The organism is Embleya sp. NPDC020630, assembly GCF_044334985.1.
Lineage (GTDB): Bacteria > Actinomycetota > Actinomycetes > Streptomycetales > Streptomycetaceae > Embleya.
Map to the genome: position 1 here is coordinate 56786 of NZ_JBIRUB010000025.1, position 44398 is coordinate 101183.

At 70.3% G+C, this 44398-nt stretch carries 27 protein-coding genes and 8 pseudogenes; 16 read left to right on the forward strand and 19 right to left on the reverse strand.

What is annotated here, in order from left to right:
* The first annotated feature begins 205 nt into the window (after positions 1–205).
* Positions 206–619 (forward strand): YidB family protein, encoded by a 414-nt coding sequence (locus tag ACH4XV_RS42120; RefSeq protein WP_395798823.1) that lies wholly within the window; start codon positions 206–208, stop codon positions 617–619.
* A 106-nt stretch (positions 620–725) separates the two neighbouring features.
* Here the strand turns inward: ACH4XV_RS42120 and ACH4XV_RS42125 are convergent.
* From ACH4XV_RS42125 to ACH4XV_RS42145, 5 genes and pseudogenes are all read right to left on the reverse strand, one after another.
* Positions 726–1013, reverse strand: a pseudogene (locus tag ACH4XV_RS42125) (transposase); the annotation flags it as partial.
* A 118-nt stretch (positions 1014–1131) separates the two neighbouring features.
* Complete coding sequence (locus ACH4XV_RS42130) at positions 1132–2307, reverse strand: hypothetical protein (protein ID WP_395798825.1); 1176 nt, start codon at positions 2305–2307, stop codon at positions 1132–1134.
* Between the two features lie 154 nt (positions 2308–2461).
* A complete protein-coding gene (locus ACH4XV_RS42135) occupies positions 2462–2746 on the reverse strand; it encodes a hypothetical protein (RefSeq protein ID WP_395798827.1) in 285 nt (94 codons plus the stop codon).
* 112 nt (positions 2747–2858) lie between these two features.
* Positions 2859–3359: pseudogene (locus ACH4XV_RS42140) on the reverse strand (transposase); the annotation flags it as partial.
* 267 nt (positions 3360–3626) lie between these two features.
* The gene (locus ACH4XV_RS42145) at positions 3627–3944 is read right to left on the reverse strand and encodes a hypothetical protein (protein WP_395798829.1); all 318 of its coding nucleotides are present in this window, start codon (positions 3942–3944) and stop codon (positions 3627–3629) included.
* A 1542-nt stretch (positions 3945–5486) separates the two neighbouring features.
* Between ACH4XV_RS42145 and ACH4XV_RS42150 the strand changes: the two are divergent.
* A pseudogene (locus ACH4XV_RS42150) lies at positions 5487–5690 on the forward strand (integrase core domain-containing protein); the annotation flags it as partial.
* Between the two features lie 212 nt (positions 5691–5902).
* On the opposite strand, the gene ACH4XV_RS42155 reads toward ACH4XV_RS42150, so the two are convergent.
* Positions 5903–7393, reverse strand: a complete 1491-nt coding sequence (locus ACH4XV_RS42155) for an ATP-dependent nuclease (RefSeq protein ID WP_395798830.1) — start codon at positions 7391–7393, stop codon at positions 5903–5905.
* A gap of 338 nt (positions 7394–7731) precedes the next feature.
* On the opposite strand from ACH4XV_RS42155, the gene ACH4XV_RS42160 reads away from it, so the two are divergent.
* From ACH4XV_RS42160 to ACH4XV_RS42195, 8 genes and pseudogenes are all read left to right on the forward strand, one after another.
* Positions 7732–8052, forward strand: coding sequence for a trypco2 family protein (locus ACH4XV_RS42160; protein ID WP_395798832.1), 321 nt, complete (start codon positions 7732–7734; stop codon positions 8050–8052).
* 79 nt (positions 8053–8131) lie between these two features.
* Positions 8132–11650 carry a tetratricopeptide repeat protein gene (locus ACH4XV_RS42165; RefSeq protein ID WP_395798834.1) on the forward strand — a complete coding sequence of 1173 codons (3519 nt, stop codon included), beginning with the start codon at positions 8132–8134 and terminating at the stop codon, positions 11648–11650.
* A 288-nt stretch (positions 11651–11938) separates the two neighbouring features.
* Positions 11939–12403 (forward strand): hypothetical protein, encoded by a 465-nt coding sequence (locus ACH4XV_RS42170; protein WP_395798835.1) that lies wholly within the window; start codon positions 11939–11941, stop codon positions 12401–12403.
* On the forward strand, positions 12400–14964 hold the full coding sequence (locus tag ACH4XV_RS42175) for a tetratricopeptide repeat protein (RefSeq protein WP_395798837.1): 2565 nt from the start codon (positions 12400–12402) through the stop codon (positions 14962–14964). Before ACH4XV_RS42170 ends, ACH4XV_RS42175 begins: the two co-directional genes overlap by 4 nt.
* A gap of 1389 nt (positions 14965–16353) precedes the next feature.
* Positions 16354–16734 (forward strand): annotated as a pseudogene (locus tag ACH4XV_RS42180) (hypothetical protein); the annotation flags it as partial.
* The gene (locus ACH4XV_RS42185) at positions 16731–17867 is read left to right on the forward strand and encodes a WD40 repeat domain-containing protein (RefSeq protein ID WP_395798839.1); all 1137 of its coding nucleotides are present in this window, start codon (positions 16731–16733) and stop codon (positions 17865–17867) included. The pseudogene ACH4XV_RS42180 and the gene ACH4XV_RS42185, both read left to right, overlap by 4 nt.
* Before the next feature lie 526 nt (positions 17868–18393).
* Positions 18394–19104: a hypothetical protein gene (locus tag ACH4XV_RS42190; RefSeq protein ID WP_395798841.1), complete on the forward strand. Its 711-nt coding sequence runs from the start codon at positions 18394–18396 to the stop codon at positions 19102–19104.
* Positions 19105–19217: 113 nt separating this feature from the next.
* Positions 19218–20693: pseudogene (locus ACH4XV_RS42195) on the forward strand (NF041680 family putative transposase).
* 318 nt (positions 20694–21011) lie between these two features.
* On the opposite strand, the gene ACH4XV_RS42200 reads toward ACH4XV_RS42195, so the two are convergent.
* Positions 21012–21935: an MBL fold metallo-hydrolase gene (locus ACH4XV_RS42200; protein WP_395798843.1), complete on the reverse strand. Its 924-nt coding sequence runs from the start codon at positions 21933–21935 to the stop codon at positions 21012–21014.
* A gap of 823 nt (positions 21936–22758) precedes the next feature.
* Between ACH4XV_RS42200 and ACH4XV_RS42205 the strand changes: the two genes are divergently transcribed.
* The gene (locus ACH4XV_RS42205) at positions 22759–23655 is read left to right on the forward strand and encodes an RNA polymerase sigma-70 factor (protein ID WP_395798845.1); all 897 of its coding nucleotides are present in this window, start codon (positions 22759–22761) and stop codon (positions 23653–23655) included.
* A gap of 103 nt (positions 23656–23758) precedes the next feature.
* On the opposite strand, the gene ACH4XV_RS42210 is transcribed toward ACH4XV_RS42205, so the two are convergent.
* From ACH4XV_RS42210 to ACH4XV_RS42220, 3 genes are all read right to left on the reverse strand, one after another.
* Positions 23759–24649, reverse strand: a complete 891-nt coding sequence (locus tag ACH4XV_RS42210; RefSeq protein ID WP_395798847.1) for a hypothetical protein — start codon at positions 24647–24649, stop codon at positions 23759–23761.
* A gap of 176 nt (positions 24650–24825) precedes the next feature.
* A complete protein-coding gene (locus ACH4XV_RS42215; RefSeq protein WP_395798849.1) occupies positions 24826–25791 on the reverse strand; it encodes a ribosome-inactivating family protein in 966 nt (321 codons plus the stop codon).
* A gap of 1347 nt (positions 25792–27138) precedes the next feature.
* A complete protein-coding gene (locus ACH4XV_RS42220; RefSeq protein ID WP_395798851.1) occupies positions 27139–28452 on the reverse strand; it encodes a prealbumin-like fold domain-containing protein in 1314 nt (437 codons plus the stop codon).
* 112 nt (positions 28453–28564) lie between these two features.
* On the opposite strand from ACH4XV_RS42220, the pseudogene ACH4XV_RS42225 reads away from it, so the two are divergent.
* Together ACH4XV_RS42225 and ACH4XV_RS42230 are read left to right on the forward strand one after the other, a co-directional pair.
* Positions 28565–28673 (forward strand): annotated as a pseudogene (locus ACH4XV_RS42225) (transposase); the annotation flags it as partial.
* Positions 28674–29195: 522 nt separating this feature from the next.
* A complete protein-coding gene (locus tag ACH4XV_RS42230) occupies positions 29196–29603 on the forward strand; it encodes a transglycosylase family protein (RefSeq protein WP_395798853.1) in 408 nt (135 codons plus the stop codon).
* Positions 29604–30582: 979 nt separating this feature from the next.
* On the opposite strand, the gene ACH4XV_RS42235 is transcribed toward ACH4XV_RS42230, so the two are convergent.
* A complete protein-coding gene (locus tag ACH4XV_RS42235) occupies positions 30583–31635 on the reverse strand; it encodes an AraC family transcriptional regulator (RefSeq protein WP_395798855.1) in 1053 nt (350 codons plus the stop codon).
* Positions 31636–31788: 153 nt separating this feature from the next.
* Between ACH4XV_RS42235 and ACH4XV_RS42240 the strand changes: the two genes are divergently transcribed.
* Entirely contained in the window at positions 31789–32688 is a 900-nt protein-coding gene (locus tag ACH4XV_RS42240; RefSeq protein ID WP_395798857.1) for an NAD(P)H-binding protein, read from the forward strand.
* 54 nt (positions 32689–32742) lie between these two features.
* Here the strand turns inward: ACH4XV_RS42240 and ACH4XV_RS42245 are convergent, their stop codons facing one another.
* Positions 32743–33876, reverse strand: a complete 1134-nt coding sequence (locus ACH4XV_RS42245; RefSeq protein WP_395798875.1) for a nucleotidyl transferase AbiEii/AbiGii toxin family protein — start codon at positions 33874–33876, stop codon at positions 32743–32745.
* Positions 33877–34167: 291 nt separating this feature from the next.
* Complete coding sequence (locus tag ACH4XV_RS42250; RefSeq protein WP_395798859.1) at positions 34168–35475, reverse strand: protein kinase; 1308 nt, start codon at positions 35473–35475, stop codon at positions 34168–34170.
* 354 nt (positions 35476–35829) lie between these two features.
* On the opposite strand from ACH4XV_RS42250, the pseudogene ACH4XV_RS42255 reads away from it, so the two are divergent.
* Positions 35830–36119, forward strand: a pseudogene (locus tag ACH4XV_RS42255) (ATP/GTP-binding protein); the annotation flags it as partial.
* A 206-nt stretch (positions 36120–36325) separates the two neighbouring features.
* On the opposite strand, the gene ACH4XV_RS42260 reads toward ACH4XV_RS42255, so the two are convergent.
* Both ACH4XV_RS42260 and ACH4XV_RS42265 read right to left on the reverse strand, forming a co-directional pair.
* The gene (locus tag ACH4XV_RS42260) at positions 36326–37162 is read right to left on the reverse strand and encodes an NmrA family NAD(P)-binding protein (protein ID WP_395798861.1); all 837 of its coding nucleotides are present in this window, start codon (positions 37160–37162) and stop codon (positions 36326–36328) included.
* Between the two features lie 27 nt (positions 37163–37189).
* A complete protein-coding gene (locus ACH4XV_RS42265; RefSeq protein WP_395798863.1) occupies positions 37190–38743 on the reverse strand; it encodes an MFS transporter in 1554 nt (517 codons plus the stop codon).
* 195 nt (positions 38744–38938) lie between these two features.
* On the opposite strand from ACH4XV_RS42265, the gene ACH4XV_RS42270 reads away from it, so the two are divergent.
* The gene (locus tag ACH4XV_RS42270; RefSeq protein WP_395798865.1) at positions 38939–42259 is read left to right on the forward strand and encodes an AfsR/SARP family transcriptional regulator; all 3321 of its coding nucleotides are present in this window, start codon (positions 38939–38941) and stop codon (positions 42257–42259) included.
* Here the strand turns inward: ACH4XV_RS42270 and ACH4XV_RS42275 are convergent.
* From ACH4XV_RS42275 to ACH4XV_RS42290, 4 genes and pseudogenes are all read right to left on the reverse strand, one after another.
* Positions 42256–42663 (reverse strand): PPOX class F420-dependent oxidoreductase, encoded by a 408-nt coding sequence (locus ACH4XV_RS42275; RefSeq protein ID WP_395798867.1) that lies wholly within the window; start codon positions 42661–42663, stop codon positions 42256–42258. The genes ACH4XV_RS42270 and ACH4XV_RS42275 overlap by 4 nt on opposite strands.
* A gap of 149 nt (positions 42664–42812) precedes the next feature.
* Positions 42813–43187: pseudogene (locus ACH4XV_RS42280) on the reverse strand (ammonia channel protein); the annotation flags it as partial.
* Positions 43188–43530: 343 nt separating this feature from the next.
* Positions 43531–43761, reverse strand: coding sequence for a hypothetical protein (locus tag ACH4XV_RS42285; protein WP_395798869.1), 231 nt, complete (start codon positions 43759–43761; stop codon positions 43531–43533).
* 113 nt (positions 43762–43874) lie between these two features.
* Entirely contained in the window at positions 43875–44033 is a 159-nt protein-coding gene (locus ACH4XV_RS42290) for a hypothetical protein (RefSeq protein WP_395798871.1), read from the reverse strand.
* Between the last annotated feature and the right edge of the window lie 365 nt (positions 44034–44398).

Sequence of the window (44398 nt, forward strand, 5' to 3'; positions counted from 1 at the left end):
GCGCGCCGTCGCGTCTGGTCGCGGATGGTGGCGTCGTTAAGCCCGAGAACCGCCGCGTTGTGGCATCCGGATACGTTGACCGGCGATGATTTCATCTGGTGGCAGCAGCAGTTGCCGCTCGTGATGCTCAGTGGGACTCGTCCTGAAGGGCGAAGGTCTCGTGTTGCGTGGATTCATCGGAGCGATGTTCCGAATGAGTGAGTCTGTGACCGGCGAAGGCAGTCCGAGCGTGGAGCCGACGATCTTGACGATCTCGGCGGAGAGCCTGGTCGGTGCCGGGCTGGAGTCGCAGGTCCGGTCGTGGGTCGGTGAGGGCCCCAACGAGCCGATCACCGCCGATCAGATCGTTGCGCTCGTTGGCGAGGATCGGCTCGCCGAGGCCGCCGACGCCTTGGGCAAGACGTCCGGTGACCTGGCGGCGGACCTCGCTGCCGGACTTCCGGAACTTGTCGACGCCGCCGCGTCCGACGACGCAAACGTCCCGAACGGTGCGAGCCAAACACCCGGTCTTCAGGTCAACTTGCGTGCGTTCACCGTGATCGCGCCGAGCAGCGGTCTGACGCTCCTCGACGAGTTGCCGATCGACGGTCACGCAACGCTTGAGCTCAAGTACTTGTAGGACGGCGACCCGGAAGGTGGGAGCGGGCGGAGGTGGTCCGGATGCCCGCCCGTCAGTCTCGGTCGTTCTCGCGGGATGTCGGCTGACTCGTCCGCCGTGACTGCCTGCGGGTGATGCGCCTGGTCATCAGGGTGATCGCGGCCCAGGTGATGAGCGATTCCGAGTGTTGGACGAGCCGTTCGTAGTCGCGGGCGTGTCGGCGGGCGTGCATGACCCAGGCGAGGGACCGTTCGACCACCCAGCGGCGGGGCAGGGCGACGAAGCCGATGGCGTTCTTCGGCCGGCTGACGGTCTTGAGTGTCAGGTTCAGGTGGTCTTTTGCCCAGGTCACGAGCTGTCCGGCATAGGCGGAGTCCGCCCAGACAATGGTGATCTCGGGGTGCATCAGCCGTATCCCGATCTCCGACGAAGGCGCCCACGGCCGGGCAATCACCGCCCGCACCCCCACCGAGAGCGCGTCCACTGGTGGTGCACTGCGGACGGTCACTCGCCGGTCGGGAGGGGCGGTTGTCTCACGTGCTCAGGAGGCTGACGTGGACGACAGCTTCGGGGGAGTCGCTCGCGCCGGCGCCGGTGTGGTCGCGGATTCCGTAGGAGACCTTCAGGTCTCCGTTGCCGGCGGCGAGGATGCTGACGAGTCCCACGTTCACCGTGATGCGCTCGAGCCCCACCTCCCGGATGCTCACGGTGTGGATCACCTTGGCCGAACCCCACCACAGGTGGACGACGTCTCCCGGGACGATGCCCGAAAGCTCGTGAATGGGGATGGACACGGGCACGCCCGTAAGCGGCACTCCGGTCACCTCTGCGGGTACGACGGGCGCGGCCAGGTACCCGCGGGTGCCCAACTGCAGGGACACCCGCAGCCGGACGGTCTCGGACCAGCCGCTCCGGTTCCCGACGACGTCCGTGACCTCGTAGGCGAGTCCGAGGCCCAAGTCGTCGCCCGCCCGCCGGATGGTCTCGTCGGACACGACCACAGTGACGCCCCAGCCGACCTCGTCCGCACCGACGACGTGCTCCAACCGTTGCGACCCCCACGCCAGGGTGATCGTGTCCCCGGCGGTCATGTTCGGGTAGGCGGCGATCCGCACGGGAACGCCGCGGGCGGCCTGTTCGGCGTCCACCCCGTAGTGGATGACGTGCTCGGGAGGTTCGGGCCGGGTCAGGCTGTCGTTGTAGGGCGTGAGCGGGTTCCAGTCCGGCCCGCCCGGCCCGACGGTCTTCACCCGCAGATGGACGGCGTCGGACGACGTTGCCGACGTCTGGCCGACTCGGAGCACCTCGTACCGGAGCGCAAGGTCCGGGCTGTCACCGGTCTCGCGAACGACACGCGCCGGCACGTGCAGGAGGAAGTGGTCCTTGTCGTACTCGTCTTCGGCAACGACGTGAACCACCGCCGGGACCGACCCCGGCCCCCAGAACACGGTGAGGCGGGTGCCCGGGTGCGCTTCAATGGGCCTCGGGATCCAAACGTCGACACCTTCCTGGCGTGCCCACGCGCCCACGCCCACGCCCACGCCTTGCCCAGCCCGGGGCACGAACGGGGGATCCTCCGAGAATTCGTCGGGCGCGGCGGCGGCTCCGGGAGTGTAGGAGGCGCCTGCGGTGGTGGTGTCGAGGACTTCGGCGCGGGCGCCGGCTGTCGCGGTCACGACCAGCATGGCGGCCGACGCCAACGTCACCACGCCGGACGCCACCATGCTGTGGCGACGAGCGCCTGAAGTACTGCTGCTTCTCACGGGGACCTGTCTTTCGGATCCGGGGCCGGGTGCCCACCCCGACGATGAAGGCGTGTCTCGTGCATCGAACGCCGCGTGAGGCTCTCGACGCACGGCGATGTCAGTCGGTCGGGCCGAGCCCGGTCATCCGGTCGCGGTACTGGCCCCGCAGGTATTGAAGCGGGTGCTCGACGTCGGAATGCCCGTCGCGCGCGGCCAGGCCCTCGGCCGCGTGGACGGCGACGTCGGCGACGATCGGGAGAGCCTCGTCGCTGGTGTTCTCCGCAAGCGCGATGCGGTCCAGCAACGCGGCCGTGAGCAACGCGAGATCGCGGCCCGTGGCGTGCTGGAGCGAGGCCAGTTGGTCGGCGATGCGCGGCGCGCCGTCGTACGGGTGCTCGGTCACCACGCCAGAGTGCCCGATCCACGGTCCCACCCGGACCGGTTCCGACGAACTCGCCGCGAAGGCGACGATCGTGGCCCCCTTTTCGCAACCCAGGTCGTCCTGACCTTGTTCTTTATGTTCTGATCCGGTCGCGCTCGATGATGCTCTCAGGGCGCCGGACGGTTTTGCCCACGTCGTAGCGGGTGGCGGGCCGCTGGTTCTTCGAGCCGACTGGCCGACCGGGGCCAGGCCGGGTGGGTTTGGGCACACGGGCCGGGCAGGGCAAGGTCGGGCGGAGGTTCCTGAACCCCCGGCGGACCCGGGCCGGGGTGAGCCTGTGCGGTTTGACCGGCCTCTCCCAGGGCCGGCGGACATCCTCGGCGAGCGGCCGGACGAGGCGGAGCTGGGTGTGCGCGACGATGGTCAGCCACGTCCAGCGGTCCGCCGCTTCCGGTGTGCGGAGCTTGGGGCGGGTCCAGCCAAGCGTCTGCTTGATCATCCGGAAGGTGTGCTCCAGGTCGAAGCATCGCAGGAACGCCTGCCAGCGCAGATCGACGTCGGCGGCGGTCATGGCAGTGGCGGAGGACCACAGCCACAGCGGCAGTGGGTCTCCGCCGCCGGGAAGGCGGTCGACCTCTGGGCTCTGTACGGAGTTGGGTTGGAGGGGGCGGCAGCGCCGGTCGCACGCCACGTGGATCTTGCAGGTCAACCCGCTGCGCCAGCGGCCGAGTGCCGCCGCCTTCAGTCGCGCGCGGCGTCATTCGGCCCGCCCGGGGTCGTCGTCCAGGGCGGGCCCGCCCCCGGCGCGGAACGCGCTGGGCTTGAGTACGTGGAGAAAGTCTCGGACACGCGCCCCGGTCGACGTCCCGATGCGCGTGCCCGTCTGCGCCTGCCGGAGGGTCTACGCGGTCAGGGTCACAGTGCGTTCGGAGGACGTTCGCTTCGTTCCGGCGCGGTCGGTGACCGTGTAGTACAAGTAGTATCGCCTGTTGGTTTCCGGGGTGGGGATCGGGAACGAGATGAGCGCCGCAATCTCCTGTTCGGTCACGGTGTGATCCCCCTGACTCTGGCCACCCCAATAAAGGGTGATCGTGTCACCGTGCTTGCTAGCCGGATACTCGATGTGAACCGTAATCCCGTTGCGTGCTTGCGCTCTGCTGATGATGCCGTCGCGGTTTGCGAGGGGCACGGTCGGTGCGGGAAGCGGCTGTTCGGGCATGGTGGTCTCCATTCTCACGTGCGGCGCCCGGTGGTCCCGGCGCCATGAACCACTATGGCCAACCCAGGAGTCGGGCGGGTGGAGAACATGCAAGTCCACTGTGGGGGCACGGAAGTTCGCCTCCGGGAACCCCGAACGGCGCCTTGTCGCTCGGCGGACCGAACAAGAGAGAGACGAGGCAGAAATCGGCATGAAGGCCCCGCCCGGCAACACGATTGGATTTCGGACCGGGGACTGCGCGCACTGGTGGAGCACCAGCCTTCGGAGAACGCCATTCGACGAAGAGTTGCGGGTGTCCGATGCAGCTCGGCTCCGCTTGCCGCCCTGCACCTCACGGTGCCGGGCGGTCTTGTCGTGCCCGAAAACGGAGGGCACCTGTCGGAGCAAGGTGCGATCCCGGGTCGAACCCCACGACTGTCCGCAGGAGCACACCCGTGACGAGCCCACCCATGTTGGCGTTCTTGGCCCCACCCTCGGAGCCCGAGCCCGCTGTGGCGGTAGCGCCCTCCCGGCCACAGACGACTACGCCCTTCTCGGTTTCCGTGCCGGAACCGGCTGCGCTTGTCGTTGCCGAGCCGGACAGGAAGCCGGTCTACCACGCTGTGTCAGGGCATCTCGTGGGGTGGATCGTGGGCGCGGACTTCGTGGCTGTCGACGAGTAGATGCCGTGCCGAGATACGAGAAAATGGCCCCGGCCGCCCTCTGGGCGGCCGGGGCCATTCTGCGTTACTGAGGTTTCCGGGTTCGGTTGACGGTGTGTCAAATGCGGAGGGAAATAGCTTCCCGACGAGAGCCGATTCCAGAGCCTGTACAGGTTGTTCTTCTCATCCTACGCGAACTCCGTCAGCGACTGCCCGTCCACACCGGCCGCTCCTCTGTTGGCCTTGACTCTCTGATATGCGTTCCACACCAGAGACTTCGGGATGTCAAACGGTTTGCCTACCGATCTCGTGTCGGTCATCCGATTCCTCCCATTCCTGGTTGATCGTCGATCGACACCCAACAACACGCCCCCTTCGCTCCGCTCCCATTACGGGAACTTCGACGCTACTACGGGGCGTTCCGCCCTCCTGGCGCGCGACCGATACTCTGCCGCTCACAGGCTTTCGCCGCTTGCGGCTCTCCCTCTCGCGATCCACCTCAACCAGCGAATCGCGGTTTCGCACCGAGGAGTTCTCCTGTTCCGTTGTGAAGCCCGGACCGAGCTCGCGCCGCCTTCATGCCGGACACCGCCAGACCAGTGGACAGGTTCCCGTCTGGCTTATCCCAGGACAGCATTGAGGCCCTGGTTCTGATGTCGTTTGGCTTAACGACACGTCATCAGCGGTTCACTCACGTTCGCCTTCTCGGCCCACACCTGCCGCATCTCGTGCGACTTTTCCACGACGCTCACCACCACGGCTCATTCACCGCAGCAGCTCGTGGTGGTTTGACACCCGCACCTGCATGCCGATGCCGAAGGACCTACCTTCATCTCCACAACAGCACGACAATGGAAGCTTTGTCTTCTACACCGAACCTCCATCATCTTCAGGACACACCAACGCCATGGCCGAGTCGTTCTTCGGAGCCCTGAAGAACGAATAGCTCCACCGTTACGTCTTCACCACACACGCGAAAGCACGCGGCGAAGTCGTCCGATACATCGAGGGCTTCTACAACCGCCGCCGCCTCCACTCGGGAATCGGCTATCGCACACCCCACGAAGTCCTGCATCCAGAGCGGGAATTGAAACTCGCGGCATAGAACAGAAAACCGCCAAGCTGTCCGGAAAACGTAGGGCCCCTCAGGTACAAGAACCCCGAAAGTCCAGACAAACAAGCCTCGAATCCACTACAGACAGCTACGTGTCGCTTGGTCGTTCTTCGGGAGAGCAGGGCCCTCTCCAGGGGGCTCGCGGTTGAGGGACGCGAATATGACGGGCCGTCGAATTCACGACCGGATGTTCGCGGGGTGGTCTACGCCTCGCGTCGAGGGATCCGATCGCCGAGATCCTCGACCATTTTGTTTACCTCGGTGGGGTACGCCTGGGCCCAGGTCGCCAGGAATGCGCTTGTCACGGTGTGGGCGGAGGTGAAGTCCAGGTCCTCACCAATCTGTTCCCAGATCACGTGGCGGTCGATGTTGGACAGGGCGCGGTCGCGTACCACCCGTGCGACCCTGTCCCGCTGGTTGGTGGGCAGCAGGAGCGAGACTGTCAGTTTGGCGGCGAGTTCGTCCAACCGCTCCAGCACCCTTTCGAAGACATGGGCCTCGGGGTAGGTGGTCCCGGGGAGCACGAGGATGCCGCGTGCGGGGTCGGCTTGGTGGGCCTGGTCGCCGTCCAGGAGACAGACGGACGGGAACGTCGCGGTGGGATCCTGCGCGTGTTGGGCGTTGACGTCCATGGCCGGCTGGGCTCCGCCCATGCCGTGCACCTTGATGGCGTCCATCTCCACTCCGCCGTGGATGCGAAGGGCCGTGGTTACCATGATCTCGGCGAACGCATCCTCCACGAAGATCGCCAACTGGGCGTTGATCTGGCCCGTGATGGTCCGCAGGGCCTTGACGTCGAGCTTGCCCTGGAGCACGTTCCCGCCGTACGCCGCCCAGATCGCGCTGGAGGGCAAAGGCGCCAAAGCATCGTTGGAATGCGTGGTGAACACCACCTGGCAGGACTTCCGCCGGGCAACCCCGATCAGGTACTCGACCATCCGCCGTGTGGCGATGGGATGCAGCCCGTTCTCGATCTCCTCGATCAGAATCAACGCCCCGTCCCCTGCGGCCTCCACCTCTGCGACGATGCGGATGGCGCTTGCCTCCCCCGCGCCGAAGTGGAACTCGGAGTACAGCTCCCCCTTGCGGGTGACACCGGAGAACATCGTTACGCGCCCGGAGGGATCCACGTCGAGTTGCAGGAACCCCTCTATGGGCTTGCCGAGGATCCTCGCCGCGTACTCGGTCACTTCTGCGGGAAGCCGTGCCCCCTTCACGGCGGTGAACTTCGTGCTTCTGGCCTTCTTCGGCTTGGCTCGTTCGGTGGCGGGAAGAGTGCGCTCGACACCGAAGACCAGAACCTCGCGCTCCACCGCTTTGCGGCTCCACTTCGACTTCTTGAAGCTGGCCGTCCGAGCGACAGGCAGCCGGGTGCTGAGCCTCTTCTCGATGAGTTCGTACTCGATCGACCAGTCCAGCATGCTGGCGTCGTACTTGCCGCTCTTGGCGAAGAACCGTCCCGGCAGGACACTCGCGTAAGCCAGCGCCGCAGCGCCCAGGACCGTCGTCTTGCCCCCACCGTTGGAACCCACGAGAGCGGTAACGGGAAAGTCGAAGGAGACCTCCCGGTCGACGAAGCCGCGGACCTTCCGCAGGGTGAGCCGCTTCAGGTACTGTCCGTAGCTGCCCTTCGCGACCTTCGCCTCCAAGTTGTGGATGACGCTGTCGCGAACCTCGCTCTTGTAGTCGGTCATCGATCGAATCCCCCGTCGTCCCGGCGTTGAGCCACCCATCCTTCCAGGACGTTCCCACGGGCAGGGCAAGCTTCCTCGGCCCGTGCCGGATTGTCGGACATCAGGGCGGATGCGGGTAGGGTGCGCGGGTTCGCGGTGGCCAGCAGGACCAGGTTGCTCGGCACGAATCGGGATCGTCTCGGGCGAACGGGCCTCCCCGGCACGGGGGTTCTGGTAGGCAGGTGGACCAGACGCGGCCTCCCGGAGAGGCGACCTCGCGACGCGAGGCCCGTTCCGGCTCCGTGACCGGGCGACACGAGGTGTCCCGGCCCGTGGGCCGGGGCGAAAGGGGGAGCACGATGGGCGATGCCGAGGGTTTCGACGGCCTGGTGGATCTGGCGGACGCGATCACGTTGTTGCGGGAGCAGATCGCCGAGGCCCAGAGCCGGATCGCGGCGCCGGGCGCGGACAAGGGTGTGCGGTTGACGGTGGAGGAGATCACGTTGCAGCTCGGTCTGGAGTTGACCGAGGCCAAGGGCGTCACCGGCGGCCTGCGGTGGAGCGTGATCAGCCTGGGCGGCAAGAAGGACACCGGCCGCAAGACCACCCACACCGTCACCATGAAGCTGGCCTCGCACGGTCCCGACGGCCGCCGCACCCCGGTCCGCGACGTCGAGTGACGCACGCTCTCGTGCGTGGGGCGGGTCGCGGGTGCGGTTGGGGAACCTTGGGGGGTTCGTGGTGGAGTACGACCGGCGGGTGCAGGTCAGGGTCCGGCTCGCGGGCGTCGAGGGTCGGGGTTTCGGATCGGGTTACCTCCTCGCGCCGCGTCTGGTGTTGACGGCCGCGCACGTCCTGGACGGCATGGCCCCACCGGGACCCGACACGGTGACCGTGTCCCGCCCCGACGCGGGCGAACGCGAGTTCCCCGCCACCGTGGTGTGGCGGCGCAAGGACGCGCTCGTGGACGCCGCGCTCGTCGAGGTCGTCGACACCGACCCCGAACACCCCTGGCCGGTGCCGGAGTCCCTCGGTGATCCGATCGCCCGCCCGCCGCAGCGGTTCGGGCACCTGATCGGCACCCGCCCCCATCCGGTCACCCTGCTGGGTTTCCCTCGGATGCAGAAGGACCCGGACGACGGCGACCGCCTGGACGAACAGGTCACCGGCCGGATCCCCCCTGGCACCGGCTCCCTCGCCCACCGCCACGAGATCCTGAGCAACGACCCCCTCCCCGACATCCGGCCCGCGCCGAGCGACGATCCCCTCGCCGGTCCCCGGGCCGCTGCTGGCAGCCCGTGGTCGGGGATCTCGGGGTCGGCGGTCCTGACCGACGACGGCCCCGACGGGGACTTCCTGCTGGGCGTGGTCCGCTACGACCACCACGGCGTCGGCGGGACCCGCCTGACCGCCACCCGCGCCACCCACCTGATCGCCGACGAAGCCTTCCGCGACTTGGTCGAGCGACACACCGGCTGGGAACCCGTCCTGGAACCGGTCGAGCCCGCCCGCGTCCTCGCCCCCGCCGCCCCCGGACGCGACCTGGCCTCGCCGGCCGCGCTCCTGCGTGCCGACGCCGAGGCCGTCACCTTCCACGGCCGCGACACCGAACTCGCCGACTTGTACGCCTGGTGCACCACCGGCTCCCCGGCCCTCGCGGCGCGAGTCCTGACCGGGCCGGGTGGACAGGGCAAGACACGCCTGGCCCGCCGGCTCGCCGACATCCTCGCCCGCGAAGGCTGGGCCACCGGACACCTGCGCTCCGAACTGACCGACCACGACCGTCGCTCACCCGACCTCACCACCCTCGCCACCGCACTGCCGCTGCTCGTCGTCGTCGACTACGCCGAAACCCGCCCCCGACTCCTGCGCGACCTGATCACCACACTCCACCCCTCCCGCCACCGCCTCAGGCTGCTCCTCCTGGCCCGCTCCGACGGCGACTGGCGCACCTTCGGCGACGCCGACCCCGCGGTCGGCAACCTTCTCGGCGCCGCCCCGATCGCCGAACTCGCCCCGCTCGGCCCCCACCGCGCGCAGGCAACCCGCCAGGGCACGACGGACCCGGACGCGACCCGCGCCGCCGCGTTCCACTCCGCCGCCCGAGACCTGGCGCGTCTCCTGCCCCGGGTGCCCACGCTGCCCGACCACGATTGGGCGACACTCGCCGCCGGGCTGCGCCCGCCGGACGATCTGGAGCACCCCCGACACGACAACGCCCTCACGCTGCAGATGGCCGCGCTGGTCGCCCTCCTCCAACACGGACCCGCTCCCGCCGACACCGCCCCCGGGGACTCGCTGGAGAAGGTCCTCCTGCGGCACGAACACCGCTTCTGGAAGGACACCGCCAAGGCGTCCGCCTTCGAACTCGGCCATCTGCCCATCCCCACCCTGGGCGCCGCCGTCGCCACCGCCGCCCTGTGCGGAGCCGATCGCAGGGCCGACGCCACCGCCGTCCTGGGCACCCTGCCCGACCTGCCCACCCACAACGTGAACGGCACCGCGGACTGGGTCAAAAAGCTGTACCCGGCCGAACCCGACCGCTACTGGGGCTCCCTCCAACCCGACCGCATCGCCGAATACCACGCCTCACAAACGCTCACCGACGAAAACCTCACCCTGACCGACCTGCTGCCCGCCGCCACCCCCGGCCAACAGGCCCGCCTCATCACCGTCCTGGCACGCGCCGCCATCGCCCACCACAACGCCGGCCGCACCCGAGACCGCGCCCGCCTCCTGGACATCCTCGCCACCGACCTCGACACCACCACCCTGACGCACACCGTCCTGTGGACCGCCACCGCCGCACTGCCCTACCCCGCACCCGTCATCGCCCCCCTCGCCTTGCGCCTCACCGAAGCCCTCACCCGGGCCGAGCGCCGACGCGCACACGAGGACCCGGCCGCCCACGAACCCGATCTCGCCCGTTCACTGTCCAACCTCGGCATCCGGTTGTCGGAGGTGGGTCGGCGGGGCGAGGCCCTGACCGCAGAGCAACAGGCCGTCGGGATCCGGCGGCGGTTGGCGGCCGAGAACCCGGCCGCCCACGAACCCGACCTCGCCCGTTCGCTGTCCAACCTCGGCGTCTGGTTGTCGGACGTGGGTCGGCGGGGTGAGGCCCTGACCGCGGCCGAACAATCCGTGGAGATCCGGCGGCGGTTGGCGGCCGGTAACCCGGCCGCCCACGAACCCGACCTCGCCGCCTCGCTGTCCGGCCTCGGCGTCCGGTTGTCGGAGGCGGGTCGGCGGGCCGAGGCCCTGACCGCAGAGCAACAGGCCGTCGGAATCCGGCGGCGGCTGGCGGCCGAGAACCCGGCCGCCCACGAACCCGACCTCGCCGCCTCGCTGACCAACCTCGGCAACCGGCTGGCGGCCGCGGGTCGGCGGGGCGAGGCCCTGACCGCGACCGAACAATCCGTCGAGATCTGCCGGCGGTTGGCGGCCGAGAATCCGGCCGCCCGTGAATACGACCTCGCCGCCTCGCTGACCAACCTCGGCAACCGGTTGTCGGAGGCGGGTCGGCGGGCCGAGGCCCTGACCGCAGAGCAACAGGCCGTCGAGATCTACCGGCGGTTGGCGGCCGAGAATCCGGCCGCGTACGAACCCGACTTCGCCGCCTCGCTGTCCAACCTCGGCGTCGATCTGGCGGCCGCGGGTCGGCGGGGCGAGGCCCTGACCGCGGCCGAACAATCCCTCGAGATCTACCGGCGGTTGGCGGCCGAGAATCCGGCCGCGTACGAACCCGGCCTCGCCGCCTCGCTGACCAACCTCGGCAACACTCTGGCGGAGGCGGGTCGGCGAGGCGAGGCCCTGACCGCGGCCGAACAATCCGTCGAGATCCGGCGGCGGCTGGCGGCCGGCAACCCGGCCGCGTACGAATCCGACCTCGCCGCCTCGCTGACCAACCTCGGCAACACTCTGGCGGAGGCGGGTCGGCGGGGCGAGGCCCTGACCGCAGCCAAACAATCCGTCGAGATCTACCGGCGGTGGGCGGCTGACAACCCCGCCGCGTACGAACCCGATCTCGCCGCCTCGCTGCCCCATCTCAGCATCCGGCTCGCGGAGGAAGGGCGGCTGGCCGAGGCGCTGACCGCGACCGAACAATCCGTCGAGATCTACGAGCGGTTGGCGGCCAGACTGCCGCCCCTCCTGCCGTTGCTGCTCCAAGTGCGGGGTTTGCAGGTGGTGTTGCTCGATGCACTCGGGCGTGAGGACGAGGCGCGGGAAGTCCGCCGCTGGATCGACGAGAACCAACCCCCGCCCGATTCTCCCAATTGACCGGTTGTGCGAGGGGCGTTGGGTCGGTCAACTCCCGGGTGATTTGCCCAGGTCGGCTCTCGCGGAACTCCTCTCACAACCGGCGAGTCCTGCGAGACGGTTCCGAGAGGGGGACAGCAGCGGCTCTGACCTGTCAGGCCGGGCGTTCACCGGTCCGAAGGCCGACTCGGGCTCCCGTCCGGCGGGTAACGCTTGCGTCGTCGTTTCCCGGTTTGTGGGTGAATCCGCCTTCGTCGCGGGGCGGTTGGTTCTACCGTGGGTACCCGTTTCCGGACCGGGGGGTACGAGATGGATCCGATCACGATCGGCTTGTTGGCGGCGCTCGCGGGGGGCGCGGGCGGGGAGTTGGGGCGGCAGGCGTGGGCCGGGCTGGGCGCGCTGGTGCGCCGCCCGTTCCGGAACGCGGACGACAGCGCGCCTCCCGCCGACGCGGACGCGGTGCCCGGGTCGGGGGTCGCGGAGTTCGCGGCGCTGGAGGCCGCGCCCGCCGACCGGGACCGCGCGGACGCGCTGAGGACCGCGTTGGCCCGCCGCGCCGCGACCGACCCGGGGTTCGGCGCGGACCTGGCCCGTTGGCACGAGAACGCCCGGCTGGTGGGCACGGGCGACGGCGGGACGCACAACCGGATCGGCGGCGGCACGTTCCAGGGCCCCGTCCTGCAGGGCCGCGACTTCTCCGGGCTGACGTTCACCACACCCCCGCCTCCGGCGGCGGGGCCCGCGACGGAACCGGGGGGAACCGAGGACCGGTGACCGCCGCACCGGCCGAGGGCGACGACCGCGACCGGGGCGCCCCGGGGGTCGGAGGCGTACGCAACGAGGTCGGCGGGGGTGTGTTCTTCCACGCGGTGATCCAGGGTCGGGACGTCACCGTGCGGCTTCCGCCGCGGATCGAGCCGGCGTTGTCCGGGCTTCCGGCGCCGTCGCCGGCGTTCACCGGCCGCGACACCCACCTGGACCGCCTCCTCGAGGACCTGGCTCCCGGCCGGCCGGGGGCGGGGGCGGTGTTGGTGACGGCGGTGGCGGGTCTGGCGGGGATCGGCAAGACGGAACTGGCCGTCCAGGCCGCCGCCCGGGCGCTGCGCGAGCCCGGCTGGTTCCCCGGCGGGGCGCTGTTCGCCGACCTGTTCGGGTACGACCCCGAGCGCCGGGTCACGCCCGCGCGTGCCCTGGACGGCTGGCTGCGCGCCCTGGGCATCCCCGGCGAGCACGTCCCGGCCGAGACCGACGACCGCGCCCGCCTGTTCCGCAGCGTCCTGGCCACGTATGCCCGCGAGGGCCGCCGCGTCCTGGTGATCGTCGACAACGCCTCCACCGCCGAGCAGGCCCGCCCCCTGCTGCCCACCGACGGCACCACCACGGCCCTGGTCACCTCCCGCCACACCCTCGACCTCGACGCCCGCCTCCACGACCTCGACACCCTCGCCGACACCGACGCCGTCGAACTCCTGCGCCGCTCGCTCCTGGCCGCCCGCGGCCCCCACGACACCCGCGTCGACGACGAACCCGACGCCGCCACCGCCGTTGCACACATGTGCGCGGGCCTGCCCCTGGCCCTGCACATCGCCGCGGCCCTCCTCGCCGACACCCCCACCCGCCCCCTCGCCACCCTCGCCGCCGCCCTGACCGGCGAACACACCCGACTGAAGCGGCTGCGCCGCGAGGACCGCGCCGTCCGCGCCGCGTTCGACCTGTCCTACCGCCACCTCGACTCCGAACACGCCCACCTGTTCCGCCTCCTCCCCCTCAACCCCGGCCCCGACATCTCCACCGAGGCCGCCGCCCACCTCGCCCACACCGACGTGGGCGAGAGCGCGCTGTACGACACCGAGGAACTCCTCCAGGACCTCGCCCGCGCCCACCTCCTCGAACCCGCCCCCACCTGGGGCCGCTGGCGCATGCACGACCTCGTACGCCTCCACGCCGACGAACACGGCCACACCCACACCGGCACCGATCAACGACCCCAGGCCCTGATCCGGCTCCACACCCACTACCGCACCACCACCGAAGCGGCCGCCACCCACCTCGAGACCCTGCCCGGCCCACGCGACCCCCGCTTCCCCGACCGCGCCCACGCCCTGACCTGGCTGGACGCCGAACACCCCGCCCTGATCGCCGTCGCCACCGCCACCCCACCCCTCGGCCACCCCGAAACCACCACCACGCTCGCCCTCGCCCTCGCCGAATACCTCGACCAACGGCGCCTGTTCGACGACTGGATCACCGTCACCACCGCCGCCCTCGCCATCCACCGGGAGCTGGGTGATCGGCACAGCGAGGGTGAGGCGTGGAACAACCTCGGGATCGCCCTGCGGGAGGTGCGGAGGTTCGAGGAGGCGATCGACGCCCACACCACCGCCGCCGCCATCCACCGGGAACTGGGTGATCGGCACGGCGAGGGCAGGGCGTGGAACAACCTCGGCCTCGCCCTGCGGGAGGTGCGGAGGTTCGAGGAGGCGATCGACGCCCATCGTCGAGACCTTCGGATCTGCCGGAAGCTGGGTGATCGGCACGGCGAGGGCAGGGCGTGGAACAACCTCGGGATCGCCCTGCGGGAGGTGCGGAGGTTCGAGGAGGCGATCGACGCCCACACCGCCGCCGCCACCGTCCACCGGGAGCTGGGTGATCGGCACGGCGAGGGTGGGGCGTGGAACAACCTCGGCCTCGCCCTGCGGGAGGTGCGGAGGTTCGAGGAGGCGATCGACGCCCACACCGCCGCCACCACCGTCCACCGGGAGCTGGGTGATCGGCACGGCGAGGGCACGGCGTGGAACAACCTCGGCCTCGCCCTGGAGGAGGTGCGGAGGTTCGAGGAGGCGATCGACGCCCACACCACCGCCGCCACCATCCACCGGGAACTGGGTGATCGGCACGGCGAAGGCATGGCGTGGAACAACCTCGGGATCGCCCTGCGGCAGGTGCGGAGGTTCGAGGAGGCGATCGACGCCCACACCACCGCCGCCACCATCCACCGGGAACTGGGCGATCGGCACGGCGAGGGCAAGGCGTGGAACAACCTCGGGCTCGCCCTGCAGAGGGTGCGGCGGTTCGACGAGGCGATCGACGCCCATCGCCGAGACCTTCGGATCTGCCAGGAACTTGGTGATCGGCACGGCGAGGGCACGGCGTGGAACAACCTCGGGATCGCCCTGCGGTGGGTGCGGCGGTTCGAGGAGGCGGTCGAGGCCCACACCGCCGCCGCCACCGCCTTCCGCGAACTGGGCGACCGGCACGCCGAACAGAACACATTGATGAGCCGGATGACGGCCAAGTACGAGTTCTACTGCGGACGGCCGACTCACGGGAAGTAGGCTCGTGCCGGCGCACCGGACACGGTCGTTGACGTGGCATGGCCTTGTTGCATCCGCCGCCTCCACCGGAGCGCGCCCGAGCCCACCGAGGACCCGGGGCACGTGCCGACGGCCGAACGGCAGGCGGCGTTGGAGAGGGCGCGGGTGGCCGGGGGACGGGCCGCGGTGTGGCCGCAGGCCTTGGCGGAAGGGCAGGGTGAGCGGCCGGAGTGGTGGAGGACGATCCGCTGCTCGATCCCGCCGACGCGGTCCGCGCCGCCCCGGGCGGTCGACCCGGGCGACGAGGACGTGCGCCGGGCCGACGGCGAGTGGACCGAAGGCGGTTGCGGGGTGCCGCCGGCGACGCGCCGCCGCCTGTACGCCGGCCCCGTGATTCTCGAGGGCCCGTTCGGCGGGAACCGACTCGGCCCGGCCCGCAACGCCGCGATGGTGGCCGTGGTGGCCTGCGAGGCCATGGCGCCGGACGCCGTCGCCCGGGGCGAGTGCGAGCGGGACCCGCCCCTACTGCCCGACGCCCTCGACCACACCCCTGACGACACCCCGATTCCACCACGCCGAGCTACTCGCCCGGTGCACGTCCGCCCCCGCGACGACGGCACCGAACGCGCCGCCCACGCCGCCGCGCCTGGTTACCCGACCACGCGACCGCCGACATCGCGCAGGAGTGGGAGGCGCGGTTGCGCCGGCCGCCGCGCGGCGATCCGTCGGCGGCCGACGAACTGCGGCCGCAGATGCCGCAGCGGCCGGGGATGGGTGCACAACACCGTCTGCGACGGGGAGTTCCACGTGCCGGTCCTCCGGGCGGAGCGTATGCCCGGAGTGCGTCTCGGCGGTTCGGGGCCTTATGCGTGGGCCGGTGAGGGGGTTCGTGGCCGGTGTGTCCGGGCCGGGAACGAGCCCGGCGGGTGTGGTGACAACCGGAACTCCTCCTCGTTCTTGCCGGAACCGGCGGGTCCGGTGCGGTGTGGGCAGTAGCGTGCGCGGGGAGTGCGAGGTTCGGGGTTCCGGTGCCCGGTCGCGGTCGCGGTCGCGGTCGTGCCCGCCCGACCGGGGCGCCCGCGGTCGGATCCGCGGCGGGTGTCGGGCGTGTGCGGTGCCCGTCGGGGCCGTGGTCCGCGGTTGACGGGGGTGGGGGATGTGCGACGAGGCGGAGTCCGCGTCGGCGGGTGGCGACGTTGTCCGCAACGAGGTGAGCGGCGGTACGCAGGGCAGCGTGTACCAGGGCCACACCTTCACGTGGATCGAGGGGGGTACCCACGTCCATGCGCGGTCCGGGGAGGCCCCGGTCCGGGAGGGCGCGTGGCCCGACTGCCCGTATCTGGGGCTGGCGCCGTTCCTCGTGCGGCACGCGCGGGTGTTCCGCGGCCGTGACGCGTTGGCCCGGCCGCCGAAGCCGACCTCGAGGTCGACGAGGCCGTCGTCGACGCGGTGGTGGCCGAGGTGCGCTCGGGCGACCCGGCCGCGGAAGGCTTCGGGGCGGGCGTGCTGCCCCTGGTCTCCCAGGCCATGTACGCCGCGTGGGAACACCGCGAAGGCGGCCCCGCGTTGGACCTGCGCGCCTACCGACGCGGCGGCGGGACCACCGACGCGGTCAACCGCAGCGCCCAGGCCCTCTACGACGCCCTGCCCCCCGAACGGCAGACGATCGCAGGCGCGGTGTTCACGCTGCTGACCATCGTCTCCCCCGACGGACGGCTGGCCCGCCGCCGCCTGAGCCCCGAGCAGATCCACGCCGCCTGCGCTGCGGACCCGACCGAGACGGACGGGTGATCACCGCGTTCGCCGCACGCCGACTCCTGGTCACCGACGGCACCGGCGTCGAGATCGCCCACGACGTACTGCTGACCTCCTGGCACCAGCTCACCTCGTGGTTGGAGGGCGACCGCCTCGACCGGGCCCTGCACAGCCGACTGCTCACCGACACCACCACCTGGCTCGACCACCACAAACACAAGGCGTACCTGTACCCGGCCGCCCGACTGGCCGAGGCCCGAGCCGCGGCCGACCGCTGGAGAACCGACCCCGAGCGCTATCCGCAACCCACCGCCGACGCGACCGAATTCCTCCTCGCCGGACGGCGCACGGCCCGCCGCGGCACCCGCCTGCGCCACACCGTCATGGTCGTCCTGGCGACCCTGACCGCCACCGCCATGACCCTGGCCGTCATCACCTACCAGAAATCGACCGAAGCCTCCCTGCAGCACGCCATCGCGCTCTCCCGCCAACTCGCCGCGGAAAGCCTCAACATCGACTCCGCCCACCCCGTCACCGCCCGCCGCCTCGCCGCCGCGGCCTGGCACGCCGCCCACACCGACCAGGCACGCAACGCTATGACCCGACTCCTCGACGAGCAACAGCGAACCGGCATGCTGCCCGTATCCGCCGACCGTGTGTCCGGGGTGGCGTTCAGTCCCGACGGGAACCTCCTCGCCACCGTCACCGCTCCCCCCGCCTTCGACACCCCCCGCACCGGCACCGGTACGGACACCGGCACCGTGGGGTTGTGGGACGTGAGGACGCGCACACGCGTCGGCGACCCCATCCCCGCCAATCCGGGCGGCACCGTGTTCGGGGTGGCGTTCAGTCCCGACGGGAGCCTCCTCACCACCGCCATTGCCGATCGCTTCGGCACCGTCACGGTGGGGTCGTGGGACGTGAAGACGCGCACACGTGTCGGCGACCCCATCCCCGCCGACCCGGGCGGCGACGTGTTCGGGGTGGCGTTCAGCCCGGACGGCAACCTCCTCGCCACCGCCACCGCCGACGGCACGATCTACCTCGCCAGGGTGTGGTCGTTCACGGACATGTATGCCGCGCTGTGTTCGGACGTAGGGGCACCCACATCAGGCGAGTGGGAGCAATACGTGCGCGGCGAACCGCTCACCGGCGCCTGTGGATCCTGAACCGCCCGCTCCACCGGTGACCTTCCCGATATCCAGCAGGCCCGAAGCGCGCAGCCGGGCACTCGGAACCCGGGGACTTCCAGCCGTGTCCTGTCGCCGCACCGTGACGTGTTCAAGCACTTGCTCGACGAGGCAGCCGTCGGTGACACGATCCGCATCGCCGACGCCGCGAGGCTGTTCCGGTCGGTGGCGGCCGCCATCGCCCCGCAGCCGGTGCTCATCCGGCGGGGCCCGCACCGGATCCGGAGGCCCCGTCGACCCGCCCGGCTGCTCGCCAGCCACCCGCGCGCCACAGGCGACAGGAGAATCCGCCTCACCTGGTCTCCGGGCGCATCATCCGCTGCGGCCAGGGCTTTTCGGTCGGCCTTACGGCACCACTCGTACTTCACCGCACAGGATCTCACAGCTCGTGTCATGGGTCGTCGCGCTGACCAGCTGGTTCTCGGGCTGCCTCGCGCCGTGGCCAGATGCGCTTGTCTCAGCTTGTGATTTATCCACTCGTCCTCGTCAGTGGAACAAGTGATCCGTGGTGATCATCATGCGGAAGACTGTGTGCGTGACACTTCCTGCTCCGCTTGCCGCTGCTGAAGAGATCCACGATCACCTCGTTGATCAGCTCAACCTCGCCCTGCGCCGGCCCGGGATGTACGGGGGCGAGGTGGCTTTCCGGATCCTGGTTGACCACCTGCTGTTCGTCGAGCGCCGGCCCGAGGCATGGAACCGGCTGAAGCAGAGTTGGGAAGAGCAGGGGATCTGGACCCCCATCGGCATCAGCGGGGCCTTCCGGGATGTCTTCCCCGCGCAGGCTGACTGCTACGAAGTCGCCTCGATATACGCGGAGTTCGCGCAGCGACGCGGCTGGCTCAAGCCCGATCGGTTTCTCACGGGTGAGGAGTACGAGGCCCTCACAGGCCGAGTCCGGGGGTGGGCCGCAGCCGACCGCACCTGGGCCGACGTGACGGCGGAGTTCGGTCCCCCCTCTGTGCCGTTCGGAGGGAACAATCCTCTGTATGGGAAGACGCTCGGCTACCTCTCGGAGGATCCGCACCGGCCGATGGCGTTCTTCCACCTGTGGAACGGCAGCGAACCGGGGGCCGAACCGTGGCCTCCGGAGCATGCGCAACCGTTGCTCCTCGCAGTGCGTTTCGGCGGCGGCTCGTTCCGCGGATCGTTGACCTTCACCCCCGAGGGCGAGCGGAGAAAGCCGACGGTCGAGGATCCTTGCCTGCCGCAGTAGCGGTCCGATGGCGAGCGCAGGTCACCCACATGGGGATTTCCAGAACAGCGGACCCGCTCCCGCATGATTCTGGACCTCCAAGAGGTACAGGACTCGACGCGAAGGCCGTAGTGGTGAGTGTGGTGGAACAGGGCGTGCAGGGCGAGCCGTTCGCGAAACTGTCACGCTTCCGGGGGGTCTTCTACGACTGCCTGACCGGTCGGCGCGACGCGTTGTTCGAGCTGGCCGACGCGGTGCTGTGCACCGACGGTCCGGTGAAGACCCTGGTCGGCCTGGCGCTGGCTCCCGAGCACCGGCGCGGGCACGGCGCCCTGTACGGCGCGCTGAACCGGGGCTGCCTGGACGTCGAGCGGCTGCGGGTCGAGCTGGTCGGCCTGCCGCTGCCCCGTGCCGCCGGCGGACGGTTGGTGCTGGCGGTGGACGTCTCACCGTGGCTTCGGCCCGATGTCGACACGAGCGACGCCCGCTCGTTCTGTCACACCTACGGCCGGGGCGACGCCAGGCACCAGATGATCCCGGGCTGGCCGTACTCGTGGGTCGTCGCCCTGGAATCGGGCCGGACCTCGTGGGTCGCTCCGCTGGACGTGGTGCGGCTGCGGCCCGGCGATGACCTCGCCGCCGTGACCGCCGCACAGCTGCGGGCCTTGGTCGAGCGCCTGGTCGCCGCCGACCAGTGGCGCCCGGGCGAACCGGCGGTGTTGATCGTGGCCGACGCCGGCTACGACGTGATGCGGCTGGCCTGGCTCCTGCGCGACCTGCCCGTGGAGATCCTGGGGCGCCTGCGCTCGGACAGGGTGATGCGCCGCCCGGCACCGACCCGTGCGGAGTTCGCCCTGGCCAACCCAGCCGGCGGACGGCCGCCCAAGCACGGTGGCGAGTTCATCTTCAAGGACAGCCGGACCTGGGGTACCCCGGATGCGGAGACAAAGGCGGAGACCACCCGCTACGGCACCGCGCATGCCCAGAGCTGGGACCGGCTCCATCCCGAGTTGCAAGGGCGCGCCGCCTGGCGGGACCACACCGGCCAGCTCCCGGTCATCGAGGGCACCGTCATCCGCCTCCAGGTCGACCACCTGCCCAGCGGCGGCGACCCCAAGCCGCTGTGGCTGTGGTGGTCACGGCCCGCAGCCGGCCCTGCGGAGACCGATCTGGCCTGGCAGGCCTTCCTGCGCAGGTTCGACATCGAGCACTTCTTCAGGATGATCAAGCAGACACTCGGCTGGACCGCTCCGAGACTGCGGGAAGCCGAAGCGGCGGACCGCTGGACCTGGCTGATCTTGGCCGCCTACACCCAGCTCCACCTCGCCCGCTCTCTGGCTACCGACTTGTGACGGCCATGGGAGAAGCCGGCCGAACCGAACAAGCTCACCCCCGCCCGGGTCCGGCGCGGGTTCCGACACCTGCACGGCAGAACCTCAACGCCGGCCGCAGTGCCGAAACCCTCCCGGTCCGGCCCCGGCCGCCCGCCCGGCTCGAAGAACCGCCGCCCCGCGAACCGCTACGAGGTCGGCCTGCTCCTGGCCACCGGCGAGCCCTACCGCCGACCGGCCGACCACAAGGTCGGCACCAAACCACGCCGCACTGGATAAATCACAAGCTCAGCACGGGTGGCATTTCCTCACGACCGGCTCCAGCGGTCATGACGGCCGGGTCGTGATCCGCCGACGCGCGGTGTCCCAGACTGTTGTCGGACATGAACTTGTCAGTGGCTTTCGTCATGACCAAATGAACGGTGCCTCGCCCATCACCACTGTCAGTGGGCGTGTCAGGTACTCGGAGCGGTGCCCACCGTGGGGTGGGCACCGCTTCATCCTGCTGTTGCCGTCCTGTTCGGTCGATAATCAGGGTCATGTGTCGAGGCTGATCTGTCGCGTGCCGCTCATGCGTCGGCGCCGCCCGATGTGCGGTCAGTAGTCCCAGACGGTTGGTACGAACCGGAAGGCGTTGCCCGCGGCCGCCACATGGCAGGCGGACGGGAAGGGCAGATGCGTGGCCAGCAGGCGCCCGCCGTTCGCCGCCAGCTCCGTCAGGAGACCGAATCGGACGCGGGCCGCCTCCTCGGGGTCGTGGTCGAAGCCGTTGTGCCAGTCGGGCCGGTCGAACCCGGTCTGGAACACGGCATCGCCGGCGAACGTCAGCCGATCGCCGCCGGACTCCAGGCGGACGACGCTGTGGCCGGGGGTGTGCCCGCCGGTGCGCTGCATCACCACTCCTGGCGCCACCTCGTACTCCGTCCCGAACGGCCGCAACCGGCCGCGATACAAGTCCAGGAACTGCGAGGCGGTCCTTCGCAGCACCTCCGGCACCGGTGTCGGCATGACGGTGTGGGAGAAGTCGGGCGCGTCCCAGAAGTCGGCCTCGGCCGCCGCCAGGTGGACTTGCAGGTCCTGGCGCAGCCGGCCCCTCAGTCCCTCGACGAGCAGCCCGCCGATGTGGTCCATGTGCAGGTGCGTGAGCACCACGTCGGTCACGGACGCGGCATCGATCCCGGCGGCGTCCAGGCGCACGGCAAGCTGCCCGGCGCGCGGGAACCCCGGAAACTCCGTCCCCAGCCCCGAGTCGACGAGGATGGTCCGGTCACCGCTGCGCACCACGGCGACGTTCAGTGGCCAGTTGCACACCTCCGGCGGCAGGAACATCTCACGGAGCCAGGCGGCCAGGTCGTGCTCCGCGGCGTTGGTGGCGAGTGTCGTGGTGGTGATCGGCAGCACGCCGTCGCTGATCACCGTCACGTCGATGTCGCCGACCTTCAGCGGGTAGCGCGACGGGACCGGATCGTCCTGCCCCGGTGCGTGAGAGTGCGTGACGTTGACTTCGTCGACTTGGCTCATGATGTTCTCCTCTTGAATCGCGTCAACCGAGGACATCGACGGCGTCATGGGCACACCGTCCAGTCGTCCCAATGACCGGACAACGGTTTGATTTGTGACAGCCGTCCTCGAGCGCTCGATGCCGGTGAGCGAGACGGCATGGCATGAGGCGGATCCTCGATCCGAACCTCCCGGCCCGGCCGGGCCGAAGCGCCCGCCGACGGTGCGGCGCGGTGTCCGGTGCCGCACCGGTGGGGCGTTGAGGAGCGCCAGGGGCGCGTCGGTCACGGCGGGGGTGATCTCGATGACCTCGGCGGTACGACGTCATGGACGACGAACGAGTCTTCGGCGATGTGTGCGTGGAGGTCCTCCGACGTGGAGCCGGTGGCGATCACCGCGCCGCCCTGTCCGGGCCGGGTGCTCCCGACCAGCACGAAGACGCCGTCTTCGACACTTGAGCGGATCCGGCCGTGTCTTCGCGTGGCTACAGCGCTGCGGCCGCGGCTGCCACCCGAGCCTCCGGGGCGGTGCGGCCCCGTCGCCCTCGCGGCGATGGCTCCTCAAGGCCGAGGGGTCGGCTACGCCGGACCGGGGGACTTCGTCGCTCCCCGTGTGCTGCGATGCGACGAACCACCGCAAATCGTGGCGCCGTTCCGGCACGCCGCCGAGTCGGTGCGGCGGACAGGCTTCGACGATGTCGAGGGCCACGGGGTGTTCGACATGGTCGCGTCGATGGTGCGTTCACCGTGGCAGCGCCTCATCGCCCGGTAGTCGGCGAGTGAGTTCCCGGAAGCACGGTTCCGGACCGGCTTGTAGCATGGCGCCGAAGTGGAAGGGGACGACCATGCACGCCGGGGCCGACACCGATTCTCTCGACCAGGCGGCGCGGAACTTTCTCGCGGCGCGCCCGCAACTCTTCGGCGTTGCTTACCGGTTGCTCGGAAGCGCAGTGGAGGCGGAGGACGTCGTCCAAGAGGCGTGGCTGCGTTGGCAGAACGCGGACCGCACGCGCATCGTGGAGCCGACGGCCTTCCTGACCACGGTCACCACCCGTCTGGCCATCAACCTGGCCCAGTCGGCCAGGATGCGGCGGGAGTCCTACGTCGGCCCGTGGCTTCCCGAGCCGATCGACACCAGCGCGGATCCGCAGGTCGGTGCCGAACGAGTCGACGCCCTCGAACTGGCCGTTCTTTTCTTGTTGGAAAAACTGAACCCGATGGAGCGGGCCGCCTATGTCCTGCGCGAAGCCTTCGACTACCCCTATGCGCGGATCGCGGACATCCTGCAGACGAGTGCGGCCAACACCCGTCAACTGGTGAGTCGCGGGCGCAGACACCTGGCCGCCGAGCGCAGGGAACGCGTTGGCACGACCGAACACCGCCGCTTTCTGGAGGTGTTTCTCGCCGCCGCTCGGAAGGGTGATCTGGCGGCACTGGAGAACGTGCTCGCGGCGGATGTCGTCAGCTACACCGACGGCGCGGGCATGCGTGGCGCGTCGCGGATCCCGGTCGTCGGGCGCTCGCACGTCTCCAAGTACCTCGCGGCCTTCGCTCCCCGGTTCTGGCCCGGAACCGAGGTGCGGTGGGTCGAGGCGAACGCGCGTCCCGCCGTCGTGGTCTCGTCCGGCGGGAAGGCTGTGGCCCTCCTTTCCGTCGATGTGTCGGTCGAGGGGATCGACCGGATCATGTGGATGATGAGCCCGGCCAAACTGTCGCCGTTCATGGCATCGCCGGGCGATTGAACACCCTTCGCCGCACTGGCGAAGGCCGGGACGTACCCGGCCCGAGGAGGCCGAGACGGTCCGCCGCACGTAAGCCTCGACGGACCGTCATGGGCTGCCGCCGCTATTTCGTGATGCCCGAGACGTAGAGTCGGGCGTACCTCTCGATCTCTCGGCGGGTTTCGACCGTCCCGTTCTGCGGGCCGAAACGGAACGGCCTCGGCAAAACGTAGTCGGGATTGCTGTTCCGCAGAATCTCCCGCCATTCGTACAGGTAGTGGGAGAAGGACACCGTGCTTGTCTGGAGTTCCCGAGTCTGCGGAGTGTAGATCCGGGCTTCGTTGCCGTCGAACGGCAGGGCCATGGCGTTACCCGCCCGGTCGCGCCAGCTCGTGTAACGTACGCCTTCGCTATAGGCGGCGGACAGGGCGTTCATGGCGTCCGCGACGATCCTGCGAAAACGGGGGTTCTCTTCGTAGGGGATGATGTCGTAGAGGCGGCCTGCCTCGTGAAGGAAATCCGAGGCGTCGTATGCCTCCTGGGGACTGCCGCCGGTCAGTTCGATCTCACGGTTCCAGTCGGCGTACGAACCGGTTATCGCCGCCTCCACCGCGCGACCGCCGATGCTCGAAGCGAAGTTCTGCATCTCCGAGATGGCGACCGGATTCGCGTCCAGGAAATAATAGACGACGTTGTCCCGTGCCATGAAGCCTGCGATGTAAAGCGAGTGGGGATTGATGAGCAGAACTCCTACGCGCTGGTTCGTCACGTTGCGGATGTCGAGTGCGATCAATCCGCCATTGTACGTCTGAGTTTCTCGCAGTGAGCCGGCGACGGGATGACCTGCTACGCGACGGATCTCGTCTATCGTGTCGTAATATATCTGCCTGCCGTCTTGGCCGGTGCTTTGCAGTGTGATGATATGGGTGGTAATCCACGACACGGTGCCGGGGCGGACGTCTGCGGAAGACGGCTGGACGGTACCCTCGAGGAGGATGGCGAGAGAGGCCACCACGCATACGAGTGCACGGGAGACGATTTTACTTCTGCGGATTCTTGACACCATTACTCTGCGGACTCCGAATCTGATCGAAATTGATTTCCGGGCCGGTAACGCACGCGGACGGGAGGCGGTAGCGTGCGGCCGGGGGCTTCTTCTCCCCCGCTGCGCCGACGCGGGACCGTGGATGCCTAGCCGTCTTTGCCCTTGATGCTCCTGACGTGCGTGCGTACGTCCTGCCAGTCGTGCAGCGTTGTGCCGAGTCCCGGTATGTAGCGCGGGGAGGTGGTCGGGTTTTCGGTGACGGCGTGGGCGAAGTTCGATATGTCCTGCCAGGACGACCTCAGTCGCAGAGCCTCGTCGTCGAGATACTGATGGTTGCTGCTGCCGTCCAGGGCTGCGGAGAACTCGTCGCGGTAGTGGGGGAAGCGAGCGGCTTCGGAGAATGCCGCCATGAATTTGAACATCGCGAGGGAGACCTGCTGGCGCATTGTTCCGTTCGCACTCTGGCGGTCGAGGACACTGCCCAGGGTGTATGCGGTGGAGCGCATGTCGTACACGTCTGTTCGAGTCGGCTCCGCCGACACATTTTTACGGAGATCGGCGTATGTTCCCGCCATTCCCAGCACGGCCGGGTCGACACCGCCGTCGTTACGCCGCACTTCGTCCGCCACATATCCGGGGGTGTCCGAGAAGACGTAGGATTTGCCATTCCTCGCTCGAAACCCTGCCGTGTACAGGTTCTGCGGGTTCACGTATAGCCAACACAGTGGGTCGCCGTGAGCGGAGTTCAACTGAAGAGCGACGAGGCCCGCCGTACTCGCTTTCCCCATTGTTTCGTAGACATCACCCCGGTAGACGTGCCCGGCTGCCGTCCGTAATTCCGTGACGGCTGTCTGGTACCGGTCTGTGTTGTATGTGTCCGGGAGTTCGTCGTCCAGTGTCAGAACTACATATCGGGTCGTGTGGTCCGGAGTGTCCGCGCCGGCGGGCGGTACGGGGACGCTCAGCGAAAGCGCCAGGGCACCCAGGCAAAGCGCGACCGCGCGGCGCGGGTAACGGCGCCGCCGAGTTTTCGATGTCATCACTGCTTGATCCATGCTCCAGTCGACGGGGAAGGGCGGCCGGCGAGCGCGGGGACGTGTTGGTCGCGTCATTCGTCTGCGAGTCGTAACCGCGGCTCTCGGGGACGAACTCGAACTCTCCTCCGATCGGCGAGACGACGGTCCGCGTGCCGGTTTCACCCAAGTGACCGTGCAGGCCGTCTACTTGTGACAGGCGAGGCGAGCGCCGGAGAAATGCGGCGTCCGGCAGTGCGGCCCTCGGGTGTCGTGCGGGCCATCGATGAGCCCCGAAGACGTCGTGCTGGGTGGCGGCCCGGCGGGGCCGGGGTCGACCCTGAGGGTGCGGGAAACGACTCCGATGAGCGCGCTGTCCCCGGCACCGCCCGGTCCGCCCGACAGAGATCCGGATCCCGAATCGGTCGGCCAGAGGTGCGTGCCGCCCTCCGGGCCATCGAGCCAAGGCCGTTGCCTACGTGGTGAGTTGGTCATTGCGGTGCATGGTGTGGCAGGCGTTGCCGCCGTGTTTCGGGGTGTCGACGTCGACGGGTCCATCGCGGGTGGCGGGCCGGGGTCCGTTCGGCCGGGCGCGGGGTGTTCTCGTCGGGGGGTTCCGTGCGCCGGCGCATGTATGTGCGGTCCGAGCCGGGCCGGGCCGGGCCGGTCCGGCCGGGGTCGGTGTGCGGGATGGGTGCGTCTCGTTCGGGTGAACCGGGCCTGCGGCGGGCGGGGTTGCCGACAGCGTGGGTCGGTGCCCTTTTCGCGGGGTCCCACACATTCGCCCCGTGGCGTGTTGCGCGGGCTGTGCCCCCCGGAGTCCGGCAACGGGAAGGGGTCCACCACCTGTGCGGTCGGCGCCTTCGCCGCGTCCGGCCGGGGCCGCCGCGGGCCGCTTTCATATTCGCGACCTCGTGTGAAGCCCGACCGCGAGGAAGGTTCCGATGGACGGTGAGGGGGCCGGGACGGAACGGGCCCACGCGCACGCCGGGTTCGCCATGGCGCCGGATGCCGATCTCGACGGCCGCCCGGTCGATCACGTGTTGCTCGGCTCGCTGGTGGGCGCTCCCCGACTGCGGCATCGGCGAGATGACGCACGTAGCGGCTGTGGCTCCACTCGCCCGGTGCACCACACTCCATACAGGCCGTCGCAGCAAGGGAGTTCGTGCGGGCCTGGATCCCGATCACGGGAACCGTGAGATCCGTCGAGGTCACCCGGACGTCGGCCAAGTTCGGTATTGGTTGCGGCAGTTCGATGTGCGCGCCGCCGGCGCCGTTGCCGCGGGTGTTCGGTGGGGCACGGCCACTCGGGCTCGTAGCCGACCCTGCCCGCGTCCGGGCAACGGCCGTCGACAAGGTCGCGGTTGTGCGTGAGTTCGCGGGGCGTGAGGGTGGACGGCGCCTTGCCGCTGCCTCGCGCTCCGCGAGTGGGTGTGTGGATCGCGGTCAGCAGGCGCAGCCGCCGTGGGTGGAAGGTTCGGGTGTGCCGTGGTCGTCGGGGTGGTCGTGGCAGGGCGGTTTCGACTCGGTCGGCTTCGTGGTGTCGTCGGGGTGATGGTGGCAGGGCGGTTTCGGCTCGGTCGCCTTCGCGGTGTCCTCGGCGGTGACGTCGACGCCGGTAGCGGCGTTGGCGGTGGTCAGGACGAGCGGGCCGAAGACGCGGTCGTCGGGGAGGAGGTAGCCGGCCGGGGCACGGGTCTCTTCCCAGTAGTAGGTGCCGGCGGGGACGTTGCGGGTGCAGGTGCCGTCGGTGCCGGTGACGCAGGGCTCGCCGATGGCGGTGTCGGGGTCGGTGCCGGTGGTCTGGAGTCCGGGGGTGTCGTTGGTCTCCTCCCAGAGTTGGAGGGTGGCACCCGCGAGCGGGGCTCGGGTGTCGGCGTCCCGCTTGAGGACTGTCACGTTGCCGGTGACGCCGACGCAGGGCATCCAGGTGAGGGTGACCTCGCCGTTGCCCTGACGTGCTCCGGTGGTGAACACGGCGCTCGCGGGGCCGCTGCTGGAGCCTCCGCCGCCGCCCGCGCCGCTGTTGTAGGCGGTGGGGGACGCGGCCCCGCCGCCGCCGGTGGCTCCCGCGCCTCCGCCGCCGCCCACGCCGCCGTGGGGGTCGAGGATGCTGTTCCCGCCCGCGCCTCCGACCGGTCCGACGGCCGGGCTGCCGTTCTCGCCGTTGGGGTCGGTGTGGGGTGCGTTGACGCCGCCCTGCCCGCCCTCGCCGCCGGGTCTGCCGGGCCTGCCCTCGTCGTCCCCGGGGAGCCCCTGGCCCGGCTCGCCCGCCTTGCCGGCGTTCCCGCCGCCGATGGCGGTGGCGAAGAACGACGCGCCGCCTCCTCCGCCGCCACCCGCCACGACCAGGACTGTCATACCGTTGCCGACCGTGGTCCGGCCCCCGCCGCCGCCCGCGGCGATACCGGAAATCTGGCCGTTGGCGATGTAGGCGCCGCCCAGGCCACCCCCGTTGTAGCCGCCTTGGGCGCGTGCCGGGTCGCCGTCGTCTCCGGAGTGCCCGGCGCCGCCCACGTTCACCGTGAGGACTTCTCCCGGCGTCACGCCGAACGACGCTGAAACCTCCGACCCCCGGCCGCCCACCACGCCGTACTGGCCCTCGCCTCCGGCGGCCCCGAACGCGTCCACGGTCACCGTGCACACGTTGTCGGGAACCGTGACCTGTTCAGGTGCCCCGGTGAAGGTGAAGGTCTGCGGAGCCTGCCGCGCAGTGGGGGCGGCGGCCGCCGGAGCGGTGGCCGGGAACACAACCGACATGGACAGCCCGGCGGCCGGCACCACGCCCGCGAATGAAAGACAACGTCTCAAATGGGAAGAATCAGACGCGGGAGCGAGCGGCGCTCGGTGGGGATCGGCCAAGCGGCCGAACGATGGTCGTGGTCGGCCGTAGCGTGATCGTCGGCAGGTGATCGACGGGGTGTCGTGGCGGTTGCGAAGCGGTGCCCCCATGGCGGGACGTTCCGGCGCGGTACGGGCCCGGGCCCTCGTGGACCGGTAACGGGCAACCCCGGTCGCGGACGTCGAGGCCGCGCACACCGCTTCACCAACCTCCCCACCACCGACTTTCCGAATCCCACCCCGCTATAGGGCGTTCGTTTGACCGCGCCTGCTCGGCCGGCCGCCCGCTGCATCGGCACCTTGGACGATCGAATTTTGTCGAAGATGTGCCGTACTTTGCCCGAACGCACTACGGCATATAAAACTATAGAAGTTTGTAAATCGGAAGAACACGCCCGGAATGGGCAGGTTGACCTGCGCGAATCCAAAATGTTGTTGAAATCGCTGGTTTCATTTGCTTTTGTCTCGTCCATGTGCACGTCGCACCCCGTGGGTTTCCCGGCCTGTTCTTCGAGCCGAGATCCGCGCCTCGGCAGGACGCGGACCCAGCGATTGCCCAAATGCCCGCGCCGCACGGCGCGCGGATGTTGGCGCCCGGCGCGGCACCTGCCTTCGGGCCGGTGCCGCCGTATCGCCCCTCGGGAATTCCGAGAGGAATGCGCATGTTTCCCCGCCACGTTTCCCGCCTCGTTCTTTGCAGCGGCAACGCTCACCACGGCGCCGGCCGCACCCGACGCCTGCGCGGGTTCGCCGCTCTCGACGCGGTACTCGCCCTCCCCGTAGCCGCGATCGCCCTCGGTGCCGCACTCGCGGGCCCGGCCCAGGCCGCGAGCGTCGCCACCTGGGACAAAGTCGCGCGGTGCGAGAGCGGCGGCAACTGGTCCATCAACACCGGCAACGGCCATTACGGCGGCCTGCAGTTCACCCTCCCTACGTGGCGCGCCCACGGGGGCAAGGGCATGCCGCACCACGCCTCGAAGGCCGAACAGATCCGCATCGCCGAGAAAGTCCTCGCCAACCAGGGCCCCGGCGCCTGGCCTACCTGCGGCCGCCGCGCAGGCCTGCGATGAGCCCCCGCGAAACAGCCGCGCACCAGATGCGACCCGCTACCCATGCCGAGCCCGCCGCCGCCAAGACCCGGCACATCGCCGCACGCACCGCGCTGTGCGGCGCTGGGTCCGCCCGCCCGCAGACGACACCGCGACCGGCACGGTCGGCGCGCGCGACTTCCCCGACCACCGCGCCGACGACGCCCCACCGTGCGCCGCGTGCCCGGACGCCCACCACTGGCAACTCGGCGCGAACGACCGTACATCCACCGTCCCGACCACTGCGGACACCTTCGGCCGCACCCCAACCGCGCGACCGCATCCGGCCGCTGAACCGGCGGCGCCGACGCGCCCCGGACCGCGGACCTCCCGGGCCGGGCGGTCGACGCCGAGGCGTGTTCGCCGCGGTGGCGTCGCCCGCCACGGCGGACACGCCGCTCGGCCGTGTCCCGAGCCCGGGGCCGGCGGACCCACCTGGGCCGAACCCGCCCCCGAAGCTTTCGGCACAGACTCCGACACGACCGCCGTCCTCGACGCGCCTGTCGCCGCCCTCGGCGTGCGCGCGCGTCATCGCGATCGCCTCCTCGCCGCGCCCGAGGGCGTGCAGGAACCGGGGCGGCATCCTCGACCGCCGACCACCGACCGGTGATCCCCCGCCATCCCCGCCATGATCGACACGATCCGCGCGTACTCGGGTGCGGGGGCATGAGACGGTGTCGGCGATCAGCTCCAGTGCGGTGGCCCGTGCCAGCGCACGGCCCTGCCGGCGATGCCCCGAAGCAGCAGTGTCGCCATCATCTCCGCCGGGAATATCGGCGCGCCGTGGCCGTGGACGACCCCGTTGCCTTCCAGCTCTCGAACCCGGCAACACTCAGGTCGATCGGCCCTTCGGTGAGTAGCACAGCCGACACCGCACACCGCACACCGCACACCGCACACCCAGGCTTCACAATCCAGACCAACGTTCCCCGTCGGTGCCCCACCCACGGTACGGAGCCGGTCATGCGCCCCTGCGGTAGCGGCCCGGAGCCTGGCCGAACTGACGTCTGAATGCCGTCGCGAAGGCGAACTCCGATGTGTAGCCGACGCGTTCGGCCACGGTCGAGAGCGGCGTCGCGGACTCGCGCAGCAACCGTGCGGCCAGCGTCAGGCGCCACCATGTCAGATACGCCAGCGGCGGCCTGCCCACCAGGCCGGTGAACCGCCGGGCGAACGCCGCGCGCGACAGACCCACCCGGGCACCCAACGACTCGACGGTCCACGGGTGCCCGGGCTCGCGGTGCATCGCGTCCAGCGCGGCGGCCACCATCTGGTCGGACAGCGCCGCGGCCCACCCCGAGACGGATGCCTCGGCCGCCGGCGCCGTGGTGAACCAAGCGCGCAGGATGTACACCAGCAGCGTGTCGAGGAGCGCCGGGACCGCGACGTCCGCACCGGTGCGCGCCGCTTCCAACTCGACGGCCAGCAGGTCGACGGCAGCCCGGAGTTCGGGGCGTGCGCCGACCCGCGCGGGCAGGTGTACGACGTCCGGCAGGTCGTCCAGCAGGGGATGCGCGCGGGCCGGGTCCAAGTGGTATGCGCCACACAGGGTCACCGTGGTGGGTACCGGGCCGCCGGGGGCCGGGCGGGCCCCGGCGGACGGGGCGGCGTAGCGGGTTTCGAATCGGGGTGGATCGGGACGGTCCTCGGGGTCGGGCGCGCGGGGGCCGTTCTCGGGGGCGCCGTTGTTCGCGTTGCGACGGTCGGGGTCACGGCCGCCGGAGTCGCGGTCCGCGCCGTCGTCCGGACCGCACGACGGCTCGGCGAGCGGGCTGGACGGATGCTCCGCCAGCGCGTGTCCGCCGCCGCGCGGCAGGAACACCACGTCCCCGACTCCGAGATGGCGCGGCTCGCCGCCGTCGGGCAGCAGCCAGCAGGGGCCCTCGACGACCACGATGAAGCCCGCGCCGGGTCCCTGCCGGAACCGCCGACCCCACGGCGCGAACCACTCCGCGCGGGCCGCCCGCGGCTCCCCGGCGCGCATCGCGGTGATGATGTCGCTCAGCACGTCCACCCCCGCACCTTAGCGAAGGTGCGCATGGCGAGACGATCACGCAGTTTCCGAGACGGGAACGCATTGGTTGTCTCCCCTTGCGGTCCTACCGTCGAGGCAACGCGCCGAACGGCCCCGTTCGCAGCCCCGCACGACACCACCGGGAGTCCCCGCATGTCCGAACCCCGCCGCATCCTTGTCACCGGCGCCACCGGCACCGTCGGCCGCCCGCTCGTCGCGCGGCTGCTCGCCGAAGGGCACCGGGTCCGCGCCCTCGTCCGCAACCCCGACGGCGGCGCGCTGCCCCACGGCGCCGAACCGGTGCGCGGCGACCTGGCCGTGTCCGAGACGCTCTCCGCCGGAGCCGCCGGAGCCGACGCGGTCTTCCTGGTCTGGCCGTTCGCCACCGCGCAGGGCGCCGACGAAGCCGTGGCCGCGCTGGCCGGCGAGGTCGACCGCATCGTCTACCTGTCGTCGGCCGTGGCCGACACCCATCCCGGGCGCCCGGACGGAGCGGTCGAACGCCTCGTCGAAGCGGCCGCACCGCACTGGACGTTCCTGCGCCCGCACGGCTTCGTGGCGAATGTGCTGCGCTGGCTCCCGGAACTGCGCGAGGCCGGCAGCGTGCACGGCGCCTACGGCCAGGCTGCGACCGCCCCCGTCCACGAAGCGGATCTCGCCGACCTGGCCGCGCTCGCGTTGACGGGTGCGACCGGCGATCGGGACCGCCCTGTCCTGACCGGCCCGGCGTCCCTCACGCAGACGGAGCAACTCGCCACGATCGCCGCCGTCGTCGGGCGCGACCTCCGCCGGCACGAACTGACCCGCGCCGAGGCCCGCGACCGCATGCTCGCCGCCGGCTGGCCGCCCGACGCCGTCGACCCCGTCCTCGACCACCAGGCGGCGCGCGTCGCCGACCCCGAGCGCCCCGTGTCGACGGTGGCGCGCCTCACGGGGCGGCCGGCCCGGACGTTTGCCGACTGGGCCGCCGACCACACTGGGGTACTGCTCGCCGCGCTGGGGGGCCGAGCCGTTGACGAGACTCACCCGCTGTCCCGCACCTCCTCGATCTGACCGACCGGCCGGACTCCCGGCTCGGCGGGTTGGTGGGCGGCCCCTTCCAGGTTGCTACCGGCTCGGATCGCCCGCGTACGGCGTCACCCGGTCGCCATCGTCTACGTCAACGGAGGATTCCACGCCTTCGAGATCGCCACGAACACGTTCGCCTCCGCCGACGAGGCGACCGTCGGCGGCCGACTCACCACCGATCGCCTCCACGTCAAATGGGTCTTCACGAACGACAACCCCACCCGACCCCGTCCATCCGTCCCGCGACGCGGAACCCGATGGGACGCAACAAGCGGTCCCTCGGCGGCCGAACGCGGCAGACCACGAACGACGCCACGGACACCGCCCCGAACCGGCGGATCCGGACACCGCCTTCGACGTCGTCCGCGGCCGTGGGACGCCCTCGCCGGGGCGTCGTGGCAGCCGGTACCCGACGCACACGGCCGAGTACCCGGCCGGCGGCGGGCGATGCGGGCCGGACGTCGCGCACTCCGGGACGGGATCGGGCGGTGGGTGGGGCAACAGCGGTCCCGGCGGAACGGGCCGAACGCGGCGCAGCAGGCACGGCCGGTGACGCTCGGGTCGGCTCCGCTCGCGCCGGTCGACACCGCGGCGGCCGAGGCGAGGCGGCGGTGGTGGTGACGGTGCCGGGCGGACCTTGGCCGAAGCGCACGCGCGAACAGGCATGGACGATCGTGGTGGCCGCCGCCGCGGCGGCGTACCGGGCCCGCGTCGGGCACCTCGAAGTCCCGCGCGCCCACGTGGAGACGGTGACCGCGTTCGACGTTTGTGAGTGGCGACGAGGGAGACGAAGCTGATGTCGAGTTGAACGTTGAGGTCGGGGCGGGCGATGGACGCGGACATGGTCCGTCGCACGCCGTGGTACTCGTCCTTCTCGCGGATGGGCACGGTCTCGACGGTGGTGGGGTCAAAGACGGCGCCGTCGTCGACGTCGGTGGCCACGACAGCGGCGATCCTTCGCACGATTTCCGCTTCGTCGTTGGGGAACGCGCGGCCCGGGACGTCGATGTCGCGGGTGGTGCGGTGGGCGTCGAACCGGGCGAGGAGGAGGCTGCCCTTGAGGACGAAGTACTCCCGTCCCTGGTGCGAGGCCGTGATGCGGTTCCTCGCGTCCGTCGCCGAAGCCGTCGATGAGCAAGCCCCTACCCGGATCGGACCTTCCTCAAGGGGCAGGCATGGGGATACGCCGGTACGTCAACGGTCGGTCGCGGCACGTGTGGCGGACTTGCGTCCGGCCCGTTCCTGCGCTGTGGTGACGGCCACCACGAGCAACACAACCATGGTGTACCCACTTTCACGCACCGCCGGCGTCTCCTCCGAGGCAAGGGCCCACCATGCGATGGCAAGCCCCATCCACAGCAGGCAGATCGGGAGTACGGAGTCGGGCCGGCGTCGGAAGAACGCGACGCCCGCGAACGGCACGAGCACGAGGCACGGCACGGCCCGAAAGGCGTGTCCCGCCCCTTAGAGGTCCATGGTGCAACTGAGGGCGAAAACAAACGACCAACTGATCGTTACACTCAAGCGTACCGACCACAGTAGTACCGACAGGGAGCCGATCGCCGCGACTCCGGCGGCGATGGCGAGCGGGAGGACGGGGTTCGAATCCTCGAACTCGGTGATCTTGATCGCGTATGCCACGAGCAACACCCATCCCAGGAGGGCGATCGCCACACCCTCCGTGCGGCGCAGGCGCGTTGTCGGCGAGGGGCGGCTCTGCGTGCCGTCGGCCCTGGACGTGGGACGGGATTGCGAAGGGATGATCGGCTCACCCGGTTGTGACCCGAGTTCGGGGCGGGCGGACGTACCCCACGTGAGCGTGACGGGGGTCGCGATGGATCCCGACGCGGGGTCTTGGTCCGGTGTTCGCTGCCCGGATCGGCCCGAACGCGGCCGGCCCACGACGGTCGTTCGAGCATGCGGGGGGACAACGGCTGCGGCGTCGAGTTCACGTTGCGCCGATTCCAGCGCCGATCGGAACGCCGCCGCGTCGCCGTATCGCTGATCGGGTGCCTTGGCGAGGGCGAGCAGCGTGACCGCGTCGACCCGTTCGGGGATGTCCGTCCGCAGCGCCGACGGTGCGGGCGGTGTCTTCGTCAGGTGCTGGTTCATCACCGCGAACGGCGAGTCCGCGGAGAACGGCGGTCGTCCGGTGAGCAGTTCGTACAGCAGGCAGCCGAGCGAATAGATGTCGGCGCGTGCGTCGACGGCGTCGCCGCCGATCTGCTCGGGCGCCAGGTACGCCGGGGTGCCGACCATGAGCCCGGTCGCGGTCAGCCGCGTCGTCGTCTCGGCCAGCGCCTTGGCGATGCCGAAGTCGAGCACCTTGACCGCGCCGGACGAGGTGACCATGACGTTCGACGGCTTGATGTCCCGGTGGACCAGCCCCACGCCGTGGCTGTGCACCAGCGCGTCGGCCACGTCGCGCGCTATCGCGATCGCCCGCGCAATGGGGATCGGACCCGCACGCAGGACCTCCGTCAGGGTCCGACCGTCGATGAACTCCATGACCAGGAACGGGACCGCATCGGTGCCGTCGAGGTCCTCTCCGACGTCGTGCAGCGTCGCTACGCCGTGGTGGGAGAGGGCCGCTCCGGTCCGCGCCTCGCGGCGAAACCTCTGGCGGAACTCCTCCTGGCGGGTGAGTTCGATGGGCAACACCTTCACGGCCACGGTCCGGCCGAGCTCACGGTCGACACCTTTCCAGACCTCGCCCATCCCGCCTCTGCCGACCAACTCCAGCAGTTCGTACCGCCCAGCCAGGACCCGCATACCCGAGTGCTCCCCCGCGGCTCGACCACCACTGTCGCAGGCCACCGTATCCGGCTGCCGGGCACCGAGTGGGCTCGGACGGCGGGGTGACGAGGATCCGCGGATATCCGTACCCGGGCCGTACAACGGACGCTCCCCCGGGACCTGACTTCGTTCTCTCCGTCGTCGATTGTCAGTGAGTCGGCGCGGCGCAGGCGGCCGCGACGGTGAGTCCCCCCGTCAGCCGGGAGTCCGCTGCTTCGTGGGACGACCCTCGCGCGCAGCGCTGTCCGCGGCCGGGCGGCCTCGTATACGTCGCGACACAGCTTGACCGGTCGGCCGGGACGCGCGGAGGAGAACGGGGACGCCGTTCCCCGCTATCCCGGCGTCCCCGCCACCGCCCGGATGACGCGGGCACAGATCACCGAGGCCGTCTGCCACACGTACGACCGGGCCGGCGTCCGGTTGGTCCTCATCGACGAGAACTTGTCGTCCTCGACCCGCGCACCACCACCGGTGCGGAGACCGCGGATCTGTTGAAAGACCTCACCGAACGCATCCGGGCGACGTACGTGCACGCGGGCATCGACGTGACCGCCACAGCGTTGTTCGCGGGTGTACGCGGGGCGCAACTCGCCGGACAAGCCTCGCTCGTCGAGTGCGGTGGTGGGGAACCTGCGGGACGTGCGCGTCGAAGTGGATGAACCGGTGGCGCTACCCGCAGGACCGGCCCCGGGGGCCACAACTCCGGCTCCGGCGCGAGGCCGGCAGCGGCCGTGGTCCCGCGTGCGCCCCGGCAGAGACGGGCCGGGGCCTCGAACGAGGGAGTTCGAGGCCCCGGACTCCCGGTCTCGCTGCCGCGGAACGATCCTCAGCGGGTGGTCGTGGTCCGCGACGGCGTCGTGAAGCGGTCGGTGTGTTCGGCCACCCACGCGGCGAATGTGCGCGCGGGGCGGCCGGTCACGCGCTCGACGGTGTCGACCACGGTCCTGGAGTCGTCGCTCGAAGTGGCGTACCAGTCGACGACGTATTCGGCGTCCGGGCGGGAGACGCCGTCGGCGATCAGCCTGTCGACGGCCTGTTCGTGGGTGATCGGGAGGAAGGTCACGTCGCGACCGATCGCCCGGGACAGGATGGCGAGCCGTTCGCGAGAGGTCAGGGATTCGGGTCCGGTGAGGTTGTACGCGCGTCCCGCGTGCCCGTCGTCGAGCAGCGCGGCCGCGGCCACCGCTCCGATGTCGGCCTCGTGGACGAGCGCGCTGGGAAAGTCGTAGGGTTCCCGCACCACGCCCTCGGTCCGGATCGACTCGATCCAGGTCAACGTGTTGGACATGAATTCCTGCGGTTCCAGGCGGGTCCACTCCACACCCGAATCGGCCACGGCCTGCTCGACCGGTCCCATCCAGCCGCCCCACACCACGGTGATGCGTCGTACGCCGGCGTCGACCGCCCGGCGGACCAACTCGGGTCCGACCTCGGCGAGTCCCGCCGTCACGGTGATGTGCAGCCGGCTTACGCCTTCGAGGGCGTCGGCCAACTCCCGTGGGGCCGTGTGGGTGCCGGTCATCACCTCGGTGCCGGGCGAAAACCTCCCCCCGGCGGCGGCCGGATTCCGGGTGAGTGCCCGAACGTGCTCGCCGCGTCGGGCCAGCTCTGTCACCACGTGGCGTCCGGTGTTCCCGGTGGCGCCCGTAACCAGGGTCGTCATGGTGGATCTCCCGATTTTGAAGGGTTGTCAGGTGCTCGACGGCGCGTTGTCGAAGGGTTTGACGTCGCGGCTCTTGCGCAGCATGGCCAGGGCCAGGGCCGCGCTGGTCGCGGTGATGATCGCGCACGCGACGCCGATGGCGTTCAGGCCGTTCGTGTAGGCCTCCGCGGCGGCGGCCCGCAGGTTCTCGGCGGCGTCGGCGGGCAGGTCCCGGGCCGCGGTGACGGCGTCTTCCATGCTTGCCGTGGCAGCGGCGGCGGCGCCGGGCGGGGTGTCGGCGGGGAGGTCGAGCGAATCGCGGAAGACGGCGGTGCCAAGGCTGCCGAGGGTGGCGACACCGAGCGCGTTGCCCAGGTCGCCGCAGATGGAGGACAGAGCCGCCGCGGAGCCGCCGCGCTCCGGCGGCACGGACCCGACGACCAGGCTGGTGCCCAGTGCCCCCAGGGTACCGACGCCGATGAAGATGATCACGAACGCGGCCATCAGCAGTGGCAGTCCGCCGACCGGATCGACGAGGACGAGCATCAGGTAGCCGATCGTGCCGACGAGCAGACCCACGCCGATGACGGTGCCGGGCGCATGCCGCTTGGCAAGGGTCGGCGCCAACTGCGCGGCGAGGATCGACGCGACGGCCGACGGCACCATCCACAGCCCCGCCCGTATGGGCGAAAGTCCCTCGACCATCTGGAGGAAGCCGGAGATGAAGAGGTAACCGCCGCCGGTGGCCAACATCGAGACCATCAGGATCGACAGCGCCGCGGTGAACGCGCCGACCTTGAAGAGCCTCAGGTCGAGGAGCGGGTCGGCCAACGTGCGCTGCCGAGACACGAACAGGGCACCGACGGCGATGCCGACGCCGATGGCGGCGAGCGGCGTCGTCGCGAAGCCGTAGCGCGCGAGTTCCTTCAGCCCGTAGATGATCGACAGGATCGATGCGAGCGACAGAACGACGCTGAGGGGGTCGATTCCGCCGGCGTCGGCGTTCTTGTACTCGGGCAGGACGAGGGGTGCGACGATCAGCAGGACCACCATGACGGGTACACCCAGCAGGAACACCGAGCCCCACCAGAAGAACTCGAGCATCACGCCGCCGATGGCCGGGCCCAGGGCCGTGCCCCCCATGAAGCAACCGGCCCAAACGGCGATGGCGCGGCCGCGCTCGTACGGGTCGTGAAACATGTTGCCGATGAGGGCGAGCGTCGACGGCATCAGCGTCGCGGCGGCGATGCCGAGCAGCGCGCGGGTCACGATCAGGGCTTCCGCGCTGGTGGAGCAGGCGGCCGCGACGGAGGTGATGCCCACGGCTGTGGCACCGATCATCAGCAGCTTGCGGCGGCCGATCCGGTCGCCCAGCGCGCCCATGGTGATGAGGAAGCCGGCGATCAGAAAGCCGTAGATGTCCATGATCCACAGCGTCTGAGTACCGGTCGGCCGGATGTCCGCGGCGAGATGCGGCAGGGCCAGGTACAGCACGCTCTGGTCGAGGGAGATCAGCAGTGTGGGCAGGGCCAGTACCGCGAGCCCGAGCCATTGTCGGGATCCGGCCTTCCGAGGCGGGGGCTCAGGGGTGGTGGTGGACATCGATGACGTTCCTTACTGCTCGGTACCGTTCGGCGCTTGGTCGTTCGTGCCTGGTGCGTGCCGCGTTCGATCCGTCGTGATCACCACCCTGCGCTGCCGCGCTCTCGGTGATCTCTCGGTTCGCTCTCGGTCCGCTCCCGGCCCCCGCCGGCGTCGCGCGGCGGAGCGGTCCGCGCTGTGGGTTAGCCTGGCCGGATGCGTTTCGGGGTGCTGGGCCCTCTGGAGGTATGGGCCGCTGACGGGTCGAAGGTCAGGGTTCCCGAGCAGAAGGTGCGTGCCCTGCTCGCGTGTCTGTTGGCGCACAGGGGGCGACCGGTCTCCGTTCACCGGCTCGTGGAGGATCTGTGGGGTTCAAAGCCCCCGAACAATCCCCCGGGTCTGCTCCAGACGAAGGTGTGGCAGTTGCGGCGGGCCCTGGAGGGTGCCGAGCCGGGTGGGCGGTCTCTGGTGGTGTCGCGCCCTCCGGGGTACGAGTTGCGCGTCGGCCCCGACGCGGTGGACGCCGACCGATTCCGGGAGGCTCTCGATCGTGTCCGGGGGGTTGCCGATCCCCATGCCCGGGCGGCCCTGTTGGCGGACGCGTTGGCGCTCTGGCGCGGTCCCGCGTTCGCCGATTTCGTCGACGAGGAGTTCGCGCACGGCGCGGCGGCCCTGCTGGAAGGGTTGCGGTTGACCGCGATCGAGGAGCAGGCCCGAGTACGCCTGGAACTCGGTGGATACGCCCAAGTCGCCGACGAGCTGGAACACTTGGTGGGAGTCCACCCGCTGCGGGAGCGGATGCGCGCCGCGCACATGCGGGCGCTGTATCTCGTCGGCCGCCAAGACGCGGCGCTCCGCAGCTACGCGGATCTGCGTACCCGGCTGGCCGAGGAGCTGGGCGTGGACCCGGGGCCCGAGCTGACGGCCCTGCACCAGGCGATCCTCACCCAGGACCCGGCGCTGGCCGCCCCGCGGGTCCCCGCCCCGCCGCCTTCCGCCCCCGTTGCGCCGGCCCGTCCGCCGGGCGGTCTCCCGGCCGCACTGACCGAGCTGATCGGCCGTGACGAAGCGGTGGCGAAACTGCGCCATGTGTTGGGCGCGCACCGACTGGTGACCCTCACCGGGCCCGGTGGTGTCGGGAAGACGCAGCTCGCACTGGCAACCGCCGCGCGGCTCGGTGCGGAGTTCCCCGGGGGCATCCACCTCGCGGAATTCTCCGCGCTCGACCCGGTGTCGGCTGCCCAGGCGGGTGGGCATCCCGAGGTGACCGAGGTCGTCGGCGCCGTGCTCGGGGTGCGGGACGACACCGCGCGCTCGGGAGACGGGCCGCTGTCGCCGGTCACGCGGGTCGCGCACGCGCTGGGCGAGGGGCCGGTCCTGCTGATCCTCGACAACTGCGAGCATGTCGTCGCGCCGGTGGCGGAGTTGGCCGAGCAGTTGCTGAAGCAGACCCCCGCGCTCCACATCCTGGGCACCAGCCGGGTACCGCTCGGTGTCACCGGCGAGTGGCTGGAGGAGGTCTCCCCGCTGCGGCGGCCGACATCCGTCGCGGGACTCGGTACCGAGGACGTGCGGGGGTTCGGCGCGGTCGAGTTGTTCGTGGCGCGTGCCACCGCCGCCGCACCGGGTTTCGTTCTCGACGACGGCAGCGTGGACGCGGTCGTGTCGATCTGCCGGCGCCTGGACGGCCTTCCCCTGGCCTTGGAGATGGCCGCGCGGCGCGTGCGCGCGTTGGGCGTGCACGAACTGGCCGCCCGGCTGGACGACCGTTTCCACGTGTTGGCGGTCGGATCACGAGGCGCTCCGGCACGGCAGCGCACGCTGAGGGCCGTCATCGACTGGAGTTGGGAACTGCTCGGAAACCGGGAACAGGCAGTACTGCGCCGTTTGTCCGTACACGCCGACGGCTGCACGCTCGCCGCGGCCGAAGAGCTGTGCGCGGGCAACGGCGTGGCCCGCGCGGACGTTCTCGACCTCGTGTCCCGGCTCGTGGACTGCTCGCTGCTGGTCGTGACCGACGGCGCGGGCGTCTCGGCCGGCCCCCGCTACCGCATGACGGAGTCGGTGGCCGCGTACGCCGCGGAACGGCTGGCGGAATCCGGAGAATCGGTCGAGTTCCGGCACCGGTTCCGCGCCTACTACACGTCATTGGCCGAACAGGCCGAGTCCTTCCTGCGAGGTGACGGGCAGCGCGAGTGGCTGCGGCGGTTGGACGTCGAACACGCGAACCTGCGCTCCGCGTTGGACGGCGCCGTACGGGTCGGGGACGCCGAGTGCGCGCTTCGCCTGGTGAACGCCCTGGCGTGGTACTGGTGCCTGCGGGGGCGCAATGGCGAGGCCCGGCGCTCCCTCGCCTCGGCCCTGTCCGTCGCCGCAGGCTCCCCCGTGGCGCTGGTCGCGCCGGCAACAGCCTGGCTGGGCGGCGTCGAGCTGCGGCTCGGCGGCAGCGCGGACCCGGTCGGCGCGTATCGGGCGGCACTGCGACCGTACGACGGGATCGACGCCCCGCTGGGGAAGGCGCGGTCGCAGTGGTTCGTGGCGTCCAACATGTACGGCATCGGTGATCCGGCACCGAGCCGGAGCCTGGTCGAATCCGCACTCGTGGCGTTCCGCTCACTCGGCGACCGTTGGGGTACGGCGGCGGCGCTGGCCGGCCAGGCGTTCCACGCGAAACTGCACGGCGACTTCGATACGGTGCGCCTTCGTGGCGAGGAGAGCCTGCGGCTTTTTCGGGAACTGGGCGACCGGTGGGGGCAGTTGCAGGCCATGGTGCCATTGCAGACGTTCGCCGAGGTCACGGGCGACTACGAACGCGCCGGGCGGCTGCACCGCGAGGGGTTGCGGATGGCCGAGGAATTGGAGCTGTGGCCCGAGGTATCCTTCCAGCTCTCCGGATTGGGACGCATTGCCCTGCTCACGCGGGACTATCCGCGTGCTCGGGAGTTCCACGAGCGGGCCCGCCGAGTGGCGATCGCACAGTCCGACAGGTTCGGCGAACAGTACGCCGAGATCGGCCTGGGCATGGGCGCACGCCGCGAGGGAGACCTTGACGCCGCCGAAGCCCACTTGGAGAACGTGCTGGAACTGCACCGAAGGATGGGGTACGAGCCGGGCGTGCCCGCGCTGATTCTGGCCGAGCTCGGCTTCATCGCCGAGTTGCGGGGCGACCCGAAGACCGCACTCGCAACGCAGGTCGACGGTCTGACCGCCGCCCGCGCCGTCGGGGATGTGCGATCGGTCGCGCTCGCGTTGGAGGGCCTGGCCGGTGCTCGGGTCCTGACGGGCCACGCCGATCACGCGGCCCGCCTGCTGGCCTCCGCCGCGGCGGCCCGTCGCTCGGTCGGTACACCGCTACCGGAGGGCGAACGGGACGACGTCGCCCGCATCGAGGCGCGGGCTCGCGACATCCTGGGCGATGCGCGGTTCGACGACGCGTACGGCGCGGAGGTGTCCTGGGACGACGCGCCGAGCGTGGAGGCTCTGTTCACGGACCCGTCGCCGACGCGCGAACCCCGGCCCGGCCCCGGCGCGGCCTAGAGCGAGCCGACGACCTTGCGCGGAGTGATGCGGACGACGACGCGTTGGGCGTCGTCGGCGGAGGCGGGGTTGAAGTCCGCGTAGTCCTTGCCCGTGTACTTGCGCGAGAGTTCGTCGATCAGTTCCGCGCCTCCCTCGGTGGTGAGCGTGGCCTCGCCACGCACCTCGGCGTAGGTGTACGGCGCGTGGTGCGGGTTGATCATCACGGTCACGCGCGGGTCCCTGCGCAGGTTCCGCTCCTTCCTGCGGCCCACGGTCGTGGAGATCAGCAGGTCGTCGCCGTCGCGCGCAAGCCAGGTCACCGACAACTGCGGGCTGCCGTCGGGCTGGAGCGTGGCCACCGTCGCGAAGACGGGGGTGTCGTCGATGAGCTTGCCGAGATCGTCGGAGAGTGCGGCGGACATGGGAAGGACTCCTTCGAGTGGCCGTCTCGCACCCCCACGGCAGGGAATGCGACAACGGATCGGCGCCACGAGGTACAACGACGCTTCCCGCCGCGGGTGTCGGGCCGCGACGACCGGCAACCCCGATCCGCCCCGACCGGCCCAGCGCAGATGATCTTGGCGAGCACCCAGCTGGGCACGAACGAGAAGGTGGCCATGGCAAGGATGGCGAGCACCTGCTTGCCGAGCAGGCTCCAGCCTCCGCCGTAGAACAGGCCCTTCCGGCCGCTGATCCGAGCGGTGGCGAACACGCCGACCATCACGAGGCCGGTGATGCCGCCGACGCCGTGCACGCCGACCACGTCGAGCGTGTCGTCCACGCCGAAGCGGTACTTCAAGGTGATGGCGAACGCGCAGACGAAGCCTGCCACCAGGCCCGTGACGACCGCGCCGAGCGTATTGATCTCGCCGCAGGCAGGGGTGATGGCGACCATGCCCGCGACCGCTGCCGAGACCACGCCCGTGGTGATGACCCGCCCGGTGCGGAGTTCCGACTGCCGGTGCCGGATGGTGTCGTTGCCCGTTCCCCCTCGATCCGGCAGTACTCCGCCTCGAGGTTGTCGTTGCCCGTTGCCGCCGAGCAGCCGGCACGGCGTCTGCGCCGGCCCCCACACGTACGCTCGGTCGTCCCCGTCACCGGTGTCGACCACGACGCTGGAGACTGCGTCGCAGGTCGCCCGGTCGGTGTCGAACGGCGCGCGAAGAGCACGTACGAACTCGTCGCGCTTTCCACATGGCTTCCACCGCTCCTCCGCGTGCCGAGGGACCGGGAGCGAACGCGGGTGATGCCCGGCACGAGTGTGCCGGGCATCACCGCTCGGTGTGGCGTCAGCGCATCGGTTCGTCGCGTTCGGTACCCCGGCGATGTACGCCGGTGCCGGTGTGCCGCGCTTCGTCCCGGGCCCGCCATTCGGAGGCGGTGTCGTCCGCGTAGTAGCCCTGGGCGGCGTCCCAACGTACGGTCAGCGCGAACAGGACCACCAGGTCGAGCACGATCACGATGGTGGACCAGACCGGATGCGCGGCCAGAAAGCCGATCTCCCCGATGGTGTTCAACATCACGAGGAAGGTACCGACCACGCGGCCCAGGTCGCACCGGTGAGCAACCCTCCGCCGACAAGCAGCTGCAACCCGCCGAAAATCAGCAGGATGACGCCCCATATGTCATAATTTCACACGAGACGATCACCCGAACGGTTGACGAAGTACCCATCCGAGAACAGGGCCGTGCACCCCTGGATGAAGTTGAGGATACCCAGCACGAGCAGGGTGTATCCGGCGAAAGCCACCCATCCGGAGCAAGCGCTCGACTTGGCGGTTGTGCTGTTCATGACCTACTCCCAACCCCGGCCGGGCGGCCGGGAGGGTCTTGCTTGACACCGCTTGTCCGCCGCCGCGGAGTCCGCAGCCGTGGAAGCCGGTATCCGTCCGTGGAGATCGTGCAGGGCTGTACCGGACGCTTTCGAGTCCCGTGGGGAACCGCGAGGACAGGCCGTCACGGCCTGCCCAACCGATCACACCCCCTTCCATCCCAACTCGCCCGACTCCCGGTGTTCAACGGGGCGGGGCGGTTCCTTCACGCGGGATGCCCGCCGGTGGAAGGGGGTGCCTCTATGTCTTTCGTCAACCGAGATCGGGTCATGCTGCGGCCGATTCGGCGGGTCGGGATTCGTAGAAGGTTTCGTCTCTGAGCATG

Coding starts and splice junctions, on each gene's coding strand:
- ACH4XV_RS42220 (WP_395798851.1), bottom strand. CDS start 28,452: ATGTCGGTTGTGTTCCCGGCCACCGCTCCGGCGGCCGCCGCCCCCACT.
- ACH4XV_RS42250 (WP_395798859.1), bottom strand. CDS start 35,475: ATGCGGGTCCTGGCTGGGCGGTACGAACTGCTGGAGTTGGTCGGCAGA.
- ACH4XV_RS42205 (WP_395798845.1), top strand. CDS start 22,759: ATGCACGCCGGGGCCGACACCGATTCTCTCGACCAGGCGGCGCGGAAC.
- ACH4XV_RS42265 (WP_395798863.1), bottom strand. CDS start 38,743: ATGTCCACCACCACCCCTGAGCCCCCGCCTCGGAAGGCCGGATCCCGA.
- ACH4XV_RS42260 (WP_395798861.1), bottom strand. CDS start 37,162: ATGACGACCCTGGTTACGGGCGCCACCGGGAACACCGGACGCCACGTG.
- ACH4XV_RS42200 (WP_395798843.1), bottom strand. CDS start 21,935: ATGAGCCAAGTCGACGAAGTCAACGTCACGCACTCTCACGCACCGGGG.
- ACH4XV_RS42275 (WP_395798867.1), bottom strand. CDS start 42,663: ATGTCCGCCGCACTCTCCGACGATCTCGGCAAGCTCATCGACGACACC.
- ACH4XV_RS42285 (WP_395798869.1), bottom strand. CDS start 43,761: ATGTTGAACACCATCGGGGAGATCGGCTTTCTGGCCGCGCATCCGGTC.
- ACH4XV_RS42160 (WP_395798832.1), top strand. CDS start 7,732: ATGGGCGATGCCGAGGGTTTCGACGGCCTGGTGGATCTGGCGGACGCG.
- ACH4XV_RS42155 (WP_395798830.1), bottom strand. CDS start 7,393: ATGACCGACTACAAGAGCGAGGTTCGCGACAGCGTCATCCACAACTTG.
- ACH4XV_RS42215 (WP_395798849.1), bottom strand. CDS start 25,791: ATGACGCGACCAACACGTCCCCGCGCTCGCCGGCCGCCCTTCCCCGTC.
- ACH4XV_RS42290 (WP_395798871.1), bottom strand. CDS start 44,033: ATGAACAGCACAACCGCCAAGTCGAGCGCTTGCTCCGGATGGGTGGCT.
- ACH4XV_RS42145 (WP_395798829.1), bottom strand. CDS start 3,944: ATGCCCGAACAGCCGCTTCCCGCACCGACCGTGCCCCTCGCAAACCGC.
- ACH4XV_RS42270 (WP_395798865.1), top strand. CDS start 38,939: ATGCGTTTCGGGGTGCTGGGCCCTCTGGAGGTATGGGCCGCTGACGGG.
- ACH4XV_RS42170 (WP_395798835.1), top strand. CDS start 11,939: ATGGATCCGATCACGATCGGCTTGTTGGCGGCGCTCGCGGGGGGCGCG.
- ACH4XV_RS42230 (WP_395798853.1), top strand. CDS start 29,196: ATGTTTCCCCGCCACGTTTCCCGCCTCGTTCTTTGCAGCGGCAACGCT.
- ACH4XV_RS42240 (WP_395798857.1), top strand. CDS start 31,789: ATGTCCGAACCCCGCCGCATCCTTGTCACCGGCGCCACCGGCACCGTC.